Origin of the sequence: Planotetraspora kaengkrachanensis (assembly GCF_016862895.1) — a bacterium.
GTDB lineage: Bacteria > Actinomycetota > Actinomycetes > Streptosporangiales > Streptosporangiaceae > Planotetraspora > Planotetraspora kaengkrachanensis.
On sequence record NZ_BONV01000057.1, the window covers coordinates 1 to 54,999 of the forward strand.

At 69.6% G+C, this 54,999-nt stretch carries 58 protein-coding genes; 26 read left to right on the forward strand and 32 right to left on the reverse strand.

Annotated features, from left to right (window positions below; translation table 11 throughout):
• Positions 1 to 22: 22 nt before the first annotated feature.
• From Pka01_RS38460 to pstS, 6 genes are all read right to left on the reverse strand, one after another.
• Positions 23 to 985, reverse strand: coding sequence for a MerR family transcriptional regulator (locus Pka01_RS38460; RefSeq protein ID WP_203887939.1), 963 nt, complete (start codon positions 983 to 985; stop codon positions 23 to 25).
• 129 nt (positions 986 to 1,114) lie between these two features.
• On the reverse strand, positions 1,115 to 1,777 hold the full coding sequence (locus Pka01_RS38465; protein WP_239116172.1) for a response regulator transcription factor: 663 nt from the start codon (positions 1,775 to 1,777) through the stop codon (positions 1,115 to 1,117).
• A gap of 58 nt (positions 1,778 to 1,835) precedes the next feature.
• Positions 1,836 to 2,612, reverse strand: a complete 777-nt coding sequence (pstB, locus tag Pka01_RS38470) for a phosphate ABC transporter ATP-binding protein PstB (RefSeq protein ID WP_203887941.1) — start codon at positions 2,610 to 2,612, stop codon at positions 1,836 to 1,838.
• Between the two features lie 3 nt (positions 2,613 to 2,615).
• The gene (gene pstA, locus Pka01_RS38475; protein WP_203887986.1) at positions 2,616 to 3,494 is read right to left on the reverse strand and encodes a phosphate ABC transporter permease PstA; all 879 of its coding nucleotides are present in this window, start codon (positions 3,492 to 3,494) and stop codon (positions 2,616 to 2,618) included.
• Between the two features lie 2 nt (positions 3,495 to 3,496).
• Entirely contained in the window at positions 3,497 to 4,477 is a 981-nt protein-coding gene (pstC, locus tag Pka01_RS38480; protein WP_203887942.1) for a phosphate ABC transporter permease subunit PstC, read from the reverse strand.
• A gap of 5 nt (positions 4,478 to 4,482) precedes the next feature.
• Positions 4,483 to 5,589, reverse strand: coding sequence for a phosphate ABC transporter substrate-binding protein PstS (gene pstS, locus Pka01_RS38485; protein ID WP_203887943.1), 1,107 nt, complete (start codon positions 5,587 to 5,589; stop codon positions 4,483 to 4,485).
• A gap of 161 nt (positions 5,590 to 5,750) precedes the next feature.
• Here pstS and Pka01_RS41065 point away from each other — a divergent pair, with 161 nt between their 5' ends.
• On the forward strand, positions 5,751 to 6,209 hold the full coding sequence (locus Pka01_RS41065; protein WP_239116182.1) for a low molecular weight protein-tyrosine-phosphatase: 459 nt from the start codon (positions 5,751 to 5,753) through the stop codon (positions 6,207 to 6,209).
• Entirely contained in the window at positions 6,196 to 7,017 is an 822-nt protein-coding gene (locus tag Pka01_RS38490) for a fructosamine kinase family protein (protein WP_239116192.1), read from the forward strand. The genes Pka01_RS41065 and Pka01_RS38490 overlap by 14 nt, the downstream gene beginning before the upstream one ends.
• Positions 7,018 to 7,092: 75 nt before the next feature.
• Here the strand turns inward: Pka01_RS38490 and hisN are convergent, their stop codons facing one another.
• Complete coding sequence (hisN, locus tag Pka01_RS38495) at positions 7,093 to 7,878, reverse strand: histidinol-phosphatase (protein WP_203887945.1); 786 nt, start codon at positions 7,876 to 7,878, stop codon at positions 7,093 to 7,095.
• Between the two features lie 80 nt (positions 7,879 to 7,958).
• On the opposite strand from hisN, the gene Pka01_RS38500 reads away from it, so the two are divergent.
• Positions 7,959 to 8,396, forward strand: a complete 438-nt coding sequence (locus Pka01_RS38500; RefSeq protein ID WP_203887946.1) for a DUF4442 domain-containing protein — start codon at positions 7,959 to 7,961, stop codon at positions 8,394 to 8,396.
• Between the two features lie 15 nt (positions 8,397 to 8,411).
• On the opposite strand, the gene rsgA is transcribed toward Pka01_RS38500, so the two are convergent.
• The gene (rsgA, locus tag Pka01_RS38505; protein ID WP_203887987.1) at positions 8,412 to 9,479 is read right to left on the reverse strand and encodes a ribosome small subunit-dependent GTPase A; all 1,068 of its coding nucleotides are present in this window, start codon (positions 9,477 to 9,479) and stop codon (positions 8,412 to 8,414) included.
• 70 nt (positions 9,480 to 9,549) lie between these two features.
• Complete coding sequence (gene aroA, locus Pka01_RS38510) at positions 9,550 to 10,854, reverse strand: 3-phosphoshikimate 1-carboxyvinyltransferase (protein ID WP_203887947.1); 1,305 nt, start codon at positions 10,852 to 10,854, stop codon at positions 9,550 to 9,552.
• 74 nt (positions 10,855 to 10,928) lie between these two features.
• Between aroA and Pka01_RS38515 the strand changes: the two genes are divergently transcribed.
• Positions 10,929 to 11,699: an SOS response-associated peptidase gene (locus Pka01_RS38515; protein WP_203887948.1), complete on the forward strand. Its 771-nt coding sequence runs from the start codon at positions 10,929 to 10,931 to the stop codon at positions 11,697 to 11,699.
• Positions 11,700 to 11,836: 137 nt separating this feature from the next.
• Positions 11,837 to 12,169, forward strand: coding sequence for a TraR/DksA family transcriptional regulator (locus tag Pka01_RS38520; RefSeq protein WP_203887949.1), 333 nt, complete (start codon positions 11,837 to 11,839; stop codon positions 12,167 to 12,169).
• Here Pka01_RS38520 and Pka01_RS38525 read toward each other — a convergent pair.
• The gene (locus Pka01_RS38525) at positions 12,166 to 12,939 is read right to left on the reverse strand and encodes a class I SAM-dependent methyltransferase (protein WP_203887950.1); all 774 of its coding nucleotides are present in this window, start codon (positions 12,937 to 12,939) and stop codon (positions 12,166 to 12,168) included. The genes Pka01_RS38520 and Pka01_RS38525 overlap by 4 nt on opposite strands.
• A 282-nt stretch (positions 12,940 to 13,221) precedes the next feature.
• Here Pka01_RS38525 and Pka01_RS38530 point away from each other — a divergent pair, with 282 nt between their 5' ends.
• The 6 genes from Pka01_RS38530 (at position 13,222) to Pka01_RS38555 (ending at position 18,465) form a co-directional block, all read left to right on the forward strand.
• A complete protein-coding gene (locus Pka01_RS38530) occupies positions 13,222 to 13,794 on the forward strand; it encodes a sigma-70 family RNA polymerase sigma factor (RefSeq protein WP_239116228.1) in 573 nt (190 codons plus the stop codon).
• Positions 13,791 to 14,057 (forward strand): mycothiol system anti-sigma-R factor, encoded by a 267-nt coding sequence (rsrA, locus tag Pka01_RS38535; protein WP_203887951.1) that lies wholly within the window; start codon positions 13,791 to 13,793, stop codon positions 14,055 to 14,057. Before Pka01_RS38530 ends, rsrA begins: the two co-directional genes overlap by 4 nt.
• 34 nt (positions 14,058 to 14,091) lie before the next feature.
• Positions 14,092 to 15,003: an NAD-dependent epimerase/dehydratase family protein gene (locus Pka01_RS38540; RefSeq protein ID WP_203887952.1), complete on the forward strand. Its 912-nt coding sequence runs from the start codon at positions 14,092 to 14,094 to the stop codon at positions 15,001 to 15,003.
• Between the two features lie 320 nt (positions 15,004 to 15,323).
• The gene (locus Pka01_RS38545) at positions 15,324 to 16,676 is read left to right on the forward strand and encodes an HD-GYP domain-containing protein (RefSeq protein WP_203887953.1); all 1,353 of its coding nucleotides are present in this window, start codon (positions 15,324 to 15,326) and stop codon (positions 16,674 to 16,676) included.
• On the forward strand, positions 16,673 to 17,947 hold the full coding sequence (locus Pka01_RS38550; protein WP_203887954.1) for an HD-GYP domain-containing protein: 1,275 nt from the start codon (positions 16,673 to 16,675) through the stop codon (positions 17,945 to 17,947). The genes Pka01_RS38545 and Pka01_RS38550 overlap by 4 nt, the downstream gene beginning before the upstream one ends.
• Positions 17,948 to 18,252: 305 nt before the next feature.
• Positions 18,253 to 18,465: a biotin/lipoyl-binding carrier protein gene (locus Pka01_RS38555; protein WP_203887989.1), complete on the forward strand. Its 213-nt coding sequence runs from the start codon at positions 18,253 to 18,255 to the stop codon at positions 18,463 to 18,465.
• A 149-nt stretch (positions 18,466 to 18,614) separates the two neighbouring features.
• Here the strand turns inward: Pka01_RS38555 and Pka01_RS38560 are convergent, their stop codons facing one another.
• The gene (locus Pka01_RS38560) at positions 18,615 to 18,992 is read right to left on the reverse strand and encodes a thioesterase family protein (RefSeq protein ID WP_239116195.1); all 378 of its coding nucleotides are present in this window, start codon (positions 18,990 to 18,992) and stop codon (positions 18,615 to 18,617) included.
• A gap of 38 nt (positions 18,993 to 19,030) precedes the next feature.
• Here Pka01_RS38560 and bsaP point away from each other — a divergent pair, with 38 nt between their 5' ends.
• Positions 19,031 to 19,213, forward strand: a complete 183-nt coding sequence (gene bsaP, locus Pka01_RS41760; RefSeq protein ID WP_444544170.1) for a biotin synthase auxiliary protein BsaP — start codon at positions 19,031 to 19,033, stop codon at positions 19,211 to 19,213.
• Here the strand turns inward: bsaP and Pka01_RS38565 are convergent.
• The 6 genes from Pka01_RS38565 to Pka01_RS38590 form a co-directional block, all read right to left on the reverse strand.
• Complete coding sequence (locus tag Pka01_RS38565; RefSeq protein WP_203887955.1) at positions 19,158 to 19,364, reverse strand: hypothetical protein; 207 nt, start codon at positions 19,362 to 19,364, stop codon at positions 19,158 to 19,160. The two genes, bsaP and Pka01_RS38565, sit on opposite strands and share 56 nt — an antisense overlap.
• Positions 19,365 to 19,366: 2 nt before the next feature.
• Positions 19,367 to 21,013, reverse strand: a complete 1,647-nt coding sequence (locus Pka01_RS38570) for an acetolactate synthase (RefSeq protein ID WP_203887956.1) — start codon at positions 21,011 to 21,013, stop codon at positions 19,367 to 19,369.
• Between the two features lie 88 nt (positions 21,014 to 21,101).
• On the reverse strand, positions 21,102 to 22,142 hold the full coding sequence (gene bioB / locus Pka01_RS38575; RefSeq protein ID WP_239116198.1) for a biotin synthase BioB: 1,041 nt from the start codon (positions 22,140 to 22,142) through the stop codon (positions 21,102 to 21,104).
• Positions 22,139 to 22,861, reverse strand: a complete 723-nt coding sequence (gene bioD, locus Pka01_RS38580) for a dethiobiotin synthase (protein ID WP_203887957.1) — start codon at positions 22,859 to 22,861, stop codon at positions 22,139 to 22,141. Before bioD ends, bioB begins: the two co-directional genes overlap by 4 nt.
• A gap of 16 nt (positions 22,862 to 22,877) precedes the next feature.
• Positions 22,878 to 23,606, reverse strand: a complete 729-nt coding sequence (locus Pka01_RS38585) for a GntR family transcriptional regulator (protein WP_203887958.1) — start codon at positions 23,604 to 23,606, stop codon at positions 22,878 to 22,880.
• Positions 23,603 to 24,754 carry an 8-amino-7-oxononanoate synthase gene (locus Pka01_RS38590; RefSeq protein WP_203887959.1) on the reverse strand — a complete coding sequence of 384 codons (1,152 nt, stop codon included), beginning with the start codon at positions 24,752 to 24,754 and terminating at the stop codon, positions 23,603 to 23,605. Before Pka01_RS38590 ends, Pka01_RS38585 begins: the two co-directional genes overlap by 4 nt.
• Before the next feature lie 68 nt (positions 24,755 to 24,822).
• Between Pka01_RS38590 and Pka01_RS38595 the strand changes: the two genes are divergently transcribed.
• The gene (locus Pka01_RS38595) at positions 24,823 to 26,313 is read left to right on the forward strand and encodes a PAS domain-containing sensor histidine kinase (protein ID WP_203887960.1); all 1,491 of its coding nucleotides are present in this window, start codon (positions 24,823 to 24,825) and stop codon (positions 26,311 to 26,313) included.
• Positions 26,314 to 26,325: 12 nt separating this feature from the next.
• On the opposite strand, the gene Pka01_RS38600 is transcribed toward Pka01_RS38595, so the two are convergent.
• Together Pka01_RS38600 and Pka01_RS38605 are read right to left on the reverse strand one after the other, a co-directional pair.
• Complete coding sequence (locus Pka01_RS38600) at positions 26,326 to 26,580, reverse strand: WhiB family transcriptional regulator (protein WP_203887961.1); 255 nt, start codon at positions 26,578 to 26,580, stop codon at positions 26,326 to 26,328.
• A gap of 287 nt (positions 26,581 to 26,867) precedes the next feature.
• Positions 26,868 to 27,860, reverse strand: coding sequence for a diacylglycerol/lipid kinase family protein (locus tag Pka01_RS38605; RefSeq protein ID WP_203887962.1), 993 nt, complete (start codon positions 27,858 to 27,860; stop codon positions 26,868 to 26,870).
• Positions 27,861 to 27,968: 108 nt separating this feature from the next.
• On the opposite strand from Pka01_RS38605, the gene Pka01_RS38610 reads away from it, so the two are divergent.
• Positions 27,969 to 28,394 carry a hypothetical protein gene (locus Pka01_RS38610; protein WP_239116200.1) on the forward strand — a complete coding sequence of 142 codons (426 nt, stop codon included), beginning with the start codon at positions 27,969 to 27,971 and terminating at the stop codon, positions 28,392 to 28,394.
• Positions 28,395 to 28,406: 12 nt separating this feature from the next.
• Here Pka01_RS38610 and Pka01_RS38615 read toward each other — a convergent pair whose 3' ends face one another.
• From Pka01_RS38615 to sodN, 3 genes are all read right to left on the reverse strand, one after another.
• Positions 28,407 to 29,186, reverse strand: a complete 780-nt coding sequence (locus Pka01_RS38615; protein ID WP_203887992.1) for an RNA polymerase sigma factor SigF — start codon at positions 29,184 to 29,186, stop codon at positions 28,407 to 28,409.
• Between the two features lie 17 nt (positions 29,187 to 29,203).
• Entirely contained in the window at positions 29,204 to 29,629 is a 426-nt protein-coding gene (locus Pka01_RS38620) for an ATP-binding protein (RefSeq protein WP_203887964.1), read from the reverse strand.
• Positions 29,630 to 29,852: 223 nt separating this feature from the next.
• Complete coding sequence (sodN, locus tag Pka01_RS38625) at positions 29,853 to 30,257, reverse strand: superoxide dismutase, Ni (RefSeq protein WP_203887965.1); 405 nt, start codon at positions 30,255 to 30,257, stop codon at positions 29,853 to 29,855.
• An 80-nt stretch (positions 30,258 to 30,337) separates the two neighbouring features.
• Here sodN and Pka01_RS38630 point away from each other — a divergent pair, with 80 nt between their 5' ends.
• On the forward strand, positions 30,338 to 30,649 hold the full coding sequence (locus tag Pka01_RS38630; RefSeq protein WP_203887966.1) for a S24 family peptidase: 312 nt from the start codon (positions 30,338 to 30,340) through the stop codon (positions 30,647 to 30,649).
• Here Pka01_RS38630 and Pka01_RS38635 read toward each other — a convergent pair.
• On the reverse strand, positions 30,607 to 31,149 hold the full coding sequence (locus Pka01_RS38635; protein WP_203887967.1) for a CGNR zinc finger domain-containing protein: 543 nt from the start codon (positions 31,147 to 31,149) through the stop codon (positions 30,607 to 30,609). The two genes, Pka01_RS38630 and Pka01_RS38635, sit on opposite strands and share 43 nt — an antisense overlap.
• 290 nt (positions 31,150 to 31,439) lie before the next feature.
• Between Pka01_RS38635 and Pka01_RS38640 the strand changes: the two genes are divergently transcribed.
• From Pka01_RS38640 to Pka01_RS38655, 4 genes are all read left to right on the forward strand, one after another.
• Positions 31,440 to 32,603: an NAD(P)-dependent malic enzyme gene (locus tag Pka01_RS38640; RefSeq protein ID WP_239116202.1), complete on the forward strand. Its 1,164-nt coding sequence runs from the start codon at positions 31,440 to 31,442 to the stop codon at positions 32,601 to 32,603.
• Between the two features lie 324 nt (positions 32,604 to 32,927).
• Positions 32,928 to 34,280, forward strand: coding sequence for an NsdA family TPR-like regulatory protein (locus Pka01_RS38645; RefSeq protein WP_203887969.1), 1,353 nt, complete (start codon positions 32,928 to 32,930; stop codon positions 34,278 to 34,280).
• Positions 34,281 to 34,430: 150 nt separating this feature from the next.
• Positions 34,431 to 35,063, forward strand: a complete 633-nt coding sequence (locus tag Pka01_RS38650; RefSeq protein ID WP_203887970.1) for an SSI family serine proteinase inhibitor — start codon at positions 34,431 to 34,433, stop codon at positions 35,061 to 35,063.
• Between the two features lie 56 nt (positions 35,064 to 35,119).
• Positions 35,120 to 36,082 carry a zinc-binding dehydrogenase gene (locus Pka01_RS38655; RefSeq protein WP_203887971.1) on the forward strand — a complete coding sequence of 321 codons (963 nt, stop codon included), beginning with the start codon at positions 35,120 to 35,122 and terminating at the stop codon, positions 36,080 to 36,082.
• Positions 36,083 to 36,121: 39 nt separating this feature from the next.
• Here the strand turns inward: Pka01_RS38655 and Pka01_RS38660 are convergent, their stop codons facing one another.
• The 6 genes from Pka01_RS38660 to Pka01_RS38685 all read right to left on the reverse strand — a co-directional run bounded on the left by Pka01_RS38660 (position 36,122) and on the right by Pka01_RS38685 (position 42,914).
• Entirely contained in the window at positions 36,122 to 36,262 is a 141-nt protein-coding gene (locus tag Pka01_RS38660; protein ID WP_203887972.1) for a hypothetical protein, read from the reverse strand.
• 27 nt (positions 36,263 to 36,289) lie between these two features.
• Positions 36,290 to 37,081, reverse strand: a complete 792-nt coding sequence (locus Pka01_RS38665) for a PadR family transcriptional regulator (RefSeq protein WP_203887973.1) — start codon at positions 37,079 to 37,081, stop codon at positions 36,290 to 36,292.
• A complete protein-coding gene (locus tag Pka01_RS38670; RefSeq protein WP_203887974.1) occupies positions 37,078 to 37,899 on the reverse strand; it encodes a DUF4097 family beta strand repeat-containing protein in 822 nt (273 codons plus the stop codon). The genes Pka01_RS38665 and Pka01_RS38670 overlap by 4 nt, the downstream gene beginning before the upstream one ends.
• Positions 37,900 to 38,036: 137 nt before the next feature.
• Positions 38,037 to 38,210, reverse strand: a complete 174-nt coding sequence (locus Pka01_RS38675; protein WP_203887975.1) for a DUF6104 family protein — start codon at positions 38,208 to 38,210, stop codon at positions 38,037 to 38,039.
• A gap of 72 nt (positions 38,211 to 38,282) precedes the next feature.
• Positions 38,283 to 41,987, reverse strand: a complete 3,705-nt coding sequence (locus tag Pka01_RS38680; RefSeq protein WP_203887976.1) for a multifunctional oxoglutarate decarboxylase/oxoglutarate dehydrogenase thiamine pyrophosphate-binding subunit/dihydrolipoyllysine-residue succinyltransferase subunit — start codon at positions 41,985 to 41,987, stop codon at positions 38,283 to 38,285.
• 285 nt (positions 41,988 to 42,272) lie between these two features.
• Positions 42,273 to 42,914 carry a B3/B4 domain-containing protein gene (locus Pka01_RS38685; protein WP_239116205.1) on the reverse strand — a complete coding sequence of 214 codons (642 nt, stop codon included), beginning with the start codon at positions 42,912 to 42,914 and terminating at the stop codon, positions 42,273 to 42,275.
• An 88-nt stretch (positions 42,915 to 43,002) separates the two neighbouring features.
• On the opposite strand from Pka01_RS38685, the gene Pka01_RS38690 reads away from it, so the two are divergent.
• The 5 genes from Pka01_RS38690 (at position 43,003) to Pka01_RS38710 (ending at position 47,857) form a co-directional block, all read left to right on the forward strand.
• Complete coding sequence (locus tag Pka01_RS38690; protein ID WP_203887978.1) at positions 43,003 to 43,563, forward strand: winged helix-turn-helix domain-containing protein; 561 nt, start codon at positions 43,003 to 43,005, stop codon at positions 43,561 to 43,563.
• 277 nt (positions 43,564 to 43,840) lie between these two features.
• A complete protein-coding gene (locus tag Pka01_RS38695; RefSeq protein WP_203887979.1) occupies positions 43,841 to 45,121 on the forward strand; it encodes an MFS transporter in 1,281 nt (426 codons plus the stop codon).
• A gap of 53 nt (positions 45,122 to 45,174) precedes the next feature.
• Complete coding sequence (locus tag Pka01_RS38700) at positions 45,175 to 46,242, forward strand: MBL fold metallo-hydrolase (protein ID WP_203887980.1); 1,068 nt, start codon at positions 45,175 to 45,177, stop codon at positions 46,240 to 46,242.
• 300 nt (positions 46,243 to 46,542) lie between these two features.
• Positions 46,543 to 47,169, forward strand: a complete 627-nt coding sequence (locus Pka01_RS38705; RefSeq protein ID WP_203887981.1) for an NADPH-dependent FMN reductase — start codon at positions 46,543 to 46,545, stop codon at positions 47,167 to 47,169.
• Between the two features lie 28 nt (positions 47,170 to 47,197).
• Positions 47,198 to 47,857 (forward strand): flavin reductase family protein, encoded by a 660-nt coding sequence (locus Pka01_RS38710; protein WP_308442320.1) that lies wholly within the window; start codon positions 47,198 to 47,200, stop codon positions 47,855 to 47,857.
• A gap of 68 nt (positions 47,858 to 47,925) precedes the next feature.
• On the opposite strand, the gene Pka01_RS38715 is transcribed toward Pka01_RS38710, so the two are convergent.
• On the reverse strand, positions 47,926 to 48,984 hold the full coding sequence (locus Pka01_RS38715) for an NAD(P)H-dependent amine dehydrogenase family protein (protein ID WP_203887982.1): 1,059 nt from the start codon (positions 48,982 to 48,984) through the stop codon (positions 47,926 to 47,928).
• Between the two features lie 212 nt (positions 48,985 to 49,196).
• On the opposite strand from Pka01_RS38715, the gene Pka01_RS38720 reads away from it, so the two are divergent.
• Complete coding sequence (locus tag Pka01_RS38720; protein ID WP_203887983.1) at positions 49,197 to 50,093, forward strand: SDR family oxidoreductase; 897 nt, start codon at positions 49,197 to 49,199, stop codon at positions 50,091 to 50,093.
• Positions 50,094 to 50,349: 256 nt separating this feature from the next.
• On the opposite strand, the gene Pka01_RS38725 is transcribed toward Pka01_RS38720, so the two are convergent.
• Positions 50,350 to 52,716, reverse strand: a complete 2,367-nt coding sequence (locus tag Pka01_RS38725) for a glycoside hydrolase family 65 protein (RefSeq protein WP_203887984.1) — start codon at positions 52,714 to 52,716, stop codon at positions 50,350 to 50,352.
• Positions 52,716 to 53,456 (reverse strand): HAD family hydrolase, encoded by a 741-nt coding sequence (locus Pka01_RS38730; RefSeq protein WP_203887985.1) that lies wholly within the window; start codon positions 53,454 to 53,456, stop codon positions 52,716 to 52,718. The genes Pka01_RS38725 and Pka01_RS38730 overlap by 1 nt, the downstream gene beginning before the upstream one ends.
• 193 nt (positions 53,457 to 53,649) lie before the next feature.
• Here Pka01_RS38730 and Pka01_RS38735 point away from each other — a divergent pair, with 193 nt between their 5' ends.
• Positions 53,650 to 54,837 (forward strand): ROK family transcriptional regulator, encoded by a 1,188-nt coding sequence (locus Pka01_RS38735; protein ID WP_239116207.1) that lies wholly within the window; start codon positions 53,650 to 53,652, stop codon positions 54,835 to 54,837.
• Positions 54,838 to 54,999 lie beyond the last annotated feature (162 nt).

A 54,999-nucleotide genomic window follows, 5' to 3' on the forward strand; every position in this document is an offset into this window, starting at 1 on the left:
CACGACATTTTCACGACAGATGTCATTCCTCCGGAAGAACACCGGAGAGCGCGTCAGTTCGCGTCCGCAACGCGGGAACGGCCCAGTCGAACACCGGTGCCAGGCTCTCCGGGGCCGGCCAGCCGTTGACCACCGCGAGCAGGCGGAGGTACAGCTCCCTGCGGGGGTCGCTCGCCGCCTCCAGACGTAGCAGCAGGCGATGCCGGAGGCCGTCGTAGTCGGGACGACCGGTGACGAGCGCGTACTGGGTCATCATCGCCTCGACGACCGGATCCGCCTCAGGAGACACCGGGTCGATACCGGCCGCCAGTGCCGGCCTCACCACTTCACGGACCACCGCGACGCCGTGCCTGCGCACTCCCGCGGCCTCACCGTGGGCACGCTCGTCGGCATGCAGCTCCGCGAGGTGCCGCATGACCTCACGGAACCGCGGGTCCTGAGAGAGCTCGGCCAGCTCCACCCACGCTTCGATCTGCGCGGGCTCGGCGTCGTCGGGCAGCTCTGGGGTCATCGAACGCATGATGCCCGCGAATCCGGGCTCGCCGTCGAGGTCTCCGAAGACCGCGTCGAGGAAGTCACCGGTGAGACGCCGGCGTTCGTCTTCGGACAGCTTGGCCAGTTTGTGCATGAGATCCGTCTCCTCAGGGGTCGATCCGCGCCTGGCCACCGCCGTGAGCACCGCGCGCCGCAGGCTCAACACTCTGATCTGCACCGCCAGTGCCTCGGCGTGGGCCTTGGCGACCTCGGCGAGGGAGACCTCCTGCTCCACGACCTTCTTGATCGTGGGCAGGTCCACGCCCAGATCGCGGAGCGTCCGTACGAGATCGAGGCGGGCCACGGCGTCGACGTCGTAGAGGCGGTAGCCGGCCGGACTGCGGTCGGCGGGCGGCACGATCCCGCGGTCGGAGTAGAACCGGATGGTCTTGACCGTGAGCCCGGTCCTCCGGGCCAGATCGCCGATCGAGTAGAGCGTGTCGCCGTCCATGCCTCCACCCTCGCGTCTCCCCCTGAGGGAGACTCAAGCCGCCCCCTGGGCGTACAGCGAAGCAGAAACCGGCGACGCCGGACCCGATGAGCGGGTCCGGCGTCGCCGGTGTGACCGAGCAAGAGGAGATCAGGTGGAGACCAGGCGGTAGCCCACTCCACGAACGGTCTGAATCATCCTGTCCTCGTCGTCACCGAGTCTGGCGCGCAGCCGTTTCACATGGACGGCGATCGTGTTGGTGGACATCGCGTCCGCGGAATGCCACACGTGCCGCATGATCTGCTCGCGTGTGACGGTCCGATCGGCGTTGCGCATCAGATAGTGGAGCAACTCGAACTCTCGAAGGGGCAGATGCACGACATGTCCCGCGACCTTCACCTGGTAGGCCGTGACGTCCAGCTCGACGTCGCCGATCGTGAGCACGATCCGGTGATCGCCCTGGCGCCGGAAGGCCGCCTGGACGAGCGGAAGCAGCTCGTGTACTCGGTAGGGACGGGCCACGCATGCCGTCGCCCCGGCCGCGAGGGCCTGCAGGGCCTGCTCGGTATCGCTCCCGAAATCGATACCGAGCAGGACCGGCACGGCCCGCGCGAGCCGTACGGCCCGGACGAAGTCGACCGGGCCGACGACCGGCAGGGAAGAGCTGATCAGTACCGCGTCCGGCTGGAGTGCGCCTGCCTGGAGCAGTGCCTGCGCACCGTCCATTACGCCGGTGACATCGATCCCTTCGGGTTCCAGGGCCGCCACCAACTGCTGGATGAGGCCCGCGTCCGGATCGGCCACCAAAAGCATGGGTGCCGACCGAGTGTCCCCCTCCACTACGGGTGCCGCCACCCAGGTCCTCCAATGCTCAGCCGAAGCGGCCGGTGATGTAGTCCTCGGTCGCCTTCTGCGTCGGGTTGGTGAAGATCCGCGAGGTCTCATCCATCTCGATGAGCTTGCCCGGCTGACCCTGCGCCGCGAGGTTGAAGAAGGCGGTCCGGTCGCTGACGCGAGCCGCCTGCTGCATGTTGTGGGTCACGATGACGATCGTGAACTCCTGCTTGAGCTGGGAGATCAGATCCTCGATCGCGAGAGTCGAGATCGGGTCGAGGGCCGAGCACGGCTCGTCCATGAGCAGGACCTGCGGCCGCACCGCGATCGCTCGCGCGATGCACAGACGCTGCTGCTGTCCGCCGGACAGACCGGCACCCGGCTTGTTGAGCCGGGTCTTGACCTCGTTCCAGAGGTTGGCTCCCTTGAGGGACTCCTCGACGATGCCGTCGAGCTGCGACCTGGAGAAACGACCGTTCAGCCGGAGGCCGGCGGCCACGTTGTCGAAGATCGACATCGTGGGGAACGGGTTGGGCCGCTGGAACACCATGCCGATGGTCCGCCGTACGGACACGGGGTCGACATTGGCGCCGTACAGGTCCTGGTCCTCCAGGCGGACCTTGCCTTCGACGCGCGCGCCGGGGATGACCTCGTGCATGCGGTTCAGGGTCCGCAGGAACGTCGACTTGCCGCAACCGGAGGGACCGATGAACGCCGTGACGGAACGCGGCTCGATGGTCATCGAGATGCCCTCGATCGCCTTGTGCGATCCGTAGTAGGCATCGAGGTCGGAGACCTCGATCTGCTTAGCCATCTCTTATCCCCTCTTTGCAGGCGAACGCCACCACGAGATGAGGCGTGCGACCAGGTTCAGCAGCATGACGATCAGGATCAGAGTGAGTGCTCCGGTCCAGGCGCGGTCGATGGCGACGTCCTGGGGCAGACCCGACTGACCGAAGACGTACAGCGGAAGACCCATCTGCGGCCCGTTGAACGGGTCTTCGTTGATGGAGTCGGTGAAGAACACGGTGAGCAGCAGCGGCGCCGTCTCACCCGCGACACGGGCGACTGCCAGCATGACGCCCGTGACTATGCCGGTGAAGGCGGTCGGCAGGACGACCTTGGCGATCGTGCGCCACTTCGGCACGCCGAGCGCGAACGACGCCTCTCGCAGCTCGTTCGGCACGAGCCGCAACATCTCCTCCGTCGATCTGACCACCACGGGCATCATCAGGATCGACAGAGCCAGCGCGCCGGCGAAGCCCGAGAACGGCATCCCGAGCACGAGGATCCAGAACGCCAGGACGAAGAGGCCGGCGACGATGGACGGGACACCGGTCATGATGTCCACGAAGAAGCTGATCATCCGCGACAGCCGGCCGCCGTTGCCGTACTCCACGAGGTAGACGGCGGTCAGCAGCCCGATCGGCACCGCGATCAGTGAGGCGAGGAGCACCTGCTCCAGCGTGCCGATGATCGCGTGGTAGGCGCCGCCTCCGGCGTCCCGTGCACCGATGTTGCGCATCGAGTGGGTGAGGAACTCGATGTCGAACCGCTTGAGGCCGTTGCTGATGACCATCCACAGCACCGACACGAGCGGGACGACGGCGATGGCGAAGGCCAGGTAGACCAGGCCCTGGACCGCGCGGTCCTTGACCCGCCTGCCGACGGAGAGGGGTCGAATTCCGGTTTGCACGGTCACGCTGCGGCCCTCGCGTATTCCTTACGGCGGGCGATGATGAGGCGGGCGGCCGTGTTCACCACGAGTGTGATCACGAACAGCACCAGGCCGGACGCGATGAGCGCGCCTCGGCCGACGTCCGTGGCCTCGCCGAATCCGTTGGCGATGTTGGCGGCGATGCTGTTGCCGTTCGGGCTGAGGATGCGGAACGAGATGGTGAACGTCGCAGGGAAGATCAGGGCGACGGCGATCGTCTCGCCCATGGCCCGGCCGAGACCGAGCAGCGCCGCGGTGATGACGCCGGGACGGCCGAACGGCAGGACCGCCATCCGGATCATCTCCCAGCGGGTGGCGCCGAGGGCGAGCGCGGCCTCCTCCTGGATCTTCGGGGCCTGGAGGAAGACCTCACGGGAGATCGCGGCAATGATCGGAAGGATCATGATCGCCAGCACCAGCGAGGCTGTGAGCATGCTCTTGCCGACGACCGAGTCCCCGCCGAAGATCGGGATCCACCCGAGGTAGTCGTTCAGGAACGTGGACGGCCCCAGCATGAAGGGGACGAGGAAGGTCACGCCCCACAGGCCGTACACGACGCTGGGGACGGCGGCGAGAAGGTCGATCACGTAGCCCAGCACCGAGGCCAGGCGACGGGGGGCGTAGTGGGAGATGAACAGGGCGACGCCGACGGCCACCGGGGTGGCGACGACGAGCGCGATGAACGAGCTGATGACGGTGCCGAAGGCCAGTGCGCCGATTCCGAAGACGGGCTCGGTGGCGTTGGGCACCCAGGTCAGTTCGGTCAGGAAGTGCGACGTGTTCGCCTGAAGGGCGGGGATCGCCTTCACGACGAGGAAGACCGCGATCGCCGCCATGATCGCCAGCAGGACCACACCTGAGGCGGTGGACAGGAAGCGGAAGGGAACGTCGCCGCGGCTGCGCCGATAGGCGGACCGGCTAAGAGCCGGCCCGCCTTCGGTCTTGGGAAGAGACGTGGCCATAAGGGCTAGGAGATCGCCTCGACGGCGGTCCGAACCTTGGTGATGAGGCTGGCCGGCAGCGGGGCGTAGCCCAGGCCGGTCAGGGCCTGCTGGCCGGCGTCGCTGGCCGTGTAGGTGAGGAAGGACTTGACCAGCGGAAGGTCCGTGGCCGACAGGCCCTTCTCACAGGTGATCTCGTAGGTCACCAGGACGATCGGGTAGGCACCCGCGGCGCTGGTGGCGTAGTCGATCTTGAGCTTGAGGTCGTTGCCGGTGCCCGCGACCTGGGCGGCCTCGACCGTCTTGCCCGCGCTCTCCGGGGTGAGCTCGACGAACTCGCCGGAGCCGTTGGCGACCTTGGCCTTCTGGAGGCTCGAGTTCTCGGCGAAGGAGAGCTCGACGTAGCTGATCGCGCCCTCGGTGCTCTTCACCGAAGCGGCGATCTGGTCGGAGCCCTTGGCGCCCTGACCCTTGGCCTCGGCCGGCCACGCCTTGCCCGGCTCGTACGGCCAGTCGGCGGTCGCCTTGAGGAACTTGGTGAAGTTGTCGCTGGTGCCCGACTCGTCCGAGCGGTGGAACGCCTGGATCGCGGTCGAGGGGAGCGTGGCGTCGGGGTTGTCGGCCTTGATGGCCGGGTCGTCCCACTTGGTGATCTTGCTGTTGAAGATGCCGCCGATGGTCTTCGGCGACAGCTGCAGGCCGTCCACACCGGGGACGTTGTAGACGACGGCGACGGGGCCGATCACCATGGGCAGGTTGATCGCCTTGCCGGTCTTGCAGCGGGCGTCGGCCTGAGCCGGCTCGCCCTTCTCGTCGTTGAGCGCCGAGTCAGAGCCGGCGAACGCGACGGTGCCCTGGATGAAGGACTGGACACCCGCGCCGGAGCCGGCGGGGTTGTAGTTGATGCTCACACCGGTGTTGGCCGACTGGAAGCCCTTCTTCCACTCGTCCATCGCGTTGGCCTGGGCCGAGGAACCCGCGGCGTTGATCGTGCCCGAGAGGCTGCTGCCGGTGGCAGCGCCCGTCGGGGCGGTCGAGGTGCCAGTGTCGCCGCTGTTGTCGTCGGTGCCGCATGCGGCGAGCGAAAACACGCCGATAATGGCGGCCGCGGCAAGCCGGCCTGCATACTTCACGGTGATTCCTCCCGCTTGTCTTCTCGTCGCCGAGGACACTAGGGATCGAAGGTGACCGGATCCCTTGGTAAAGGTGAACGAGTAGTGAACGCGCTTGGTCTCTTGTGGTGATCGATGGAGATAACGAGCAGGTCACGGCGGGTGTGCGGGACCATTGGTTCATGAAGCGCATATGTCTGGTCTGCATGGGGAACATCTGCCGGTCGCCCATGGCCGAGGTCGTCTTGCGACGCACGCTCGAGGAAAGGGGCCTTGACGTGCTCGTGGACAGCGCGGGCACCGGCGGCTGGCACGCGGGGGAGCCCATGGACGAGCGAGCTCTGGCGACGCTCGCCGAGCACGGTTACGACGGAGACGCTCATCGTGCCCGGCAGTTCGACCCCGCCTGGTTCGCCGAGCGCGACCTCGTCCTCGTCATGGACCGGGACAATCTCCGGGCCGTGCGGCGGATGGCCCCGCCCGGAGCCGATGTGCGGCTGTTCCGCTCGTTCGACCCCGACGCTCCCGACGGGGCCGAGGTGCCCGACCCCTACTACGGCGGGAAGCAGGGCTTCACCGACGTGCTCGTCATGGTCGAGGCCGCGTCCGAGGGGTTGGCGAAGCACCTTGAAGATCACTAAAGACCTCGGCGCGAGCCACGCCTGGACCCTTCACGAAGCCGTCGACGGTGACGGGCGGCGGCTCTTCGTCAAGAAGGGCGCCGACTTCACCGCCGAGGCCGCCGGGCTCCGCTGGCTCGCCGAGCCTGCGGCCGTGGTCGTGCCCGAAGTCGTCGAGGCGGACGGCGACACCCTGGTGCTGGAGTGGATCGAGACGGCGCCGGCGACGGCGGCGGCGGCCGAACGTTTCGGCCATGAGCTCGCCGCTCTCCACGCCGCCGGTGCGGAGGGCTTCGGCGCCCCGTGGCCCGGCTCGATCGCCGAGCTGCCGATGGGCAACGGGCCGGCTCCCGACTGGCCCACCTTCTACACCTCCCAGCGGGTGCTCCCGTTCGTACGGCAGGCCCGCGACGCCGGGGGGTTGTCGGCGGCCGACGTCGACCTGGTCGAGGAGGCCTGCGACCGCGTGAAGGAGGTGTCGGGCCCGGCGGAACCGCCCGCCCGCATCCACGGCGACCTCTGGAACGGCAACCTGCTGTGGACCGCTCCTTCGGGCCGGGGAGACTCGGGCCCCGGGCGTGTCGCGCTGGTCGACCCGGCGGCGCACGGAGGCCACCGGGAGACCGACCTCGCCATGCTCGCGCTCTTCGGCGCCCCGCACCTCGCCACGATCCTGGGCGCCTACCGGGAGGCCGCCCCGCCCGCCGACGGCTGGCGGGAGCGGGTGCCGCTGCATCAGCTTCACCCGCTCGCGGTGCACGTCTGCCTGTACGGCGACGCCTACCGGGGCAGCCTGCTCACGGCCGCGGCCGAGGTGCTCGCGATGTGACGGCCACAGAGACGATCGCAGAGACGGCCATGGGAATGATCGCTGTGCTGACGGCCGCGCCGGTCGCCGTGGCGGTCAGGAGCGGGAGAGGCGCTTGAGCACCTCACCGTGGAGCAGTCCGTTGGTGCAGACCATGCTGCCGCTGTCGAGAGGCTGAGTCCCGTCCAGGGCGGTGCAGGTGCCGCCCGCCTCCTCGACGATCACGGTGAGCGCCGCCATGTCCCAGGGGGACAGCTCGGGCTCGGCGGAGATGTCCACCGATCCTTCCGCGACCATCATGTGCGACCAGAAGTCGCCGTAGCCGCGGCTGCGCCAGACCTGTCTGGTGAGGTCGAGGAATCCGTCGAGCCGGTTGTCCTTCTCCCATTCCTCCAGGTCGGAGAAGGCGAAGGAGGCGTCGCCGATGCGGCCGACCTCCGACACGCGGCAGCGGGAGGCCTTGGTCAGGCTGCGCCCGGTCCAGGAGCCGCCGTCCCTGGCGGCCCACCAGCGCCGTCCGAGAGCGGGGGCGGAGACCACGCCGACGACGACCTTGCCCTCCTCCATCAGCGAGATGAGGGTGGCCCACACCGGGACGCCGCGCACGTAGTTCTTCGTGCCGTCGATGGGGTCGATGACCCATGACCGCATGCCGTACCCGGTGCGGCCGAACTCCTCGCCGACGACCGCGTCACGGGGGCGGGCCCGCCGCAGCGTGCCGCGGATGGCCTCCTCGACGGCCCTGTCGGCGTCGCTGACCGGGGTGAGGTCGGGCTTGGTGTCGACCTTCAGGTCCACAGCCTTGAAGCGGCGCATGGTGATGTCGTCGGCGGCGTCCGCCATCACATGCGCGAGTCGCAGGTCGTCACTGTATGCCGTCACAGGGGCCAAGTTATCGTGCCGGACCCCGATTACATCAGGCCCGGATCGCTCCAAAACATACTCATCGGTAACATCCGATCATGGACATCGCCGCATTCTTCCTCGACAGCGTCCCGTTCGCGCGCCTGCTCGGCGTCACCTTCGACTCGGTCGGAACCGGCACCGCCGTGGCTCGCATGCCCGACCGCGACGACCTCCACAACCACGTGGGCGGCCCGCACGCCGGCGCCCTGTTCTCGCTCGCGGAGTCGGCCTCGGGGGCCGCCATGCTCTCGGCGTTCGCCGACCAGCTCTCGCGCGCCGTGCCGCTGGCGACGGTGGCCTCGGTCCGCTACCTCAAGCTCGCCATGGGCGAGGTGACGGCGTCGGCGACCCTGCGGGCCGACCGTGACGAGGTCGTCGCCCGGCTCGACGCCGGAGAGCGGCCGGAGTTCGACGTCGTGGTCGACATCCGTGACGCGGCGGGGACCGTCGTGTCCGAGGTGACCGTCTCCTGGACGCTCCGCCCCAACCGCTGACCGGCCGCGGGCCGGTCAGTCGTCGTCCGGGGACCCTTCGCGACTGGCGAGCAGCCGCCTGAGCGACTCCAGGCGCGCGGGGTCCCCGCCGCCCTCCGCGACGAAGCGGTCCAGTGCGCATCCGTCCCCGAGATGGGTGCAGCCCTTGGGACAGTCGACCGCGGCCTCGTTGAAGTCGGGAAAGGAGGCGAGCACGGTCTCCATGGCGACGTGGGCGAGGCCGAAGCTGCGGACCCCGGGCGTGTCGATGATCCAGCCTCCCTCGGGAAGCTCGAGCGCGACCGCCGACGTGGAGGTGTGCCGGCCTCTGCCGGTCACGGCGTTGACGTGCGACACCGCGCGGCGGGCGTCCGGCACCAAGGCGTTGACCAGCGTCGACTTCCCCACGCCTGAGTGGCCGACGAGCACGCTGATCCGGTCGGTCACACGGTCGCGCAGCTCGCCGAGCGGGCTGCCCTTCTCGACCACCACGTACGGCACGCCGAGCGGCTCATAGAGGGACACCAGTTCGTCGGGCGCGGCGAGGTCGGCCTTGGTGAGGCAGAGCAGCGGATCGATGTCGGCGTCGAAGGCGGCGACGAGCATCCGGTCGATCATCCGGGGGCGCGGCGGCGGGTCGGCCAGCGCCGTGACGATGACGAGCTGGTCGGCGTTGGCCACGATCGGCCGCTCGATGTCGTCGGTGTCGTCGGCGCTGCGCCGCAACATCGAGTCGCGCTCCTCCACGCGCACGATCCGCGCGAGCGTGTCGGGACGGCCCGACACGTCGCCCACGATCGCGACGCGGTCTCCGACGACGATGCCCTTACGGCCGAGTTCCCTGGCCTTCATCGCGACGACGAGGATCCTGTCCGTCTTCCCCGCGCGGCGGGCGGCGGCCTTCGTTTGGGGACGCGCGGCCGGGGCGTCCCCGTTCACCCGGGGGATGCCGTCCCCGACGAGGCAGGTGTAACGGCCGCGGTCGACGGCGACGACGAAGCCCTCGACGGCCTCCTCATGGGCAGGGCGCGTCCGCGTCCGGGGCCGGGATCCCTTGCCCGGTCTCACCCTGACGTCGTCCTCGTCGTACTGCCGTCTTTTCAGCGCCCGCGCCCCGATCGTGTCGCGCACCGGTGAGCGCCGCTCACGGGGCGGGTCGCCGGCCGAGGCCCTCTCATCGCGCGCCGCCCAGCATGGCGGCCCACATGTCCGGGAACTCCGGGAGGGTCTTGCCCGTGGTCGCGATGTTCTCCACCTGGACGCCGGGTACGGCCAGCCCGATCACGGCGCCCGCCGTGGCCATCCGGTGGTCGTCGTAGGAGTGGAAGACCCCGCCCGACAGCGGCCGGGGGTGGATCTCCAGCCCGTCGGGCGTCTCGCGGGCGTCGCCTCCGAGCCTGTTGATCTCCGTGGCGAGCGCGGCGATGCGGTCGGTCTCGTGTCCGCGGATGTGGGCCACGCCGCCGATGCGGGAGGGGGAGTCGGCGAGGGCCGCCAGCGCGGCGATGGTCGGCGTCAGCTCGCTCACATCGTGCAGGTCGGCCTCGATGCCCCGCACCCGACCGGAGCCCGTCACCTGGAGGCCATCAGGGACGCGGGTCACCGTCGCGCCCATCCGCTCCAGCAGGGGGCGGAGCCGGTCGCCGCCCTGCGTGGTCTCCTCCGGCCAGCCGGGGACCACGACCGTGCCGCCGGCGACGAGTGCTCCTGCGAGGAACGGCGCCGCGTTGGACAGGTCTGGCTCGACGTCGACGTCGTGCGCCCTGATCGGCCCGGGCTCCACCCGCCACACGTCGGCTCCGGAGTCGTCCACCTCGACGCCGGCCTGCCGCAGCATGTGGACGGTCATCTCGATGTGGGGCATCGAAGGGACGGGGGGTCCGCTGTGCCGTACGGTCACGCCCTTTTCGAAGCGGGCGCCCGCCAGCAGCAGGCCCGAGACCATCTGGGACGAGGTGGAGGCGTCGAGGACCACCTCCCCGCCCGAGATGGGGCCGCGGACGGTGAACGGCAGGGCGTCGGCGTCGACGGAAGCCCCCAGGGCGCGCAGCGCCCCCAGGATCGGTCCCATGGGCCGCTTGCGCGCCGCCGGGTCGCCGTCGAAGCGCACCGGGCCGTCCGCGAGCGCGGCCACCGCGGGCACGAACCGCATCACAGTGCCCGCCAGGCCCACGTCGATCGACACGCCGCCCCTGACGGGCCGCGGGGTGATCGCCCAGTCCACACTCGACCGGCTCTCCCCGGAAGGCGTCATCTCCGCGCCGAGGGACCGCAGGGCGGCCACCATCAGATCCGCGTCCCGGCTGCGCAACGCCCGCCGTACCCTGCTGGGCGCGTCGGCCAGCGCGGCGAGTAGCAGCGCACGGTTGGTCACCGACTTGGATCCGGGCAGGCGGACGGTCGCGTTGACCGGCCCGGCGGCTGCCGGGGCCGTCCAGAGCGCCTCTGGGCCCGTGGAGGCGGAGTGCGGTGTGGCCATGCCAGAAGCCTATCGTCGCGCCCCCACGAGCCCGTACGGCGCGCGCATGGGCCGGAAATGGCAGTCTGGGAGGCATGTGCGGGAGATACGCGTCGGCGCGCAAGAAGCATGACCTTCTCGAGGAGTTCGAGGTCGAGCTCGACGGCGCCCCCGACCAGGAGCTCGGGCCCGACTACAACGTGGCTCCCACCAAAGGGGTCTACGCGGTCATGAGCCGCGTGCCCAGGGACGACGACGGGAGCCGCTCGGGACGACCGGTGCGGCAGTTGCGCGTGGTCCGGTGGGGGCTGGTGCCGAGCTGGGCGAAGGATCCGTCGATCGGCTCGCGGCTCATCAACGCGCGGATCGAGACCGTGGGGGACAAACCCGCGTTTCGCACGGCTTTCGCCTCGAGACGGTGTCTCCTGCCCGCGGACGGCTATTTCGAGTGGATGCCGACGGAGGACAAGAAGAAGCAGCCCTATTTCATCCATCCGTCGGACGGCGGCGTGCTCGCGATGGCCGGGCTGTACGAGTTCTGGAAGGACCCGGGCCGGGCGGACGACGATCCCCTGAAATGGTTGTGCACCTGCACGGTGATCACCACGTCGGCCGAGGACGAGCTGGGCCGCATTCACGACCGCATGCCGATGATGGTCGAGCGCGACCGCTGGGCGGAATGGCTCGACCCCCGGCTGAAGGACCCGGCGAAACTGCTGGTCCCCGCAAGCCCCGACAGGCTCGAGGCGTATCCCGTCTCGACCGAGGTGAACAACGTGCGCAACAACGGCCCCGCTCTGGTCGAGCCGGCGGAGCCGGTCGGCAAGGAAACGGGAAACGGCGCGGATGCGGACGCGCTTTTCTAGAAATCCATTGGTGTAAGTCGGACGCCGAACGGGCATCCGGTAACGAAAGCGGTTCACCACGCCGTAATAAATGCCGACCTGTCGGGAGACCGGGGCTCCTCGGCGGGTGTTCCCCACGCTCCCGGAGGTGCGGATTCGTGGATGTCGCGACCGCGCGTATGCGCTTGGAAATCATGCTCGAAGAGCTCGACCGTTCGATCAGGGTGCTGAAGGGCGACCCGGTCGCCGTGCCGGAACGATCGGCCGCCGACGCCGGGGCCGATCTCACCGACGCCGACCGCACGCGGGCCATGCTGGACGTCGCGTCGCGGCAGCGCAAGGAGGTTCAGGACGCTCTCGTCCGGCTCGACCAGGGCGGCTACGGGCGGTGCGTGGACTGCGCCGCCCCCGTCCCCGAGGGCAGGCTGGAGGCGCGGCCGGAAGCGGCCCGCTGCGTCCAGTGCCAGTCGAAGCGGGAGCGCCGCCGCTAGGTCGTGTGTCCCTGGGTCCGCGCCGCCGCCCGGAGCGGCTTGCGGGCGCTGGCCACCAGGTGGATGCCCACGGTGTCGTCGTCGTCCGGCTGGGTCGCGAGTTCGGTGCGGACCAGCCAGGCGAGCGACCGCCCGCCGGAGCCGAGCACGCGATCGACCATGGACGGGGACAGAACCGTCCGCGGCCGGATCCACTCCACCTCGAGCCCGGCGCCGGTGACCAGTTCGCGGACCTGCGCGCTGGTGAAGCACCGGGTGATGCTGCCGTCCGGCCACGGGATGAGCATGACCTCGCCCGTCTGGCACAGATGGGCCCAGTAGTTCTGCTCGGCGAGGATCGCCATGCCCAGGACGAGCGAGTCGACGCACAACAGGGCGCGGCCGCCGGGCTTCAGCACGCGGGCCATGTCCTCGATCACCGACTCGGCCATGAGGTCGACCGACAACATGCGCTCCTCGGCGATCACCGCGTCGACGCTGGCGTCGGGGAGGAACGCGAGGTTGTCGGCGCGGACCTTCTGGGTCAGGTCGGAGGCGTCCCTGAGCCACGGCTCGAACGGCCTGCGGAAGTCCATGACCTCGATCACCCGGTGGCCGGCGCGGGCGGCCTGGGCCGGCCACCTGCCCCGGCCTCCGGAAAGGTCGACCAGCAGGGACGGGCCTCCGGGCAGCCATTGGCGCAACTGCTCGGCGACGACCGCGTGGTAAAAGTTCCAGTACGGCCCGAGCGTGCCCGAGCCATTGAGTTCGTTGGCCGGAATAGGCAGCACGAGCAGCTCCTGGACGTCGAATTTCCGGGCTACCAGCCGGTACGTATGTATTTCCCCTTGCGGAGGCGTTCATCACCTCAAACCGCACCGGGAACAGACTCTACGCCCCACCTGTTACAGGTGGGCATGAACACGTTGGTGCTGCCGGAAGCCCCCGGCAGGAGCGCCGCGACCCGGCCGGTATTCTCGGCTGGGTACGGTGTTCCGAAGGGGGTGGGTCCGGTCTCCAAGACAGCTGAGGAGACTCTGGGGCAGCGCAGTGAGCGGTTCGAGCGCGACGTCATGCCGTATCTCGACCAGCTCTACTCCGCCGCGCTCCGGATGACCCGTAATCCCGCGGATGCGGAAGACCTCCTGCAGGAGACCTTCGCCAAGGCTTTCGCCTCCTTCCACCAGTTCCAAGAGGGAACGAACCTCAAGGCCTGGCTCTACCGCATCCTGACCAACACATTCATCAACAGTTATCGCAAGAAGCAGCGCGAGCCGAAGCAGTCGGGCACGGAGGAGATCGAGGACTGGCAGCTCGCCCGTGCCGAGTCGCACACGTCCAGCGGCCTCAAGTCCGCCGAGATCGAGGCGCTCGAGCACCTGCCCGACAGCGACGTGAAGAACGCGCTGGCGGCTCTTCCCGAGGAGTTCCGCATCGCGGTCTATCTGGCCGACGTCGAGGGCTTCCCGTACAAGGAAATCGCCGACATCATGGGCACGCCGATCGGCACCGTGATGTCCCGCCTGCATCGTGGCCGCCGCCAGCTGCGGACGCTGCTGCAGGACTACGCACGTGACCGCGGGCTCGCGCGGTCGGACTCCCGTGGCGGGGCCGACGACGATTTGCTTGGCCAGGAGGAGCGATGAGCTGCGGGAACCACCACGACACCCCGTGTAGTGACGTTCTCGACCGGATCTACAGCTACCTCGACGGCGAGCTGGACGAGAACGGTTGCGCCGACATCAGGCAGCACCTCGACGAGTGCCACTCCTGCCTCGACGAGTACGGCCTGGAGAAGGCGGTCAAGCAGCTTGTCGCCAAGCACTGCGGGTGCGACCCCGTGCCCGACGACCTGCGCGCGAAGGTCATGACTCGGATCGAACAGGTGCGCGCCCAGCTTCCCGATTAGGATCTCCCCCCGGAGATCCTGGAGGGGCGACGGCATGCGGATAGTGGTCACGGGCGGAGCCGGGTTCATCGGGTCCACGCTGGTCGATCGGCTGGTGCGGGACGGGCACGAGGTGACGGTCCTTGACGACCTGTCGTCGGGGCGCAATCGGAACTCCGAGGCGCGCCTGCACGTGATGGACGTGCGCGACCCTGCCGTGGGCGCGGTGATCGAGGAGTCGCGGCCGGAGGTCGTCTGCCATCTGGCCGCGCAGATCAGCGTCAGGAAGAGCGTCGCAGACCCCGTCCACGACGCCAGGCTGAACGTCGAGGGCACCGTCAACGTGATCGAGGCGGCCAGGCGCGCGGGCGCGCGCAAGGTCGTCTACGCCTCGTCGGTCGCCGTGTACGGCAGGCCCTCGATCATCCCCGTTCCGGCGGGAGCGGCCACCGACCCGCGCTCGCCGTACGCCGCGTCCAAACTCAGCGGTGAGATCTACCTGTCCGCCTTCAGCGGACTGTACGGCCTGGAGTACACCACGCTGGTGTTGTCCAACGTGTACGGCCCGCGGCAGTCGCCCGAGGGCGAGGCGGGCGTCGTCTCGATCTTCACGGACGCCCTGCTGTCCGGCAGGCGCACGGTCGTGTACGGCGACGGGTCCCAGACACGCGACTACGTCTACGTCGACGACGTGGTGGACGGCTTCGCCCGGGCGTGCGGGCCTGACGGGAACGGCAGCCGGTTCAATCTCGGGACGGGCGTGCAGACGACCGACCGGCGGTTGCACACGCTCGTCGCCGCCGCGGCGGGAGTCCCCGACGAACCCGACTTCGAGCCTGCCCGGCTGGGAGATCTCCCGGCCATGGCCGTCGATCCGGCGCCCGCGTTCGAGGGTCTCGGGTGGCGGCCCGCGTACGACCTCGCCGCCGGCCTCAAGGCCACCGTCGCGTGGGCCATGGGTGCGTGAGCGATACGGGTCGATTCGGGCGCGATAAATCGGGATAATTCAACACAGCGTGATTGCTTGATTACGTTTTGGCCGCGAAGCCCCGACATCCCCGATCGCCGGTGTCGCGTTCTGTAGCCTGAGTGGCGAATCGATGTGGAGGCGGCACCATGCTTGGGAAGACCATCGTCCGACTACTGGCGGCAATGACGCTGCTGACCCCTGTGGTTGTGCTCGTCGGCACCGTCGCGGGGACTCCGGGGATCTCCTGGACGTAGTTCCTGCCTGTGGATCCACTTCCTTCACATGATCCATAGGCTTCTCTCACCCGAGGTGGCGTCATGCGGGAACTACCGTGGCCTGCCAGGATCTATTTCGTCGCGATCATCGGGGCCGCGGTCTACCTGCTCGTCCACTGCATCCTCGCGCCGGAGTGGACGAGCGAGATCCACTGGCCGACGCTCCTCGTCCTCGCGCTGCTGTTTCTGGTCTGCGAGTCCGTTCCGACGTTGCTCAACGTGCCGCAGGCCGCCGTTTCCGTCAGCTACTCCGCCGCCCTGGCGGCCGTGGTCCTCGTCGGGCCAGAAGGCGCGGCGCTCGTCGGCCTGATGGCCGTCCTGAGCGTCCGGCCGGGCCTCGCCGTCGTCAAGCGCCTGTTCAACGGCGCGCAATTCGTGATCTGCGGGTACGCGGCCGGCCGGGCGTTCGAGCTCACGGGCGGCGTGCCGGGCCTGCCCAAGATCACCGACTTCCCCGGCATCCTCGTCCCGTACGGCGCGGCCACCGCGGCCTTCGTCGCCATCAACTTCGTCCTGACCGCCCTGATCATCCTGCTCGTGGCGGGGGTGGGCAAGCACCAGGTCGCGCTGCGCGGCACCGTTCAGTTCCTCGGGTCCTACGTGGGGTACGCCACGTTCGGCCTGCTGATCGCCGGGCTGTGGGCCACCGTGGAGTCGATCTCGACCGTGCTCGTGCTGCTGCCCCTGTTCGTCGCCCGCTGGGCGCTGGGCCACTACCACGCCGAGCAGCGCTCGTACGACGCGACGATCGCGGCCCTGTGCCAGGCGGTGGAGACCAAGGACTACTACACCCGGGGCCACTGCACCCGGGTCTCCGCCGCCTCCGGCATGATCGCCGAAGAGATCGGGATGGGCGCCGAGCGCCTCCAGGCCATCCGCTACGCCGGGATGCTCCACGACGTGGGCAAGCTGGGCGTGCCGACGAAGGTCCTGCAGAAGGACGGAGACCTCACCGAGGAGGAGTACGCCGCGATCCAGCTGCATCCCATGCGCGGTCTGGAGATCGTGCGGGGGATCGACTTCCTGGACGAGGCGTTCGCCGGGATCATGCACCACCACGAACGGCACGACGGGAAGGGTTACCCGATGGGCCTGGCCGGGATGGAGATCCCGGAGTTCGCCCGGATCATCGCGGTGGCGGACGCGTTCGACTCCATGACCTCCGACCGGGCCTACCGCAAGGCGAAGCCGATCGACGTCGCCGTGGGCGAGTTGCTCAAGAACGCGGGAACGCAGTTCGATCCGATCATGGTCAGCACCTTCATCAAGGCCCTGAGCCGGGACGGCTGGCATCCGCCGCAGACCGCTCCGGCTCCGTCGGACGACGTGGTCGAGACGACCGCCAAGGATCACGACGACCCGACGACGCCCATCCAGGTGGTGTCGGAGCGATGAGCGAGCGGCGGACGGCGGCGACCCGGTCGCCGGGGCTCGACTCCGGCCAACTCCTGCTCATCTGCGCGGCCGGCATGCTGACCGTCGCGGGCGTCGCCCACACAGCCGCGGCCGGGCTGGTCGACTCGCACGTGGCGATCGGGTTCGGCTTGCTGATCGCCGCGGGTGAGCTCGCCCGGCTGACCATGCCGGGCAACCGCGAGGTGGCGCCGGTCTCCACGGCCGCGTCCCTCGGATACGCGCTCCTGCTCGACGTCGGCGGCCGTGAGGCGACCCAGTCGGCGTTGCAGGTCGTCGCCGTGATGTCGGTCGGCATGATCGCCGGCGCCCTGCCGCATGTCGCCGTCGGCCGTCCGCCGCGTCTGGACGCGATGGCGAGGCGGCTCCTCGCGGGCTCGCTGCTGGCCTTCGCCTACCGTCCGGTCGCGCACCCGCTCTACGAGATCGCCGCGGCGGGGGACTGGTGGCCCGCCCTCGGCGTGATGGCTCTTCTCATCACCGTGATGTTGTCGGTCGACGTCATGATCGCCGCGATGCTCCGCGCAGAGCAGGTCAGGACCGTGTTCGGCGTGGCCGTACGGGACGAGATCAGGATGGCGGCGCCGCTGGGCGCCGCGGTGGCCGCGTCCGGGATGTTGCTCGCCCTCGCGTCGCACAGCATGGACCTGACCGCGCTGCCCGCCTTCGCGGCGCCGCTGCTGGTCACGCAGGTGGCCTTCCGCAAGTACGCCGGGATCAGGGCCACCTACCTGCAGACCGTCCGGGCGCTGAGCAGGGTCACCGAGGTGGGCGGTTACGTCGAGCCCGGCCACTCCCGCCGGGTCAGCCAGCTGTCCGTCGCCATCGGCAGGGAGCTCGGCATGGCCGAGCCGCAGCTGCTCGAGCTCGAGTACGCCGCACTCATGCACGACATCGGCCAGCTCTCCCTTCGCGATCCGATCCCGGGCGGCGCCACCGTGCTGACCGATCCCGCGCAGGCCCGGCGCATCGCGGAACTGGGTGCCGAGGTGATCAGGAAGACCGGTGTGCTGCACGCGGTCGCCGAGATCGTCCGCAGGCAGTGCGATCCGGTCGCCGACTCGCCGCCCATGGCCAGCCGGATCATCAAGGCGGCCAACGCGTACGACGACCTGGTGGGCGCGTCGACGGACAGGGACCGCGCCGCCGCGGCGTTGGAGCGGCTCCGCCTCGACGGCGGGACCGAGTACGACCCGACGGTCGTGGAGGCGATGGCCCGGGTGGTCGATCGGCTGACGATGTCGCGCATGTAGGAGTCGCGCTTGTAGAAGACGTCCCACCGGAGCCCGTCCGGGGCCGTGCTCAGGATCTTTCCTTGTGCCGGCCCTACAGATTCGCCTGTGGAGGTTCCGTCGGAACGACCGGGAAGCCGATCGTGGGAATGGCCATAGGGTGGCAGCGTGTGCGATCTCGGCCGAAGCGGACGCAGACCAAGAACAATCTGCCGTTCTGTGCCGAGCTCCTGGACGACCCCGAGTCCATGAGCGGGGACTACGACACCGGGCCGGTTTGCCGGATGAGGAAAGCCCGACAGTTGACCATGATGAAGGGAGTCCCCGTGGCCGAGGTGCGCGCCGAGATGGTGGCGAACGTGTGGAAGATCGTCGTCGAGGAGGGCGACACGGTCGAGGAGGGCGACACGCTCGTCATCCTGGAGTCGATGAAGATGGAGATCCCGGTCCTCGCCGAGGAATCCGGGGTGGTCGCCCAGCTGAAGGTCGCCGAGGGCGACGTCATCCAGGGCGGCGACCTGATCGCCGTGATCGAGTAACGACCCAGGGCCCCGCACACCCTCAGGTTGTGATCATGCACAGATTCGTGGATCGCCCGCCTGGTCAGCGAAAACATCAATCGTGATCATGCGCGGATTCGCCCGGACGCCCTGTGAACAGGGGAAACGCCGTCCGTGATCATGCATGCTCACAGCCGGGCGAGGAACCTCTCGCGGTCCACGACGACCCGTTCGATCCTGCCGGTGCCCACCAGGACGCCCCTCTTGTCGACGGCCATGATCGAGAAGACCAGTCGCCGGCCGTCCACCTCGACCAGCTCGGCGGCGATCTCCACGTGCATCCCGACCGGGCTGGGCGCGATGTGCTCCAACTGGACCTTCGTGCCGACCGATGTCTGGCCGGGCGCGAGGTAGTGCTGGACCGCCTTCACCGTGGCGCTCTCGGCGAACGAGAGCAGCCGGGGTGTGCCCAGCACCGGTACGTCGCCGCTGCCCACCCGGATCGCGGTGTCGGACCGCTCCACCATGATGAGGACCTCGGCGCGCAGGCCAGGAGCCAGTGTCATACGTGCCAGCCTATTAGTGCCCGATTAGGGTGAGGACCGTGGACCCCTTCTGCGATCACTGCGGCCGCCCGGCCGACGAGGGCGATCACGCCGCGTGCCTCGCCGCCCGGGTTATGGAGCCGCCGCGCTACTGCCCGCGATGCCGCCGCCGCATGGTGGTGCAGGTCACCCCGCGCAGCTGGTCGGCGCGCTGCTCCGAGCACGGCGGTGCGGCGAGCTGAGCCACCGCACCACGATGACGCCGTACCGCCCGCCGCCGTACCGCCCGCCGCCGTACCGCCCGCCGCCGTACCGCCCGCCGCCGTACCGCCCGCCGCCGTACCGCGACGACGAGCCCGCGGCCCTGACCTGACGGCGGGCCGGGGCTCGCACGGTCACACCCCGGTGGTGTTCCGCGGGTAGGCGATCTCCGGGTCGGTGGCGATGTTCACCAGGTACGGCACGCCGGAGTCGAAGGCCCTCTGCAATGCGGGACCGATCTCCGCCGGTGACGTCACCAGCTCGCCGGCGCCGTCGAGGGCGGTGACCACCTGGTCGTACCGCGTCTGCGGCTGAAGCTCGGCGGCCACGTCGTAGCCGTACAACATCTGCATGGGGTGCTTCTCCAGGCCCCACATGCCGTTGTTGCCGCAGATCATGACGACGGGCAGCTTGTGCCGGACCAGGGTGTCGACGTCCATCAGCGAGAACCCGGCGGCGCCGTCTCCGAGGAGCAGCACGACCTGTGAGGACGGCCGCGCGATGCGGGCCGCGATGGAGTAGCCGAGCCCGGTGCCGAGGCAGCCGTACGGACCAGGGTCGAGCCAGTTTCCGGCCTTGCGGGGCTCGACGTACTTGCCCGCGTAGGACACGAAGTCGCCGCCGTCGCCGATCACGACGGCGTCGTCGGCCAGCAGTTTGCCGAGCTCGCCGTAGATGCGCATGGGGTGGATCGGGTCGGAGTCCGACTCCAGCAGGGGCGTGTCCGCCGCGATCGCCGCCGCGGCCGTCTCGGCCAGCTTGGCCAGCCACGGGGCGTAGCCCTTGGGGTTCACGCCGGCGGCCTCACATGCCGAGGAGAGGCCCCAGAAGAGCACCGACAGGTCGCCCGCCGCCGACCCGGACAGGCCGGTGTGCGTGGCGATCTGGGAGGGCGCGTCGCCGATGTGGACGACCTTGGCGAGCGGGGCGCCGTCCTTGCCGCCGAACCAGCCGTAGCCGAGGCGGAAGTCGAGCGGGGTGCCGACGACGATCACGAGGTCCGCCTGCCCGAAGGCGGCGCCGCGCGCCCGCGTGACGAGCAGCTCGTGGCCCGCGGGCAGGATGCCCCGGCCCTGGCCGTTCGGGATGACGGGGAGACGGTATGCCTCGGCGAAGTCGCGCGCGGCCTCCTCGGCCCGTTCCATCCAGACGTCCGAGCCGAGCACGAGCACGGGCCGCTCGGCCTCGGAGATCAGCCGGGCGATCTGGGCCAGTGCCTCCTCGTCGGGCTCGAGCGGCGACGGGCTGAGCGTCTCGGTGGTGTGCGCGGCCGAGGGGGAGAACAGGTCGTCCATGTAGAAGTCCAGGAACACCGGCCCTCGGTGGGGGGCGACGGCCGTACGGAAGGCCATCTCGACGTCCTGCCCGATGGAGTCTGCGCCCGACCCGGTGAAGGCGAGCTTGGTGATGGGCTCCAGCAAGGGGGGATGGTCCATCTCCTGCAGCGCGCCCGATCCCCACCGGGACCGTGGAGCCCGGCCGCCGAGCACGACCACGGGTGACCCGTTGAAGTGGGCGGTGGCCATTCCGGAGACGCCGTTGGTGATGCCCGGGCCGGCGGTGAGGACCGCCAGACCCGGTTTTCTCGTCAGACGCGCGGTCGCCTCGGCGGCGAAGACCGCGCTCTGCTCATGGCGGACGTCGAGAATGCGCATGCCTTCGTGCACGGCCCCGTCGTAGAGGGGGAAGACGTGCCCGCCGGACAAGGTGAACATCGTCTCGACGCCGTAGGCCTGAGAAACGGCGACCGCGATGTCGCCTGCGTGCTTGGGGGACTCCATGCGGTGAACCTACCAGTCAGTCACTTAGCCGGTCTGGGCTCTTGGTCTGGCAGAACTTCCCCGAATCGCGGCGTTGACACCCTGACCGCTAGAGGGTCTGGGACAGCGCCTTGATCGGCATCTTCAGGTCGGCGAGGAGCCCGAGGTCGTCCTCGGGCGACCGGCCGAGGGTGGTCAGGTAGTTGCCCACGATGATCGCGTTGATGCCGCCGAGCATGCCGTCGCGCGTGCCGAGGTCGCCGAGCGTCAGCTCCCGCCCTCCCGCGTAGCGCAGGATCGTGCGCGGCAGGGCGAGGCGGAACGTGGCGATCGTCTTGAGCGCCTCCGTGCCCGCCACGAGCGGGTAGTCGGAGAACGGCGTGCCGGGGCGCGGGTTGAGGAAGTTGAGCGGCACCTCGTCGGGCGCCAGCTCGCCGAGCTGGGCGGCGAACTCCGCCCGCTGCTCCAGCGTTTCGCCCATGCCGACGATGCCGCCGCAGCACAGCTCCATGCCGGCGTCGCGGACCATCAGGCAGGTGTCCCAGCGCTCCTGCCAGGTGTGGGTCGTGACCACGTGGGAGAAGTGGGAGCGCGCGGTCTCGAGGTTGTGGTTGTACCGATGGACCCCCATCTCGGCGAGCTCGTCGACCTGGGCCTGGGTCAGCATGCCCAGCGAGCAGGCGACGTTGATGTCCACGGCCTCGCGGATGGCCTTCACGCCCTCGCGCACCTGGTCCATGAGCCGCCGGTCGGGGCCGCGCACGGCCGCAACGATGCAGAACTCCGTCGCCCCGGTCTGCGCGGTCTCAACCGCCGCCTGGACCAGGGAAGGAATGTCCAGCCAGGCGGCCCTGACGGGCGAGGAGAACTGGCCCGACTGCGAGCAGAAGTGGCAGTCCTCCGGGCAGCCGCCGGTCTTCAGGGAGATGATCCCCTCCACCTCGACCTCGGGACCGCACCACTTCATCCGCACCTCGTGCGCCAGCGCGAGCAACTCGGGCAGGCGCTCGTCGGGCAGGGTCAGGCAGGCCAGCGCCTGTGCCGCGTCCAGCCCCCTGCCCTGCTCCAGCACCTGGGCGCGGGCGACTTCCACGATGTCGGTCTCCAAGGGACTCCGTTCCGCTTCGGGCGACTGCGGGGTTTCGGTCACGACGAAAGCTTAAAGGTCGAGCGGAATGCGGCGGGATCGAACACACCCCCGAGGGTGGGGGCGAGTCCCGCTCGGGCGACGTCCGCGAACTCCTCCCTGGTCAGCGCGCCTGCGCCGGCCGGCAACGCGCCGGCGAGCGGTCGCGCGGCGAGCGTCTCCAGGTCGGCGACGTTGCACCGTTCGGCGAGGTCGGGCTCGGCGGGCCACGAGCCGATCACCACTCCGGCCGGCTCCAGGCCCCGGCCCGCCATGGCTTCCAGCGTGAGCGCGGTGTGGTTGAGCGTGCCCAGGGAGGGCCTCGCCACCACCACGACCAGCGCGTGGAGCTCCCTGGCCAGGTCGGCGAGCGTCCCGCCGTCTTCGTCGAAGCGGACGAGGAGGCCGCCCGCGCCTTCGACGATCACGAGCCGGTGCGACTCGGCGAGCTCACGGATGCGCGCCGCCGCCGCGGACAGCGACAACGGCGGCAGGCCCGCGGTCCGGGCAGCGGCAGCGGGAGAGAGCGGGTCGGGGAACCTGGCGAACTCGAACGTCGTCGTGACCCCCGACAGCCGGATCACCTCGTCGAGGTCGCCGGCCTCGCCCGGCGCCACACCCGTCTGCGCGGGCTTCACGACCGCGACGGCGGCGCCCCTGTCCCTTGCGAGGGCCGCGACGGCGGCCGTCACCACCGTCTTGCCGACGCCGGTGTCCGTGCCGGTGACAACGAGAATGCTCATCACCGCAGCGTAGGACCTACGGCCGCCTGAGGCGCGTCACGAACTTGTAGCGGTCGCCCCGGTAGAGGGACTGGGCGAACTCGACCGGGTTACCGTCCGCGTCGAAGGCGTGCCGGGTCAGCATGAGCATCGGCAGGCCGACGTCCACGCCGAGGATCTGCGCGTCGTACGGCGTGGCGAGCACCGTCTCGATGACCTCCTCGGCGTCGGTGAGCCGCACGTTGTACGCGGTGTGGAGCGTCTCGTAGAGCGAGGAGTGGCCTTCGAGCTCGCGCCGGAGGCGCGGGAAGCGCCGCGCGGACAGGTGGGTCGTGTCGATCGACATCGGCTCTCCGTTGGCCAGCCGCAGGCGGTGGACCCGCAGCACGCGGCCGCCCGGGTTGATCGCGAGCCGCCGACCCAGGGCCTCGTCGGCCGTGACGTAGCTGATGTCGAGGATCTTGGTGTCGGGCTCGAGGCCGACCGTCCGCAGATCGCCGGTGTACGACGTGAGCTGGAGGACCTGGGCCACCTTGGGCTGGGCGACGAACGTGCCCTTGCCCTGGATCCGCAGCAGCCGGCCCTCGACCACGAGCTCGGACAGAGCCTGGCGGACCGTCGTCCTTGAGGTCTCGAAACGCACGGCGAGGGTCCGCTCCGGCGGCAGGGCGCTGCCGGGGGGCAGGCTCTTGGTGAGCTCCAGCAGGTTCCGCTTGACGTCGTAGTACTTGGGAACCCTGGGAGAGTCCTCGCTGTGCTCCGTCACGTGTCCACCTTCAGTTCGGCCACAGCGGTGAGCGCGCCCCTGACCGCCGCGAGATCATCGGACCTCAGATCGGCCCTGGCGGTCAACCTGAGGCTGGACCGGCCACGGGGAACCGATGGTGGACGGAAGCATCCCACGCGTATGCCGCGTTCCGCACACAGGTTCGCCGCCGCGAGCGCGAGGTGCGGCGAGCCGAGCACCACGGGGACGACCGCCGCAGCGGGTTCGCTGGTCTCCAGCCCGGCCTCCCGGGCCATGCCGGCCAGGGCGCGGGCCCGGGACCGTGCCTGTCGGGGCAGGTCGGGCGACTCTTCGAGGATGTCGAGCGCGGCCAGCGCCGCTCCCGCGCAGGCGGGAGCGAGGCCGGTGTCGAAGATGAACGAACGGCCTGTGTCGACGAGCGTCTCGATCACTTCGGTGGCCCCCAGCACGGCGCCTCCCTGGGACCCCAGCGACTTGGAGAGCGTGACAGTTCTCACAATATGAGAATCCCCCGAAAGGCCCGCTTCGTGAACCGCTCCTCGGCCCTGATCGCCGACGACGCCCAGCGCGTGCGCCTCGTCCACGATCAGGAACGCGCCGTGCCGTACGGCCAGGGCGTGGAGGCGGCGCAGCGGCGCGAGGTCGCCGTCGACGGAGAAGACGGCGTCGGTCACGATGATCGCGTGCTCCTCCGAGCGCTCGGAGAGGACCTTGGCGACGGCGTCGGCGTCCCCGTGGGGGGTCACCTCCACCCGCGACCGCGACAGGCGGCAGGCGTCGACGATCGAGGCGTGGTTGCCGGAGTCCGAGACCACGAGCCCGCCCCGCGCCAAAGCGGCGACCGCGCCCAGGTTGGCGAGATATCCAGAGGAGAAGACGAGGGCGCGGTCGGCCTGGGTGAAGGCGGCCAGCCGCTCCTCCAGATCGGCGTGAAGCCGGGTCGTCCCCGTGACCAGCCGTGAGCCGGTCGAGCCCGTGCCCCATTCGCGGGTCGCCCGCACGGAGGCCTCCACCAGGCGCTCGTCCCTGGAAAGGCCCAGGTAGTCGTTGGAGGCCAGGTCCAGCAGGCCGTCGTGATCGGGGGTCCGCGGACGCAGGACCCGCCGCAGGCCCGCGGTCTCCCGCTCGGCGGCGGCCATGCGCAATCTGTCGAGCGGTCGCGTCATGGAGTGCATACTGCCAGGTGACAGAGGTCGATTCGCTTTCAGGCCGCTTCACGTCGCATCATGCACACGTGCCGACTCTCAGCGACCTGGTGTGCCGTCACACCGCGCTCGAACCAGCCGACCTCGACTGGATCCACTCTCTGGTCTCCGACTGGCAGCTGCTCGCCGACCTGTCCTTCGCCGACCTGATCCTGTGGATCCCGCACAGGGACGGTTCCGGTTGGGTGGCGGTGGCGCAGATGCGGCCGACGACCGGGCCCACCGTGTACCACGACGACGTCGTGGGCGCGATCTCCGGCAAGGGGGAGCGGCCGCTGATCGACATCGCGTGGACCGAGCACCGGATCTGCAGGGAGGGCGACCCCGACTGGTCCAGCGGTGTGCCGGTCAGGGAGGAGACCATCCCGGTACGGCGGGGCCGCGGCGGCCACTTCATCGGGGTCATCCAGCGCTCGACGAACCTGTCGTCGGCCCGCACGCCGTCCCGGCTGGAGCTGACCTACCTGCAGAGCGCCTCAGACCTCGCCCAGATGGTCGCCGAGGGCCGGTTCCCCTTCAAGGAGGAGGAGCCGCTTCTGGTCCGCTCGCCGCGCGTGGGCGACGGCCTGCTGCGCCTCGACCGGGCAGGACGGGTGACCTACGCCTCCCCGAACGCGCTGTCGGCCTACCGGCGTCTCGGCCTCCACGCCGACCTCGTCGGCGCGGACCTCGGGAAGACGACCGCCGACCTGTGCTACTCGGACGAGCCGATCAACGAGGACCTGATGCTCGTCGCCAGTGGCAAGGAGCCCCGGGAGACCGAGGTGGAGCACGGCGGCACGGTGGTCCAGTTGCGGGCGATCCCGCTGATCGTAGGTGGGGGACGGATCGGCGCCCTCGTGCTGATCCGCGACGTGACCGAGCTGCGGCGGCGGGAGCGCGAGCTGCTGACCAAGGACGCCACGATCCGCGAGATCCATCACCGCGTCAAGAACAACCTGCAGACGGTGGCGGCGTTGCTGCGGCTCCAGGCGCGCCGGCTCAACAACCCGGAGGGTCAGGAGGCCCTCAACGAGGCGGTCCGGCGGGTCGGCTCGATCGCGATCGTCCACGAGATCCTCGCGCAGATGCCCGAGGAGATGGTCGAGTTCGACGACATCGCGGACCGGGTCATCACGATGACGGCGGAGGTGTCACTGGCCCACGTGCTGCCTCGGCGGATCGGGAGTTTCGGGGTGCTGCCCGCCGCTGTGGCCACCCCGATCGCGATGGTCCTCACAGAGCTGTTGCAGAATGCCGTTGAGCACGGTTTCTCGCACAAGTCGGGGAATGTGCAGGTGATCGCACATCGCGATTCCGACCGGCTGGAGGTGGTGGTGGCGGACGACGGGAAGGGCCTGCCGCCGGATTTCGACCTCGAGGCGACCGGCAGTCTGGGGCTGCAGATCGTGCGCACGCTGGTCGTCGGCGAGCTGTCGGGCCGCCTGGCCGTCGAACGAAGGAAAGGCGGGGGTACCGAGGTCATCCTGAGCATTCCAGTGCAGCCCGAAATCAGGGGCGAGGCTGGAAGTCCTCGGTGATCAGGCGGCCGGTCAGACGCCGGCCCGGGCACGAGCGCGAGCGGTACGGCGCTTGAGGGCGCGTCGCTCGTCCTCGCTGAGTCCGCCCCAGACACCGGCGTCCTGGCCGGACTCCAGAGCCCACTTGAGGCATGACTCGGTGACCGAGCACTGCCGGCACACCTGCTTGGCCTCTTCGATCTGCATCAGCGCGGGACCCGTGTTCCCGATGGGGAAGAACAGCTCCGGATCCACGTCACGGCAGGCAGCGCGGTGGCGCCAGTCCATGCGTTCCACTCCTTCGTCAAGTGGAGCCTCGTGGCTCCGCTGGCCGTCGAAACTTTGTGAACACTTTCACTAGCTAATGCGTGGACTTGCCCGGCGCTGAGGTTCGGGCCGGGCTTGTCCACATGATCGCCGGAGTCCTTGAGGGAAGCTGTGGCTTCCGTAAAGGTCCTACGTTCCGACGTCGTACTTCAGCTTTTCAGCCGGGACTAGACCACACAAGAGGTTTGGGACAAGGTTTTGCCCGGCATGGCTGTCGGATGCGTCACACTATGACTACATGTGACAGGCTAGACCAGGACTTGTAATGCGTCCGGGATGGACCGGAATTCCACCCATTCACGTTCTCCCAGGTAGTCGCCGTCGAGTTGGAAGGCGACCGGACGGGCCGCCACCAACGTGAACTTTTGTTCGTCATGGACTTGAACGAGGTGCTTACCCCTTGGTAATCCCGAGTGGTCTCCGACGATCTGCCGGACGAAGGAGAGGAACGAGGGCAGTCCCAGCTTCCGCAGCCCGAGCACGTCGAGCCCCGTCTCGAAGCCGGCCCACGGCGTCGGGGTGATCGGACGGGACCCCGCGTAGGTCCAGGGCGAGACGTTGGAGACGATCGCCAGGAAGATCCCAGGAGTGTCGGGCACGCGTGGCCGTACCAGCCGCAGGGCGGGGTGGCGGCGGTCGGTCACGAAGAAGTGCCGCACCGCGGTGTTCACGTAGAGGGTCGGGCGTGCCCGGTAGCCCGCGCTGCGCAGGCCCTCAACCGCTCTGACGACCTCCGCGTCGTACCCGAGCCCCGCACAGAAGGTGAAATATCGCGACATGCGGTGCTCGGCTGAGCCTGTGGGGCCGGGATCCAGCCCCGCCGCCTCGTCATGCCAGATCGCCTGGCCGAGCCCGATGGTCCGGCTGCGCCCGTCGCGGAGCGCCTCGAGCACGGCGCCGGTCGCCTCGACCGGGTCGTTGGGCAGGCCGAGCGCGCGGGCGAAGACGTTGGCGCTGCCGCCGGGGATGACGATGAGACGGGGGCGGCGGCTCGCATCCTCGCCGGGCTGGCCGTCGAGCATTCCGTTGACGGTCTCGTTGATCGTGCCGTCGCCGCCGAGGACGGCGACCGCGTCGAATCCCTTGGCGTGAGCCTCGCCCGCGAGTACGGCCGCATGGCCCCGGTAGGCGGTCTCCTCGACGGAAAGATCCACGGCTGCTCCGAGCGCACGGATGAGCACGTCCCGGGTGCGCTGGTTCGTGGAGGTCGCCTTCGGATTGATGACGAGAAGAGCCCGCATGCCTGAAGGTTAGACGACGTTTTGCCGCCCCCGCCGGGGACTTCCCGCACGTACGCGGCGACGACGCCCCGATCGGGCCGAATGGCCGTACGGGTAGGGTTGGGCACTGTGATCAGCCACACCGCCGGTCGCCCGGCGACCCTGACCGTCGCGGCGGCCGTACTGGCCGCCGAGGGCGTGTTCGCCCTGGTACTCGGAGGCTACGTCGGCGTCGAGACCGTGGTCGGCCGGCCCGCTGATCTGATCAGCGCCCTGATCGTCGCGGCGTTCGGCGTGCTGCTCGGCCTGGCCCTGCTCTGGGTGGCCTGGGGCGTGTGGCAGGCGCTGCGCTGGAGCAGGGGGCCGGGCGTGGTGACCCAGATTTTCATCGTGCCGGTGGCGATCTCCCTGATCGGCGCCGGCCAGCACATGTACGGCTGGCCGCTCGTCGTCCTGGCGGTGATCGCACTGGTCGCACTGCTTGCGCCGCCGTCGACGCAGGCACTGATGGGCGAAGAGGGCTCCCCGGAGGATTCCCAGGGGCCGCGGGGCTGATCCCGCGGCCCTCTAGTCTTCGGCGGTCAGGCCTTCGCGCAGCTGGGCCAGGGTCCTGGCCAGCAGGCGGGAGACGTGCATCTGCGAGATGCCCAGCTCGGTCGCGATCTGCGACTGGGTCATGTTCCCGAAGAAGCGGAGCAGCAGGATGCGCTTCTCCCGCGGAGGCAGGCGCTCAAGCAGCGGCTTCAGGGACTCGCGATACTCGACGCCCTCGAGCGACTCGTCGACGATGCCCAGCGAGTCGGACACGGCGGGCGCGTCGTCGTCACCCGAGTCGGGGGCGTCGAGGGAGACCGTCGAGTAGGCGTTCGCCGACTCCAGGCCCTCCAGCACCTCTTCCTCGGTCATCTGCAGGTGCGCGGCGAGCTCGGCGACCGTGGGCGCGCGGCTCTCCCGTTGGGACAGCTCGCTTATCGCCTTCGTCAGCGAGAGCTTGAGCTCCTGCAGGCGGCGCGGCACCCGGACGGCCCAGCCCTTGTCGCGGAAGTGACGCTTGATCTCACCGACGATCGTCGGCGTCGCATAGGTGGAGAACTCGACGCCACGAGCCAGGTCGAACCGGTCGATCGACTTGATGAGGCCGATCGTGGCGACCTGCGTGAGGTCGTCGAGCCACTCGCCGCGGTTGCGGAAGCGCCGGGCGAGGTACTCCACCAGCGGCAGGTGCAGCTCCACGAGCTCGTCGCGGATACGCTGCCGCCGCGGGTCGTCTGCCGGCAACTCCGACAGCTCGCCGAACAGCGTGCGAGCCCGCACGCGGTCGGGAACCGCCGAGTCGCCGGAGGCCATGGCACGGGTCCTTTCGGTCACGCCGGCCTCGCCGCGCCTCGCCGCTTGCGCAGCATGATCGCCATGTGATCGGGATGATCGGAGATGGCGTCCACATCGTCGGCCAGGGCGGTCAGCACCATCCAGGCGAAGTCGTCTCGCTTGGGGCTGCTGACTCCGACCGTGTCGACCTCCACACGGACCGTCATCTCCTGTCCCGTGAGCTCGAACTCGGCCCGGAGATCGGTGCCCGGCACCGCATGCCGCAGAAGCATGGCGCACGCCTCGTCGACCGCGATGCGGAGATCCTCGATCTGGTCCAGGGTGAAGTCGAGCCGCGCCGCGAGCCCGGCCGTGGCCGTGCGCAGCACAGACAGATAGGCGCTCACGGCGGGCAGTCGAACGCTCACAGCGTCCCGGATCCCGGTCACATCCACCGCAGGCGTCTCGGTTTCCTCGGTCACGTTCCTCCTCGCCCATTCGAGCCGGCGCAGTGCCGTTGTCTGCAACTTACCGCCACTCACTCCATGTTGCTTCGCTCGGACGCGCCGATTGTGGTGATCTTGGGGGTAACTCCTCGTAAATTCCCTGGGGTTTCTCTGCCCGTGACCGGAGCCTCACCTGGGCCCGGAAATGATCAGGCCCCGCGCGGTCGAACGACCGTGCGGGGCCTGGTGATCGCCTGGCTCAGGCGGCCGCCTTCGTCTCCCAGAAGATCTTGGCGATTTCGTCGATCTTCGCGAGAAGCTCGTCGGCCTGCGCGGGGTCGACCGTTCCCTTGCCGCCGGCCGCGCCGGCGAGCTTGGTCGCGTCCCAGAACAGCTGGTGAAGCTGCGGGTACTGCTCCAGGTGCGGGGGCTTGAAGTAGTCGGTCCACAGCACCCACAGGTGATGCTTCACCAGTTCGGCGCGCTGTTCCTTGATGATGAGGGCGCGGGTCCTGAAGACCGGGTCGTCACTGTCGGCGTACTTCTTCATGATCGCCTTGACGGACTCGGCCTCGATGCGGGCCTGGGCCGGGTCGTAGACCCCGCACGGCAGGTCGCAGTGGGCGGACGCCTCGTGCTTGGGCCGCAGCAGTCGTGCGAGCATCTGAATCCTTCCGTAGGAATGCAGCACTGTCCAAGCCCGACCTTACTCGTACCGGAAACAACTAGTCCGTGGAGGGGGATGTGATCACAGCCGTCCGTGTCACGGGGGACTCGATGATCCCCGCACTGCGCCCCGGAGACTGGCTCCTGGTACGGCGGGGCGCCGCGATCAGGCCGGGAGATGTCGTGGTCGCCAGGCGGCCGCACGGCCTGATCGTCAAGCGGGCCTTCCGGCTCACGGACGAGGGCTGGTGGGTGGAGAGCGACAACCAGCGGGCCCCAGGGCGACAGGACAGCTGGAACTTCGGCGCCGTCCCCGCCGATGACGTCGTGGGCCGGGTCGTCGCGCGCTACTGGCCCTGGCCGTTGCGCTTGTTCTGGCGGGCGCGGTAGGCCGCGACGTTGGCCCGGCTCGCGCACCGCTCCGAGCAGTAGCGCCGGGACCGGTTGGAGGACGTGTCCAGATAGGCGTTGCGGCACGGCGTGGCCTGGCAGATGCCCAGTCGGTCGGCGCCGAGGCTCGTGACCACGCTGGCGAGGCCCATGACCGACCCGACGGCGAGGGCGTCGGCGACCCGGCCGCCCTCCGTCAGGTGCATGTGCCAGGCCTGCCCGTCGTGGCCGGAGATCTGCGGATGCACGGGATGGCGGACGAGAAGGCCGTTGAGCCGCTCGACCACGTCCGCCTCGTCGCCCGCGGCCGCGGACTCGAACACGCCCCTGAGTTCTTCGCGCAGTTCACGCAGGGCGTCGAGGTCCCGCCGCGTGACGCGGGCGGCCGACTCGGTCCGGCCGGTCTCCTCCAGGAGGGCGCGCAGCGTGTCGAGACTGTTCAGGTCCTCGGTGCGGTTGACCAGGAGGACGGCCAGTTCTGCATATGACGTCAGGTCCACTGGGACGACCTAGGGATGTAAGGGACGACTCCGTTCATCGAGTATTACACGGCAGGGGTTCGCACGGAACTCCCCAGGTCACGGATGATCTCTTCCTCATCCCGATCCTTCGGCTCCCAGGCGTGTGGCACAATCGGAAAACGGGTGACCCCCGTACCCCCTCAAGAGACGACCGTCAACGACGACGGCCTCCGGCGGCTACCGAAGCCTGGGCTTTCGTTCTCTTGCGGCGTCTAGAAGGAACTCGTCCTTTCGACACTGGGGTCGCTGTGACCGTCTCACCTGTTTCCTTGGCATCGCTGGATCTGGATCCGGCCTTCGCGCTCCATCGCGGAGGCAAGCTGGAGGTCCGCTCCACCGTTCCGGTCCGCGACGCGGACGACCTGTCGCTCGCCTACACGCCGGGTGTCGCCCGCGTCTGCTCGGCGATCGCCGACAACCCCGAACTGGCCAACGACTACACCTGGGTCTCCAACGTCGTCGCCGTGGTCTCCGACGGCACGGCGGTGCTCGGGCTCGGCGACATCGGGCCCTCGGCCGCCATGCCCGTGATGGAGGGCAAGGCGTTGCTGTTCAAGCAGTTCGCCGGCGTCGACGCCGTCCCGATCTGCCTCGACTGCACCGATGTGGACGCCCTGGTCGAGACCGTGACCAGGCTCGCGCCGTCGTTCGGCGGCATCAACCTCGAGGACATCAGCGCGCCGCGGTGCTTCGAGGTCGAGGACCGGCTGCGCGAGGCGCTCGCCGTCCCCGTCTTCCACGACGACCAGCACGGCACCGCGATCGTCGTGCTGGCCGCCCTGCGGAACGCGGCCCGCCTCACCGGCAGGCCGCTGGGCGATCTCCGGGCGGTGGTCGCAGGCGCCGGCGCCTCGGGTGTCGCCGTGACCCGGATCCTGCTCAACGCCGGCATCGGCGACATCGCGGTCAGCGACTCCAAGGGCATCGTGCACTCCGGGCGCGAGAACCTGCACCCGGTCAAGGAGGCGCTCGCCCGCGAGACCAACAAGCTCGGCCTGACCGGCTCGACCGAGCAGGCCCTCACGGGCGCCGACGTGTTCATCGGCCTGTCGGGCTCGACGGTCTCCGAGGCCGCCGTGGCGGCGATGGCGCCCGAGGCGATGGTCTTCGCGCTGTCCAACCCGACCCCCGAGATCGAGCCGTCGGTGGCGGCCCGCCACGCCAGGGTCGTCGCGACCGGCCGTTCCGACTTCCCGAACCAGATCAACAACGTGCTCGCCTTCCCCGGCGTCTTCCGCGGGGCGCTCGACGTACGGGCTCGGACGATCACGGAGAACATGAAGGTGGCGGCCGCGACGGCGCTCGCCGACGTGGTGGGGGACGCGGTTTCCGAGGAGTACGTCATCCCCTCGCCGTTCGACGACCGGGTCGCCCCCGCCGTGGCCGCGGCGGTCTCCGCCCAAGCCCGCCTCGACGGCGTCGCCCGCGCATAACCCCTTCCCCCGTGATCATGCACCCCTTCGGGCGTGTGCCCAGTCACCTGCGCCTCCTCGCGCCGTGATCATGCACACGTTCGGGGGTGTACGGCGCCACCTGCGAAGACCTCGTTCGTGATCATGCGCGGATTCGTGCGCGTGCGGCCCCACCTGTGAAGCCTCGAGTCGTGATCATGCATCGCCTGATGCGTGTTCCGACTCGAGGCTTTTCGTCTGGAAGGCCCGGGGAAACTTGGGAATCCCTTGGGGGTTTCACGCTACGTGCTATAAAGAGAGCTCTCCGTTACCTATCGGCTATGCCTGTCCTGGGTGAGGAGAGCGATGCGACGCGAACCCAACCGGCTGCTCCAGCAGCACCTGGCCGAGGCGGGCCTGTCCCGCAAGGCGCTGGCCGGCCGGCTGAACGATCTCGGCTCCGCCCGCGGGCTGACCGGGATGAGATATGACCATGGTTCGGTGCTGCGCTGGGTGGGTGGTCAGCGCCCGCGCGATCCGGTGCCGAGCCTCCTGGCGGAGATCTTTTCGCTGCGGCTCGGGAGGCCGGTGTCCGCGGAGGACATCGGCATGCCACGCGGAGCAGTCCCTCTCGATCTCGGACAGGAGTTCCCCCATTCGTGGGAGGAGGGTGTGGCAGGCGTGACAGCACTGTGGAAGGCCGACGTCGAGCGGCGCAGGTTCCTGCTCGATTCCACCTTCGCTCTGGGAGCGGGTTCCGCCGGGATCGCCCGCTGGCTGACGGTCCCGGCCCAGGACCGGCTCTCCGCGAACGGCCCGCGCAAGGTGGGCGTCTCCGACGTGACCGCGATCCATGAGGTCACCCGTTCGTTCAGCGAACTGGACAACCGGTTCGGTGGTGGCAGCATTCGTGGACCGGTCGTGAAATATCTGGATACGGCGGTTACGCCTCTCCTGCGTGACGGCTCGTACGGCGACGCAACCGGGAGGGCGCTCGCCACCGCGGCGGCCGAGCTCACCAGGCTCGCCGGCTGGATGGCCTACGACCTCGAACAGCACGGCCTGGCTCAGCGGTACCTGATCCAGGCGCTCGGGCTGGCCCGCGGCGCGGGGGATCACGGCCTCGGCGGGGAGATCCTCGCGGGGTTGAGCCATCAGGCTCTCTACATCGGGCAGCCCCGGCACGGTCTCGATCTCGCGCGGGCGGCCACGATGGCGGCCACCCGGTCGGGGATCTTCTCCCTGCTGGCCGAGGCCCACGTGCAGGAGGCGCACGCGTTCGCCCAGCTCGGCGATGGTCCGTCGTGCGCCGCCTCGCTCCACCAGGCCGAGAAGGCCTTCGACCGGCGTTCGCCGCAGGACGAGCCCCGATGGATCTCCTACTTCGACGAGGCCTATCTCGCGGCCAAGTCGGCTCACTGCCTCCGCGACCTCGGCGACGGGGCGGCCGCCGTACGGCATGCCCGGCGGTCGCTGCGGATGGACGGGCGGTTCGTGCGTGGCCGCATGTTCAACCTCTCGCTCCTGGCGTCGGCGCTGGTGCAGCAGGGCGAGCTGGAGGAGGCGTGCCTAGCCGCCGGCTCCGCCTTCGATCTCGCCAGGAGCCTCCAGTCTGTACGGACCAGGTCGTACGTGGACGACTTACGCAAACGGCTTGAGCCGTACGCGGGGGAGCCGCAGGTGGCGGACCTGCTCGCCCGCAACGGTGTCCCCGTCTGACCTCCCTGGGCGGGCAACCGGGGTAGTCCGCTTTCGCCTGGTTGGGGGGTTAACGAGTTGCCAGATTTACCCAAGCGGGCGGAGTGGAGGCTTGAGCGGGGGCGGTCCGCCGGAGAGGCTGTCGGCCAGCCGACATTCGGGGGGAACGACATGAAGACACTTGCTGTACTGCTGGCCGGCACCGCCATCGTCGCGGGCCCCACGGCCGCCTTCGCCGGAACGCTGCCACCGCCGCCGCAACCGTCCGGCGTGACGGCGGCCAAGCCCGCCGCCCCGATTGCCCCGGCTGTTTCGGCCGCGAAGGTCCCTCCGGCCGCGAAGAGTCTTCCGGGCGCCCCGGTGGCCAAGGTTCCCCCGGTTCCTCCGGCGGCGCCGGCCGTGAAGGTGCCTCCCTTCGTCCCGGATATGCCGGGCACGAAGCTCCCTCCGGCCTCGACCACGCCGGTCTCGAAGATCCGTCCGATCGCGAACCGCACACGGGCGCTGATCCTCACCTACGCCAACGGAGAGACGGCCAAGCCCGAGCGCTACGCGGTCCTGAACTGCCCGGCGTCGTCCGCACCGCTGCGCAGGCGGGATGAGGAGGCGTGCGGCGTCGTGAACCGGGTGAGGGGCGACCTGACCCAGCTCAAGCCGAGCCAGAACACCTTCTGCCCGATGATGTTCAGCCCGGTCACGGTGACCGCCCACGGGATCTGGGACGGTCGTTACGTCGACTTCAGGCACACGTTCGGCAACGCCTGCGAGATGCACTCGGCGACGGGCAGCGTCTTCGACATCTGATCGCGCCGGCCGTGGGGGGCCGTGATCTCGCCGGGCGGGCAGAGTAATGTTCGGGCATGTTCGCCGTGACCGCTACACAGACAGACCCGGATAACCCGCTCAAAGGGCTGACGCTGGGCGACCGGCCCGAGCCGACGGTCCCCGAGGGCTGGACGACGATCACCGTCAAGGCCGCCGCGCTGAACCACCACGACCTGTGGACGCTCAAGGGGGTGGGAATCAGCCAGGATCGGCTGCCCATCATCCTCGGGTGCGACGCCGCGGGCGTGGACGAGAACGGCGACGAGGTCATCGTCCACTCGGTGATCGGCACCCCGGTCAACGGAGACGAGACGCTGGATCCGAAGCGCTCGCTCCTGTCGGAGACCTACGACGGAACGTTCGCGGAGAAGGTGGCGGTCCCCGCGGGGAACGTGGTGCCCAAGCCCGCCGCGATCTCGTTCGAAGAGGCGGCCTGCCTGCCCACCGCCTGGCTGACGGCCTACCGCATGCTCTTCGACAAGGCGGCCCTCGAGCCGGGCTCGACGGTGCTCGTCCAGGGCGCTGGCGGCGGCGTCGCCACCGCCCTCATCGCGCTCGGCCGGGCCGGGGGATTCCGGATGTGGGCGACGAGCCGTTCGGAGGAGAAGCGGGCCAGGGCGCTCGAACTCGGCGCCGACCGGGCCTTCGAGACCGGTGCCCGGCTGCCCGAACGCGTCGACGCGGTGATGGAGACCGTGGGCGAGGCGACCTGGGCGCACTCCCTGAGCTCGCTTCGCCCGGGCGGCAAGGTCGTCACCTGCGGGGCCACGAGCGGGATGGTGGCCCCCACGCAGTTGGCCCAGGTGTTCTTCCTGCAGAAGTCGATCATCGGGTCCACCATGGGGACCCGGGACCAGCTCGCCAGACTCGCCGTCTTCCTGGAGCAGACCGGAGTGCGGCCGGTGATCGACCGCGTGCTCCCGCTGACCGAGGCCGAGGACGGGTTCGCCGCGATGCACCACGGCGACGTCTTCGGGAAGATCGTATTCACCGTGTGACCGAGCAGCTCGCCGCTCGCGGCCGCCCCTGTGCGTTCGCTACTCGTGGCCGCCGGTGGCGAGCGTGTCCGGCCGACGGCCCCCGCCGTCGCGCGGATCGGGGTGGTCCTCCGGCGGGGCCTCGCGCCGCGGCGGAGGCGCCTGCCTGAGGAACGGGTTGCGCCAGCCGTACGGACTCATCGTCGCCTCCTTCCGCGAGACGCCTGATCAGGGCCGCAGTACGTCGCGGATCCGGTCGGCAGCCTCGTCGAGGATGGCTTCGCAGCGGGCGACGGCGTCGTCGGTGAGCACGCCCTCGCCGGCCTCGCGGCGCACCCGTCCGATGAAGTCGGCCAGCGCGCGCCCCAGTTCGGCGTCCTGGGCGGCGCCGCCAGGCCTGGCGAAGGACCTGCCCGTGATCGACCAGGCCTCCTCCCAGGTCCGCCGCCATTCACGCTGCCAGCGGTCGGTCTCATTGCGCCACTGCTGGCGCTGGTGGCGCCACTCCTCTTTGTGCTGGCGCCACTCCTCCTTCGCCTGCTGGCGTTGCCGCTTCCACTCCTCCTTCTGCTCCCGCCAGGCGTCGCGGGACTCGTGCGAGTGCGGGGCGCGGGGCTCGCGTGCGGAGTCGTTGCCGATGTCCCTGGCCATCTGGGTGAGCTCCTGGCGGAGGGACCGCACGGTCTGCCGCACGTCCTCCTTGACCTCACGCGCGATGTCCTGGACGGAGGCGGTGATCTCCCGCTCCAGTTCGGCGAGCTCGTCCATCCGGTCGTTGAGCTCGCTCCTGCCTTGATCGGTCAGGGTGAAGACCTTCTTGCCGTCCACGACCTCATGGGTGACCAGGCCCTCCTCCTCCAGGCGGGCCAGGCGCGGATAGATCGTGCCCGGAGAGGGGGAGTAGACGCCGAGGAAGCGGTCCTGCAGAAGGCGGATCACCTCATAGCCGTGCCGCGGACTCTCCTCGAGCAGTTTCAGCAGGTACAGCCGGAGCCGACCGTGACCGAACACCGGGCTCATGATCTCTCCTCGTTCGCCGTGCCGGCGGACTGCCTGCTCAGCAGGGTCACGTCGCCGGACACCGTGTTGGCCGACAGGTGGGCCATGCCACCGCCGAGCCGTCCCGAGAGCGACCTCACTCCCGGACGCTTCTGATGATCGAGCTCGGGGAAGGCCGACTCGACGCGGCCCGAACTCGAGCGCATGGACACGTCGCTGTCCACCGCCTGCTGGAGCCGTACGACCACGGAACCGGACACGCTGTTCAGCGTGACATGGGAGGTCGGGTCGAGCTCCAGATCCGCGGTGATCCTCCCGGAGACGGTGTTGGCGCGCAGGTGGTGCGGCGCCCCCTCGGCGACGGTCAGCTCGCCGGAGATGCTGTTGAAGGACAGGTCGCCCGCGAGCCCGCGGCTCTCCACGGATCCGGAGACGGTCTCGGCGTGGACGTCGCCGCTCACGCCGTCGAGGACGAGGTCGCCGGAGACGCTCTTGACGTTCGTCCGGCCTTCGAAGCCCGCCACCACGGCGGAGGCGGAGATGACCCCCACCTGCACCGGGCAATCCTTCGGGACGGTGAGCGTGAGCGTCGTGTTCCGCGGGCCCGGGCGGAGCCAGCCGAGGACTCCGTCCCAGGTCAGGTCCTTATAGGTGACGACGAGCCTGCCGTCGTCCTCGTGGGTGACCAGCAGGGGCGGCGCGCCGATGTCGGTCACCTCGAGACTGGGTGGCCCGTCACTGGCGAGCACCGCCAGCCGTCCGGCCACGATTCGGACGCTCAACTGGCTGACGGGGGCGAACGTGAGCTGTTCGGGCTTCCCGATCGTCCATTGGGGCATGGCTCGGCCCTTCCAACGCGAGGTCGCCGATCTCGAGGGACGCCGGGGACGTCGAGAGGCCGGCAGCAGTGCTGTCTATAAACACGATATGTCGCGTCTTGGAAAAGTCAAGATGTATCGCGTTTTGCCCGTCGGTGTCAGTCGTCCTCGTCGAGCCGGGCCAGCCACGTGGCCAGCCGTTCCACGGGGATCTCGAACTCGGGGTTGAGGTCGACGAACTCGCGCAGCCGCTCGGCCAGCCAGCTCACGCTGACCTCCTCGTCGCCGCGCCGGTCGACGAGTTCCTCGATGCCCCTGTCCGTGAAGTACATGGTGGTGCTCCATTTACGGGGAAGTCCCCCACAGCGGACCGTGGGGGACTTCCGTGTGTGTACGCCTTCGGACTAGCCGAAGATGTCGTCGACCATGCTGCCCAGCTCGCTGTCGTGCTTGGAGTGGGAGCCGGTGGCCGGCGAGGAGTTGGGCGTGCGGGAGACCCGGCGCAGGGTGTGACCCCCGAGCAGGTCGGGCCGCTCGGTCGTCTTGAGCGCAAGGTACGGCCACGGGCCCATGTTGACCGGCTCGTCCTGAGCCCAGATGACCTCGATGTCGCTGCCGTACCTGGCCAGCTCGGCCTTGAGCGGGTTCTCCGGGAACGGGTAGATCCGCTCCAGGCGGACCAGCGCCACGTCGTTCCGCTCGGCCTTGGTCCGGGCGGCCAGCAGGTCGTAGTAGATCCTGCCCGAGGAGATCACGACCTTGCGGACGGCCGACGGGACCACCGTGTTGTCGCCGATGACCGGCTGGAAGGAGCCGGAGGTGAACTCCGCCGTCGCCGACGCCGCGGCCTTGAGGCGCAGCAGCGACTTGGGCGTGAACACGATCAGCGGCTTGCGCCGGCTGGACAGCACCTGCCAGCGCAGCAGGTGGAAGTAGTTCGCCGGCGTGCTCGGCTGGGCGACCGTCATGTTGTCCAGCGCGCACATCTGCAGGTAGCGCTCGATGCGGGCGGAGGAGTGATCAGGGCCCTGACCCTCGTAGCCGTGCGGCAGCAGCAGCACGACCGACGAGCGCTGGCCCCACTTCTGCTCACCCGACGAGATGAACTCGTCGATGATCGACTGGGCGCCGTTGGCGAAGTCGCCGAACTGGGCCTCCCAGGCCACCAGGGCGTCCGGCCTGACCACGCTGTAGCCGTACTCGAAGCCCATCGCGGCGAACTCGCTGAGCAGCGAGTCGTAGACGTAGAACTTCGTGGTGCCGTGGTTGAAGGCCTTGAGCGGGGTGTGCTCCTCGCCGGTCACCCGGTCGACGATCACGGCGTGCCGCTGGCCGAACGTGCCTCGGCGGGAGTCCTGGCCGACCAGCCGCACCGGGTGACCGTCGATGAGCAGCGAGCCGAAGGCCAGCGCCTCCCCGGTCGCCCAGTCGATGGTGTTGTCGGCGACCATGGCGCCCCGCCGCTGCAGCACCGGCGCGAGGCGCGGGTGGACGGTGAAGCCCTCGGGCAGGCTGAGCTGGGTCTCGATGACCCGCTTGACCGTCTCGTCCGAGATCGCCGACGCCGTGTCCTCGTGCGACCACGGGATCAGCTCGTCGGGCTCCGGCGCGACGACCGCGCCCGGCTCGAGCGGCCGCTTGGTGGCCTCGCGGGTCTCGGTGAAGGCCCGCTCGAGCTGCTCCTGGTAGTCGCGCAGGGCCTGCTCGGCCTCCTCGACCGTGATGTCGCCCCGGCCGATGAGCGCCTCGGTGAAGAGCTTGCGGGTGGACCGCTTCGCGTCGATGAGGTCGTACATCAGCGGCTGGGTGAACGCCGGGTTGTCGGTCTCGTTGTGCCCGCGGCGGCGGTAGCAGACGAGGTCGATGACGACGTCCTTGAGGAATGACTTGCGGTACTCGTAGGCCAGCCGGCCGACGCGGACGACGGCCTCGGGGTCGTCGCCGTTCACGTGGAAGATCGGCGCCTGGATCATCCGGGCGACGTCCGTCGCGTAGACCGAGGAGCGGGAGCTCGCCGGGCTCGTCGTGAAGCCGACCTGGTTGTTGACCACGATGTGGACGGTGCCGCCGGTGCGGTAGCCGCGCAGCTGGGACAGGTGCAGGGTCTCGGCGACCACGCCCTGGCCGGCGAAGGCCGCGTCACCGTGGACGAGCACGGGCAGGACGGTGAAGCCCTCCTCGCCGCGCTCGAGCAGGTCCTGCTTGGCCCGGACCACGCCCTCGAGGACGGGGTCGACGGCCTCCAGGTGCGACGGGTTGGCCACCACCGAAGTGGCGATCTTGGAGCCGTCGGGCGCCACGAAGTCGCCGCTCGCGCCCAGGTGGTACTTCACGTCGCCGGAGCCGTGCGCGCTGCGCGGGTCGATGTTGCCCTCGAACTCGCCGAACACCTGTCCGTAGGACTTGCCCACGGTGTTGGCCAGCACGTTGAGCCGGCCCCGGTGCGCCATGCCGATGACGACCTCGTCGAGCTTCTCCTTGGCCGCCTCGCTGATCACCGAGTCGAGCAGCGGGATCAGCGACTCGCCGCCTTCGAGGGAGAAGCGCTTCTGGCCGACGTACTTGGTCTGCAGGAAGGTCTCGAACGCCTCGGCCGTGTTGAGCCGCCGCAGGATGTAGAGCTGCTCCTCGCGGTCGGACTTGGCGTGCGGCTTCTCCACCCGCGCCTGGATCCAGGCCCGCTCCTCGGGGTTCTGGATGTGCATGTACTCGATGCCGACGGTCCGGCAGTACGAGTCGCGCAGGACGCCCAGGATGTCGCGCAGCTTCATCAGCGGCCGGCCGCCGAAGCCGCCGGTCGCGAACTCCCGCTCGAGGTCCCACAGGGTCAGGCCGTGGGACTTTATGTCGAGGTCGGGGTGCTTGCGCTGGTGGTAGTCCAGCGGGTCGGTGTCGGCCATGAGGTGGCCGCGCACCCGGTACGCGTGGATGAGCTCGAGCACGCGGGCGGACTTGGCCACGTCGTCGTCGTGAGTGGCCGAGATGTCCGGGACCCAGCGGACCGGCTCGTAGGGGATGCGCAGCGACTCGAAGATCTCGTCGTAGAAACCGTCGGCGCCGAGCAGGAGCTCGTGGATCCGGCGCAGGAAGTCGCCCGACTGGGCGCCCTGGATGATCCGGTGGTCGTAGGTGGAGGTCAGCGTCATGACCTTGCTGATCGCCAGGCGCGAGAGCGTCTCGGCGGAGGCGCCCTGGTACTCCGCCGGGTATTCCATCGCCCCGACGCCGATGATCGTGCCCTGGCCGGGCATCAGGCGCGGCACCGAGTGCACCGTGCCGATGGTGCCGGGGTTGGTCAGCGAGATCGTGGTGCCCTGGAAGTCGTCCACGCCGAGCTTTCCTGCGCGGGCCTTGCGGACGATGTCCTCGTAGGCCACCCAGAACTGGCGGAAGTCCAGCGTCTCCGCGGCCTTGATCGACGGCACCAGGAGCTGACGGGTGCCGTCGCTCTTCTGGACGTCGATGGCCAGGCCGAGCCCGACGTGCTCGGGCTTGACCAGGGTCGGCTTGCCGTCCACCTCCGTGTAGGAGTGGTTCATGTCCGGCATCGCCTGGAGCGCCCGGACGATGGCGTAGCCGATCACGTGGGTGAAGGAGATCTTGCCGCCACGGCCGCGCGACAGGTGGTTGTTGATGACGATCCGGTTGTCGACCAGCAGCTTCGCGGGAACCGCGCGCACGCTCGTCGCCGTCGGCACCGTCAGCGAGGCTTCCATGTTGAGGGCCGTGCGGGCCGCCGCGCCCCTGATCTTCTCCTCGGTCGCGCCGGCCGGGACGGGCGTGGCGCTCTTCGGCTTCTCAGCCGGAGCGGCCTTCGTCGGTACCGGAGCGGCCTTCGCTGGTGCGGCAGGAGCCGCCTGTGGCGCGGGAGGAGTCGGGGTGGGAGGCGCTGGGGTGGCCGCGGCCGTTCCGTTCGCGGCAGGAGCCTGGGAAGGCGCGGCAGCGGTGGCTGAGGCCTTTCCCGTCCCGTTGTAGTCAGCGAAGAAGTGCCACCAGGCCTTGTCCACTGACTCGGGATCCTCTAGGTACTTCTGATATAGCTCGTCGACAAGCCATTCGTTTTGTCCGAAGCTTGCCAGTGGGTTTGTCCGCGACGACTCAGACGACACGGCGGAAATCGCCTTCTTCCGCAGATGGGCGTTGTTGTTTTAGAACCGGTCCAAGGCTACTCGCCCTGGACGGTGTGGTGCGCCCGTCGGGGCCAGGTCCTGGCTCATCGTCCCAGGATCGATCAAAGAGGTCAGGCGCGAGTAGTCCGTCTGGGTGGTGAGGCAGTGCTTACTGAATGGTCATGTCTCAGCCGGGACGGGTGTTTTCGACCGAAATGATTGCATGGCCCCGGGATCCGGCCCTCCCGAACGTGATGTTTCGCGCGGGCCGGTCGTCCCGGACATTCAGTCGATCAGCCGTCGCTCGATCCGTACCGCCGGCGTGATGGCGGTGAGCAGGGCCGTGAGCTCGTCTCCGGCCGCGGCCAGTTCGTCGGAGGACAGCGGCTCCAGCCGTTCGAGAAGGAACAGGGCGTCCACGGTCTCCTCGGTGATCCGGGTGCGGACGCACTGCCGCCAGTTCCACCTCCGGCAGGTGACGCCCGTGTCGTCCCGCCAGATCACTTCGCCGATCTCCGGCTCGCCGAGCGCCTCCTCGGACGGTTCGTCGCCGGCGGCGCGGACGAGACGCGCGGCGCCGTCGTAGCGGCGCAGGTCCTCGCCGCCGATCGGCAGGCCGTGCCGTACGGACACGGCGTTGTAGGCGTCGACGACCAGGTTGATCTCCGGGAGGGGCATCCGGCGGACGAGGGCGTCGACGGACGGCCGGGTCCGCTGCGGCTTGGCGCCGAAGGCGCGGTAGGCCGTGCGCCACGCCTCGACCTTCTCGTGGTCGGTCGGTACGGCGTCGGCCGCCGCGGCAGCCAGCCATTCGCGCGACCTGTCGTCGGTCGGGCCGTTGGCCAGGCCGTAGGCGCAGATGGCGAGCACGGCGAAGTCGGGACGCAGTCGTCGGACCGCCTCGTCAATCCGGATTTCCTCGATCACGCGGCCCAGCCTAGGGGCGGGGCGGTGTTGTCCGCTCATCGCAAACAAAAGTTTGCAAACTTATCTTTGCGAAGTTAGGCTCGGTGGCATGAGCGATGAGGTCTTCCATGTGAGTGATCCGCGGACGCTCAAAGCGGTGGCGCACCCCCTCCGGGTGCGCCTGCTGGGGGCGCTCCGGTCGGACGGGCCCGCGACCGCCACCGAACTGGGCGCCAGGTTCGGGGAGAGCTCGGGATCGACGAGCTATCACCTGAGGCAGCTCGCCCGGTACGGGTTCGTCGAGGAGGACAGGGAGCAACGTGATCGCCGCGAGCGGCGATGGCGGGCCGTCCACCGGATGACCTCGTGGAGCAACGCCGAGATGTCGGCGACCCCCGAGGGCCGGGAGGCCGCGGACCTCCTGCGCCGCCGCCAGGTCGAGGTGCTGACGGACACCGTGGAGGCCTTCGAGCGGGACAGGGACTCGTGGAGCACCGAGTGGATCGAGGTCGCCGGGATGTCCGACGACGTCGTACGGCTGTCGCCGGCGTCGGTGGCCTCGTTGACGGAACAGCTGTGGGTCATGCTCAGGGAGGCCGCCGACCGGGACAGGGGCGCTCCCGACGCCCGTCCCGTGTCCGTGTTCTTCGCCGCCCACCCCCGCGCGTGATCATGCACAGGTTCGGCGAGATGTGCTGTGAGCTGGGCGAAAGCCGTACGTGATCATGCACGGATTCGGCCGGACCATGGGTGACCTGCGCCGACTTCCTTCGTGATCATGCAATCCGGCGGCCGGCCGCGGGCGCATGATCACGAACCGGGAAATGGCAGGCCGGAGGGCCGCGCGCCGAAGGCGTGCATGATCACGAACCGTGAAACCGCAGATCAGCCGGGTCGCCGCCGAAGGCGTGCATGATCACGGCGAGAGTCGTCGCAGGTGAAGGACCATGATCAAGAAGGTGAGCATGATCACGCCGAGTACGCGCAAGTATGCGCTTGTGGAGTTCCTCACCTGGTTGCCGGTGGGGTTGATGATCGCGCCGATGGTTCTGCTCATGTCGGTGCGCGGGCTCGATATCGCCCAGATCGGCCTGGTCACGGCCGCGTACTCGATCACCGTCGTGGTCCTGGAACTCCCCACGGGCGGGCTGGCCGACGTCATCGGCCGACGGACCGTCCTCGCCGCCTCGGCCGTCTTCAGCGTGGCGGGGTTCACCATGACGGCGCTGGCGGGCACGTTCTGGGCGTTCCTGGCCGCCTCGCTCCTCAAGGGCGTCGCCCGGGCCCTGTCGAGCGGCCCGGCCCAGGCCTGGTACGTCGACGGGCTCCATGCGCTCGAAGGCCCGGACGCCGACCTCAAGCCCGGCCTCGCGGCGGGCGGGGCCGCCGGGTCCGTCGCCCTCGCCATCGGAACGCTGACAGGCGGTGTGCTCCCGTTGCTCGTCAGCGGCGAGTCGCTCGCCGTGCCGGTCTGGGCGGGCGGGGGTGCCGCCCTGGTCCTGCTGTTCACGGTCCTCCTCGTGATGCGGGAGCCGGCCAAGCCGGTCCGGCCGCGCTTCGCGGACGTGATGCGCGACGTCCCGGTGACCATCGGGGGAGGGTTCAGGCTCGCCGTGCTCGACCGTGGCCTCGGGCGCCTGCTGCTCGTCGCGGTGACCGTGGGCGTGCTGCTCAACAGCATCGAACTGCTGACGCCCGGCCGTCTGGCCGCGCTCACGGGACGACCCGAGACGGCCGGCACGATCTACGCGGTCGTGGCCGCCGCCGGGTTCGCGGCGAACGCCGTGGGCAGCTCCATCGCTCCTGCCGTGGCCAGGCTCGCCCGGGGGTCGATGCGCGCCGTCATGCTGGCCACCGTCGTCACGGCGGCGTCCGTGGGCGCCCTCGCGGCGTCGGTGGCCCTCGACGGCGTGGCGGGAATGGCCGCCGCCGGAGCCGCCTATGTCGTGCTGTTCACGGGCCTCGCCGTCAGTTCGCTGTTCAGGACCGAGCTGATCCACCAGCGGGTCGCCTCGACGCAGCGGGCGACCGTGATGTCGGTCGACTCGCTCCAGTTGCAGCTCGGCGGGATGGTCTCCTCGCTCGTGCTGGTCCCGATCTCGGCGCAGGTGGGCACGGGCGGATCGTGGGCCGTGAGCGCCGTGATCACGCTGTCCGCGGCCCTCCTCTATGTACGGCTCCCCGCCGCCCGCCCGGCCGTCGCCGTGCCTGTACGGCAACCCCAGTAGAACGATGTTCGGGTGACAGGGCAGAATCGGGGGGTGCGAAAGGGGTGCGGCCGATGAGCAAGCCGACCGTTACGGCGGCCAACGAGGAACAGCGCGCGGCCTGGCTCGCCCGGGTCGTCCCGGAGGTCGAGCGTGTGCGGCCGGGGTTGTGGTCGATCCCGGTGCCGATTCCCATCAATCCGCTCCGCTACGTCCTCGTGTACGCGCTGGAGATCCCGGACGGCGTGGCGATCATCGACGCGGGATGGAACACCGACGAGGCCTACGACGCCCTCGTGGCCGGGCTGCGGACGGCCGGATACGAGATCACCGATGTCAAGGCGGTGCTGGTCACCCACATCCATCCGGACCACTACGGCCTGGCCGGGCGCATCCGGGAGGTCTCGGGGGCCTGGATCGGCCTGCATCCGGAGGACGCCCGGCTGGTCCACGAGCGCTACGACGACTCCGCCATCCAGGCGCTGATCGCCCGGGAGCGGAGTCTGCTGCTGCGATGCGGCGTGCCGGAGATGACCGCCCAGGAACTGGCCGGCGCGTCCATGATGTTGCGCAGTTTCGTGACGATGGCCGTTCCGGACCGGCTGATCGAGGACGGCGACCGGATGGACCTCCCCGGATGGGACCTGCGGGCCATCTGGACCCCGGGGCACTCGCCCGGCCATCTCTGCTTCGTGGAGCCCGACCGGCGGCTCCTGTTCTCCGGCGACCACGTGCTGGCGAAGATCACGCCGATGGTGGCGGTGCACCCCCAGTCGACGGCGAATCCGCTCGCCGACTATCTCGACGCCCTCAGGAGTGTCGGGAAACTCGACGTTGACGAGGTGCTTCCCGCCCACGAGTTCCGGTTCCTCGAGCTGGGTGAGCGCGTGGACTACGTGGTCAAGCACCACGAGGAGCGGCTCGCGGAGGTGGAGCGTGTCCTCGCCGAGACGGGCGGCAGCACGTGCTGGGACCTCGCGACCCGGCTGACCTGGTCGAGGCCGTGGGAGAGCATCGCTCCCCACATGCGGCGCGGCGCCAACAACGAGACGCTGGCCCATCTCGTGTGGCTGGAGGCGCGCGGTCTGGTCTCGCGCGTGCCCGGAGAGCCGGATCTGTGGCTCTCCGCAAGTTCTATGTAAACCAAGTAGGAAATGTTGACTATATGCGCCGATGCGTTTAGCGTCGGCGGCATGAGTCAGGACGCGTTCACGGCCCGGCCCGCTCGCGGAGACGTCGGCCGCTCCGGCGGCCGCCGATGTCGATCTCGGTGAGAAGCCCGCGATCGGACCGGCTCCGGGTCCCGCTGGAGCGTCGCTCTCCCCCGTGGAGGACCGCATGTCCAAGAAACCGCACCTCGAGGCCATTTTGACCACCATGCCGCCCGTCCTCCTGGGCGGCCCGGGTCCCGCGGGGGACCACGCACGACTGAGGAGGACGCGATGAGCATCGTGACCCTGGTGGGCAACCCGCGGGAAGGGTCCAGGACGCTCGCCATCGCGGTACGCGCCGCCGAGGCTGTGGCCGGACGGCTGCGACCCGCCGCCGGGCTCGCGGACGCGGCAGGCGCCTCGGAGGGGAGCAGTCCCGCCGCCGGCGGCTCAGGGGAGTACGGCCGAGCGGGAGACGTGGTGGACCTGGCCGCTCTCGCGCCGGACCTGCTCGCCCGCGAGCCGGGGCCCGGTGTGGAGTCTGCGCTGAAACTGGTCCTGGACGCCGAGGTCCTGGTGGTGGCCAGTCCCACCTACAAGGGGACGTACACGGGGCTGCTCAAGGTGTTCCTCGACAGGCTTCCGCACCAGGCGCTGGCAGGGAAGACGGCGTTGCCGCTGCTGGTCATGGGCGATCCCAAGCACTCCCTCGCGGTCGAGGTGCACCTGAGGCCGCTGCTGGTCGAGCTCGGCGCCTTCGTCCCCACGCCCGGGCTGGTGGTGCTGGACTCGGTGGTCCCGCGTGATTTCGGCCCCGATTCCGGCGCGACGGCCGTACCCGAACTCGACGATCTGCTGGACCGCTGGGCCGGGCAGGTGGTTCCCCGCCCGCCGTCGTCCCAGGAGGTTCCGGAATGACACGCGGACCGGCTCGGAGGTCCAGCTGATGACCGCCATGCACGACTCGCCCCCCGACGCTCACGTCCCGACGCACCTCCGGCTCGTGCCCTCAGAGGGCGACCGATCAGAAAATTACGACCGATCAGAAAACCCCGACCCCGCCGAGGACGTGGACCCGGCCGAGAGGACCTCCGCGCGGAACGGATCGTCGGCGGCGCAGGCCGGTCCGGTCAGCGGCGAGGAGTTCCGCCGGGCCCTCGCCGTGCACGCCGCCGGGGTGGTGGTGGTGACCGCCCGGCCGGAGGGCGTGCCGGTGGGACTGACCGCCACCTCGTTCTCGTCGGTCAGCCTGGAGCCGCCCCTGGTGTCGTTCTACGTGGCGCAGTCGTCGACGACCTGGCCGGCGCTGCGGCGGGCCGATCACTTCGCGGTGAACGTCCTCGCAGGCGACCAGGCGGAGGTCGCGGCCAGGTTCGCGAAGAAGGACATCGACCGCTTCGCCCATCCGACCAGGTGGAGCGGGGGCCCGCAGGACGCGCCGCTGCTGCACGACGTGTCGGCGCACCTGATCTGCCGTCCCCACCACACGGTCGAGGTCGGCGACCACATCCTCGTCGTCGGCCTGGTCACCTCGACCACCGTGAGCTCGGCGGGGCGTCCCCTCCTCTACCACAAGGGCAGATTCGGGCGGTTCCTGCCCTACTGACCGGACTGCTCGCCGTACTCGATCAGCCGGAGGACGGGCCGTTCCGAGGGGGACGGCCCGTCCTGCGGTCAGGCCAGGCGGACGGCGCCGCGTCCCGTCGCGAGCGGCAGGTCGAGGATCGTCCGGATGCCCGGGGGCGCCGCGCACACGGCGGCGATCGAGTTGACCGCGTGCGCGGCCGCGCCCGCCAGGCCGTGCGACACCTCGTCGATGGTGACGGCCATGGTGGGCCTGCCTTCGATGTGGATGGCGAACCCGGGCCGAGCCCACCGCGGCGCCTTGTCCGCGTCCGCCTTATAGACGCATTCGACGGTCATGAACGGCATGTTCTTCACCAGGCCGGTGAAAACCCATCGGGACGCGCAGACCGTGCCGGGCCGCACCACTCCCGCGGCGATCTCGAACTCCTCCGTGGCCAGTTCGAACTCGTCGCTCTCCTCGATCTCATCGAGCGCGACGCCGAGGGTGGACGCCACGAGCTGGACGCTCTCCGCGAACAGCGACCGCTGATAGGCGCGGAAGGGGCGGATCGCGTCCGCGTAGTCCTTGGGCGCGCGTGAGAAGCCGATCAGGTCGGTGACGATCTGCCGGGACGGATGACCGCGGTAGTCGGAGGACTCGCGTACGTAGATGTGGTCGAGCCGGTCGGACAGCCCGGTCAGCGCGAGCGGCAGCAGGTCGCTCATGAAGCCGGGGTTGATGCCGGTCCCGTGCAGGGAGGTCCCGCCGCGGGCGCAGGCCGTCTCGATCCGCTCGACGACGCCGGGGCCGTACGCCTGGGGATAGACGAATCCGGTGGTGGTGATGACGTTCTTGCCCGACGACAACAGCGCGCAGATCGTCTCGAGGTCGGTCGATGGATCGCCGCCGAAGTACGACGCCGGTAACGGCATGTGGAGGACGCAGTCGGCCTCCATGGCCAGCACCTGGTCGACGTCGTCGGTGCACACGACACCCGCCGTGCCCAGGCCCACCAGCTCACCCGCGTCGAGCCCGACCTTGTCGGGGTCGTAGACGAGAGCTCCCACCAGCTCGAACTCCGGACGATTGATCACATTCCGCAGCGCGTATCCCCCGACTGCGCCGGTGGCCCACTGGACCACGCGCAGGGGTGGAGTAAAGGGCATGCGTGGCCTCCAGCCAGGTCAGCTCTGGGCGGGGGCCGTGCTGGGAGGGGTGTCGTCGTTGACCCACGCCCGTCCGGGGGCCAGAAACTATAGCAGAAATCACCGGATTGATCACAGTACGCGGTGATCTGCTGTTGGTCGCCGTCGCTTTCAGGTGGGAGAGCTATTGTTCAGGCAACTAGAACCTTGTTCTCCTCCGAAAGGTGGGCGTCATGCCGGATCTCAGGTTCGACGGACAGGTGGCGGTCGTGACGGGTGCGGGACATGGTCTCGGCCGCTCGCACGCGCTCCTGCTCGCGGAGCGCGGGGCCAAGGTCGTCGTCAACGACCTCGGCGGCGCCCTCGACGGCACGGGCCCGTCCTCCGGGCCCGCCGCGGACGTGGCCGAGCTGATCGTCAAGAACGGCGGCGAGGCGGTGGCCAACGGGGACAACGTCGCGACACCCGAAGGTGCCCAGGCCGTCGTCCAGACCGCGATCGACACGTTCGGCCGGGTGGACATCGTGGTCAACAACGCCGGGATCCTGCGGGACAAGTCGCTGGGCAAGATGACCGTCGAGGAGTTCGACGCCGTGCTGGCCGTCCACGTGCGCGGCTCGTTCCTGGTCACCCGGGCGGCGTTCCCGCACATGAAGGAGCAGGCGTACGGGAGGATCGTCAACACCTCCTCGCCCGCCGGTCTGTTCGGCAACTTCGGCCAGGTCAACTACTCGACCGCGAAGATGGGCCTGGTCGGCCTCACCAAGTCGGTCGCCATCGAGGGCGCGCGCGCCAACATCAGGGCCAACGCGATCGCGCCGATCGCCTGGACCCGGATGACCGAGGCGTTGTTCCCCGCCGAGTTCGAGGAGAAGCTGACGCCCGAGCGGATCAGCCCGCTGGTCGCCTACCTCGCGCACGAGAGTTGCGAGACGACCGGCGAGGTGTTCTCCGTGGGCGGTGGCCGCGTCGCCCGCGTGTTCGTCGCCGAGGGCCCGGGCTGGCGTACGGACGACCTCACGATCGAGGCGATCCACGACAACTGGGACGCCGTGATGACCGAGGAGCCCCACCTTCAGCCCACCACGCTGGGGGGACAGGCCACCGCGTCCATGCAGGCCATGCTGTAACCACGCCGCTGCGGTCACGTCCATCGATCGCGGGCCGGCGCCGGGTGTGTCCCGGTGCCGGCCGCGATGCGGCGTGCATGATCACGTCTGGTGTTCTCGCAGGTCGCGAGGCGCGCCTGCGAATCTGTGCATGATCACGGCGAGGGTTTGGCCAGGCCGTACGGCGTGGCGCCGAACCTGTGCATGATCACGGCGAGGGGTTGGGCAGGTCGTGCGGCGTGGCGCCGAACCTGTGCATGATCACGGCGAGGGGGGGTCAGGCGGGGGAGGGGCCGGGGTGGCGGGGGGCGGGTTCGCGGCCGGGCGGCTGGCGGAGCCGCTGGTCGGGCACCGGCGTGATCGGCGTGGTGTGCTCGACCGGCTCGCGGCCGAGCGTGAACGCCTCCCCGTGGTGGTGCAGGGTCAGCGAGTGCCCGTGCACCAGCGTGTACGTCGTCGTGGTCGCGGTGATGTCGACGCACAGCAGCCGGCCCCGGTAACGAATCCGGAAGCAGAGCCGGGTGATGCCGTCGGGCAGCCGCGGGGAGAAGCACATCCGGCCTGAACACGCTCGCATGCCGCCGAATCCCGCGACCAGAGCCGTCCACGCGCCGGCCAGCGAGGCCATGTGCACGCCGTCCCTGGTGTTCTTCTCCAGGTCGTGCAGGTCCATCAGCGCGGCCTCGCCGAGGTAGTCGTAGGCGAGCTCCAGCTGGCCCACCTCGGCCGCCATCACGGACTGCGTGCACGCGGACAACGACGAGTCCCTGACCGTCAGGCGCTCGTAGTAGGCGAAGTCACGGGCCTTCTCCTCGGGCGTGAACGCGTCGCCGCGCAAATGGAGCGCGAGCACGAGATCGGCCTGCTTGACCACCTGCTTGCGGTAGAGGTCGAAGTACGGGAAGTTCAGCAGCAGCGGATACTGCTCCGGCTTGGTCGTCTCGAAATCCCAGATCGCATGGCGGGTGAACCCCTCGCTCTGGGGGTGGACGCCCAGGCGCTCGTCGTACGGGATGTACATCGCGGACGCGGCGTCACGCCAGATCGCGATCTCCTCCAGCCCGACGCCGAGCTCCTGTGCGCGGTCCGCGTGGCGGACGGCGGCGTCGGCGGCGGCGCGCAGGTTCATCTGCGCCATGAGGTTCGTGTAGATGTTGTTGTCGGCCACCGCGCTGTACTCGTCCGGGCCGGTGACGCCGTCGATCCGGTACTTGCCCTCGACGTCGTGGTGGCCGAGGCTGCACCACAGCCTGGCGGTCGCGACGAGCAGCGGCATGCCGGCCTCGCGCTCGAAGTCCATGTCCTCCGTGGCGTCGACGTACCGCACGGCCGCGTCGGCGATGTCGGCGTTGACGTGGAACGCCGCCGTGCCGGCCGGCCAGTAGCCCGAGCACTCCTCGCCGTTGATGGTCCGCCAGGGGAACGCGGCTCCGTGCAGGCCCAGCTGGTCGGCACGGTCCTCTGCCTGGGGCAGGATCGACTCCCGCCACTGCAGGGCGTCCGCCGCCGACCTCGGATGCGTGTAGGTGAGGACGGGCAGCACGAAACTCTCCGTGTCCCAGAACGCGTGCCCGTCGTAGCCGGACCCGGTGAGGCCCTTGCCGGGGATCGGCCGCCGTTCCAGCCGCGCGCCGGCCTGGAGCAGGTGGAACAGTCCGAAGCGGACGGCCTGCTGGATCTCGGCGTCGCCCTCGACCTCGACGTCGGCCCCCGCCCAGAACTCGTCGAGATACTTGCGCTGCTTGGCGAGCAGGCCGTCCCATCCGGTGAGGCGGGCGGCGGCGAGGGCGGCGACCACCTGGTCGTGCAGGGCGGGGCGGGACCGCTGGGCCGACCAGCCGTAGGCGAACAGCTTGATGAGGCGAAGCCGCTGCCCGGGCTTGAGCTGGGTCGCCACCGTCAGGCGGCTGACGTCGTCGCCTCCGTCGGCCTCGGCGCGCGTCCCCGAGGGCCCGTCGATCTGGTGCCGCATGGCGGCGGCGACGCGCAGGTTGCTCGTCCGGGTGGAGTGGACCATGACCGCCACGCCCGACGTCCCCGGGGTGTTCTCCTCCAGCACCAGAGGTGCCTCGAGTACCGCGGCCGCACGGGGGTCGCGGCCCGTGTCGGGCAGGGTCTCGTTGGCCACAAGTTCGGACTGCACGACCACGCCGAGCGTGTCGTCCACGGCCTCGACCTCGTAGTGCACGGCGGCGACGGCCCGGTGCGTGAACGACACCAGCCGGGTCGACCTGATGCGGACCGTGGCGCCGGCCGGCGACGTCCAGTGGACCGTGCGGGTGAGGGTGCCGGCCCGCAGGTCGAGGACCCGCTCGTGCTCGTGGAGCGTGCCGTACCTGACGTCGAAGGGCTCGTCGTCGACGAGCAGCCGGATGAGCTTGCCGTTGGTGACGTTGACCACCGTCTGGCCGGACTCGGGGAAGCCGTAGCCGGCCTCGGCGTACGGCAGGGGCCGCAACTCGTAGACGGAGTTGAGATAGGTGCCGGGCAGGCCGTGGGGCTCGCCCTCGTCGAGGTTGCCGCGCAGGCCGATGTGCCCGTTGGACAGCGCGAACACCGACTCGGTCTGCGGCAGCACGTCGAGGTGCAGGCGGCACTCGCGGATCCACCAGGGCTCCACGGTGAAGGCGGGATGCTGGATCATCACTGCTCCAGGAGATCGGCGAGGTCGGTGACGACGGTGTCGGCGCCATGATCGCGGAGCGCGGCCGCCTGCCCCACCCGGTCGACCCCGACGACCAGGGCGAACCGGCCGGCCCTGCCCGCCTCGACTCCGGCGAGGGCGTCCTCGAAGACCGCCGCCTCCGACGGCTTCAGGCCGAGCGCCCGCGCTCCCTCCACGTACATGTCCGGTGCCGGCTTGCCGGCGAGTTTCCGCGTCTGGGCGACGGCGCCGTCGATCCGCGCCTCGAACAGGCCGGCGATGCCGGCGGCGTCCAGGACCCGCTCGGTGTTGGCGCTCGACGAGACGACCGCCGTGCTCAGCCCGGCGTCCCGGACCGCGCGGACGTACCGCACGGATCCGTCGAAGACCTCGACGCCCTTCTCGTCGAGGACGTGCTGCACGAGTTCGTTCTTGTGGTTGCTCACGCCGTTGACGGTCAGGGCGTCCGGCGGGTCGCCGGGGTCTCCTTCGGGGAGGTCGATTCCTCGCGAGTCCAGGAACGACCGGGTGCCGTCGAGCCGTTTCTTGCCGTCGACGTACCTGTCGTAGTCGGCCACCTCGTCGAACGGCTCGAACGGCGTCCCCGTGCGGTCGGCCCACGTACGGAGGAACTCGTCGAAGGCCCGTTTCCATGCGGCCGCGTGGACGGTGGCCGTCCGGGTCAGCACCCCGTCCATGTCGAACAGGCAGCCGCGGACTCCGTCGGGCAACCCCAGCATGAGACCCCCTGAGCATGACATTCCGGAAATGGAAGGCCTTCTTACCTCGGGTCTCTACCCAGCCGGGAAGCACGCGTACATCCGTACTTTTGCCGTTTTCGGCGAAAGATTGCATCAGATCGATAAAAGACCTTCCCCTCGGCGGGGGACGGGAGGTACGTTCGCCGCAATCACCTTGACGCGGAGGCGCGTTGTGAAGCGGAGCACCATGCGGCCGGAGAACGTGCATCAAGCGACCCTTCTGAGGCTTCTCCGGGACGGGGGTCGTTCGCGGGCCGAGCTCGCGGACGTCGTCGACCTGTCACGCTCCAAACTCAACGTGGAGCTGGACGGGCTGATCGAGCTCGGCCTGGTCGAGTCCGCCGGTCTCGCCGCCTCCCGCGGGGGCAGGCGGTCGGGCAAGGTACGGCTCTCGCCGCACACCCGTTTCGCCGGGATCGACATCGGGGCGACGTCGATCGACGTCGCGGTCACCAACGGCGAGCTGGAGGTTCTCGGGCACGTCAGCGAGCCGTGCGACATTCGGGAGGGACCCGCCGCCGTGCTCGACCGGGCCGTCGACCTGCTGGGCAAGTTCCGGGAGAACGGGCTGTTCACCCAGCTGCACGGCGCGGGGATCGGGGTCCCCGGCCCGGTGAGCTTCCCCGAGGGCGTCCCGGTGGTGCCGCCGATCATGCCGGGCTGGGACCGCTACCCGGTGCGCGAGGCGATCGGGCAGGAGCTCGGGTGTCCCGCGATGGTCGACAACGACGTGAACATCATGGCCCTCGGCGAACTGCACGCGGGCCTGGCGCGCAACGTCGACGACTTCCTCCTGGTGAAGATCGGCACCGGCGTCGGCTGCGGCATCGTGGTCGACGGCAAGATCTACCGGGGTGTCTCCGGAAGCGCCGGCGACATCGGGCACATCCGGGTGGACGATCTCGGGCCGGTCTGCGCGTGCGGCAACTCCGGCTGCCTGGAGGCCTACTTCGGCGGCGCCGCCCTGGCGAGGGAGGCAACCAACCTCGCCCGCTCGGGCAGGTCGCCGTACCTCGCGGAACGGCTGGCCGCGACCGGCGAGCTGCGCGCCGAGGACGTGGCCGCCGCGGCGGCGCAGGGGGACGCCGAGGCGATCAGGCTCATCCGCGACGGAGGTCACCGGGTCGGTCAGGTGCTGGCCAGCCTGGTCAGCTTCTTCAATCCCGGGCTCGTGATCATCGCCGGTGGGGTCGCCCGGCTCGGCCACGTCCTGCTCGCGGAGATCAGAAGCGTCGTATATCGCCGGTCGTTGCCGCTGGCCACCGGCAACATGCCGATCGTGCTCTCCGAACTCGGGGAGATCGCGGGCGTCGTCGGGGCCGCCCGCCTCATCAGCGACCACGTCTATTCGGCCAAGTAGCCCGGAGAGTCACCCCCCAGGAGAGCCTCATGGCGACGATCCCCCCGTCCTTCCCCAGGAGCGCGCGATGACCGAGGTCGACCCGACCGCCACGCCCGCCACCGCCGGGCGTCCCCCCGGCCGCGACCCGCAGGCTCTTCCCTCCCTCCTCACTCGTCTGTC

Bases quoted from the DNA above. Each gene is read 5' to 3' on its own strand.
- Pka01_RS41065 (WP_239116182.1), top strand. From the start codon at position 5,751: ATGAAGCGCATATGTCTGGTCTGCATGGGGAACATCTGCCGGTCGCCC.
- bioD (WP_203887957.1), bottom strand. From the start codon at position 22,861: ATGAGCATTCTCGTTGTCACCGGCACGGACACCGGCGTCGGCAAGACG.
- aroA (WP_203887947.1), bottom strand. From the start codon at position 10,854: ATGGCCACACCGCACTCCGCCTCCACGGGCCCAGAGGCGCTCTGGACG.
- Pka01_RS38690 (WP_203887978.1), top strand. From the start codon at position 43,003: ATGAGCGATGAGGTCTTCCATGTGAGTGATCCGCGGACGCTCAAAGCG.
- Pka01_RS38695 (WP_203887979.1), top strand. From the start codon at position 43,841: ATGATCAAGAAGGTGAGCATGATCACGCCGAGTACGCGCAAGTATGCG.
- Pka01_RS38670 (WP_203887974.1), bottom strand. From the start codon at position 37,899: ATGCCCCAATGGACGATCGGGAAGCCCGAACAGCTCACGTTCGCCCCC.
- Pka01_RS38500 (WP_203887946.1), top strand. From the start codon at position 7,959: ATGGACATCGCCGCATTCTTCCTCGACAGCGTCCCGTTCGCGCGCCTG.
- Pka01_RS38560 (WP_239116195.1), bottom strand. From the start codon at position 18,992: ATGACACTGGCTCCTGGCCTGCGCGCCGAGGTCCTCATCATGGTGGAG.
- Pka01_RS38515 (WP_203887948.1), top strand. From the start codon at position 10,929: ATGTGCGGGAGATACGCGTCGGCGCGCAAGAAGCATGACCTTCTCGAG.
- Pka01_RS38710 (WP_308442320.1), top strand. From the start codon at position 47,198: ATGACCGCCATGCACGACTCGCCCCCCGACGCTCACGTCCCGACGCAC.
- pstB (WP_203887941.1), bottom strand. From the start codon at position 2,612: ATGGCTAAGCAGATCGAGGTCTCCGACCTCGATGCCTACTACGGATCG.
- Pka01_RS38720 (WP_203887983.1), top strand. From the start codon at position 49,197: ATGCCGGATCTCAGGTTCGACGGACAGGTGGCGGTCGTGACGGGTGCG.
- Pka01_RS38465 (WP_239116172.1), bottom strand. From the start codon at position 1,777: ATGCTTTTGGTGGCCGATCCGGACGCGGGCCTCATCCAGCAGTTGGTG.
- Pka01_RS38650 (WP_203887970.1), top strand. From the start codon at position 34,431: ATGAAGACACTTGCTGTACTGCTGGCCGGCACCGCCATCGTCGCGGGC.
- Pka01_RS38675 (WP_203887975.1), bottom strand. From the start codon at position 38,210: ATGTACTTCACGGACAGGGGCATCGAGGAACTCGTCGACCGGCGCGGC.
- Pka01_RS38730 (WP_203887985.1), bottom strand. From the start codon at position 53,456: ATGCTGGGGTTGCCCGACGGAGTCCGCGGCTGCCTGTTCGACATGGAC.
- Pka01_RS38615 (WP_203887992.1), bottom strand. From the start codon at position 29,186: ATGGCCTCCGGCGACTCGGCGGTTCCCGACCGCGTGCGGGCTCGCACG.
- Pka01_RS38540 (WP_203887952.1), top strand. From the start codon at position 14,092: ATGCGGATAGTGGTCACGGGCGGAGCCGGGTTCATCGGGTCCACGCTG.
- rsrA (WP_203887951.1), top strand. From the start codon at position 13,791: ATGAGCTGCGGGAACCACCACGACACCCCGTGTAGTGACGTTCTCGAC.
- Pka01_RS38545 (WP_203887953.1), top strand. From the start codon at position 15,324: ATGCGGGAACTACCGTGGCCTGCCAGGATCTATTTCGTCGCGATCATC.
- sodN (WP_203887965.1), bottom strand. From the start codon at position 30,257: ATGCTCGCACGACTGCTGCGGCCCAAGCACGAGGCGTCCGCCCACTGC.
- Pka01_RS38705 (WP_203887981.1), top strand. From the start codon at position 46,543: ATGAGCATCGTGACCCTGGTGGGCAACCCGCGGGAAGGGTCCAGGACG.
- Pka01_RS38725 (WP_203887984.1), bottom strand. From the start codon at position 52,716: ATGATCCAGCATCCCGCCTTCACCGTGGAGCCCTGGTGGATCCGCGAG.
- Pka01_RS38600 (WP_203887961.1), bottom strand. From the start codon at position 26,580: ATGGACTGGCGCCACCGCGCTGCCTGCCGTGACGTGGATCCGGAGCTG.
- Pka01_RS38715 (WP_203887982.1), bottom strand. From the start codon at position 48,984: ATGCCCTTTACTCCACCCCTGCGCGTGGTCCAGTGGGCCACCGGCGCA.
- Pka01_RS38665 (WP_203887973.1), bottom strand. From the start codon at position 37,081: ATGAGCCCGGTGTTCGGTCACGGTCGGCTCCGGCTGTACCTGCTGAAA.
- Pka01_RS38660 (WP_203887972.1), bottom strand. From the start codon at position 36,262: ATGAGTCCGTACGGCTGGCGCAACCCGTTCCTCAGGCAGGCGCCTCCG.
- Pka01_RS38530 (WP_239116228.1), top strand. From the start codon at position 13,222: ATGCCGTATCTCGACCAGCTCTACTCCGCCGCGCTCCGGATGACCCGT.
- Pka01_RS38605 (WP_203887962.1), bottom strand. From the start codon at position 27,860: ATGCGGGCTCTTCTCGTCATCAATCCGAAGGCGACCTCCACGAACCAG.
- Pka01_RS38590 (WP_203887959.1), bottom strand. From the start codon at position 24,754: ATGACGCGACCGCTCGACAGATTGCGCATGGCCGCCGCCGAGCGGGAG.
- Pka01_RS38460 (WP_203887939.1), bottom strand. From the start codon at position 985: ATGGACGGCGACACGCTCTACTCGATCGGCGATCTGGCCCGGAGGACC.
- pstC (WP_203887942.1), bottom strand. From the start codon at position 4,477: ATGGCCACGTCTCTTCCCAAGACCGAAGGCGGGCCGGCTCTTAGCCGG.
- Pka01_RS38645 (WP_203887969.1), top strand. From the start codon at position 32,928: ATGCGACGCGAACCCAACCGGCTGCTCCAGCAGCACCTGGCCGAGGCG.
- Pka01_RS38655 (WP_203887971.1), top strand. From the start codon at position 35,120: ATGTTCGCCGTGACCGCTACACAGACAGACCCGGATAACCCGCTCAAA.
- Pka01_RS38700 (WP_203887980.1), top strand. From the start codon at position 45,175: ATGAGCAAGCCGACCGTTACGGCGGCCAACGAGGAACAGCGCGCGGCC.
- Pka01_RS38550 (WP_203887954.1), top strand. From the start codon at position 16,673: ATGAGCGAGCGGCGGACGGCGGCGACCCGGTCGCCGGGGCTCGACTCC.
- Pka01_RS38570 (WP_203887956.1), bottom strand. From the start codon at position 21,013: ATGGAGTCCCCCAAGCACGCAGGCGACATCGCGGTCGCCGTTTCTCAG.